The sequence below is a fragment of the Collinsella sp. wc0583 genome, from assembly GCF_046116915.1.
In the GTDB taxonomy this organism is placed as follows: Bacteria; Actinomycetota; Coriobacteriia; order Coriobacteriales; family Coriobacteriaceae; genus Collinsella.
Window position 1 is genome coordinate 85,578 of record NZ_JBJXBN010000008.1, and the last position, 57,671, is coordinate 143,248.

The following is a 57,671-nucleotide window of genomic DNA, read 5'->3' on the forward strand; positions in this document are numbered from 1 at the left end:
AAACCAGCCATGAACACACAGGCAATCTCTTCCTCCCCTCTAGTTTGCATATGTCCCCCCTGAATTAATCGGGAAGAGAAAAGCGGCTCCCGCCCCAGGACCCATGCCCTTGCGGCGCGCGCCGAAAATGATCCGCTTTCCTCCGTCCCTAACGGATCAGCTGGCGGCGCTTGTCGGACAGGAAGACGCCGGCGGCAACCAGGACCGTGCCTCCAATTACGAACGTCTCGCCCAGCAGGTTGGACACGTCGCCCGTGGCGGGCATCGTCGTCTGCTGCGTGGTGGCCTCGGACGCCGAGGTCATGTGCTTGGCCTGGTACGCCACCTGCGTCGCAGGCTGAGTCTGCTCGCCATTCCCGCGCTCGGCGGCCTCTTGGCGAGCGATCTCGGCGTTGAGCTCGACAATAGCCTGGTCGAGCTCGGCCTTGGCGGCGGTATAGTTGGCAAGCGCCTCCAAGTAGGCAGGTGCCACAGCATCCGTCGCAGCAACGGCAGCGTCGAGCTCAATCTTGGCAGCTGCGGCGCGCTCGGCGGCATCGTGGGCTGCAGCGATCTTAGCGTTGAGCGCCTCATCCGCATCGTTGGCACGGCCGCTAGCGATGGCGTCGGCAAGGTTGATCCTGCGCAGGCGGGCAACCGCGGCGGCAGAAGCATCGCGATCAGCGGTCGCATCCGTTACGGCGTCGTCCGCCGCAGTCACGCCAGACTCGGCATCGGTCTTCGCCGAAGCCGCTGCCTCAACAGCAGCATCGGCAGCGGCCTTGTCCTCCGTCGCCTGAGCAAGCGCCGCGGCGGCATCATGTAGCTGAGCCGCACGAGCAGCAGCCGCGACGGATGCGGCCTGACCCGCGGTCACAGCCGTGCCGGCACCGCTCGCAGCAGCCTGGGCGGCAACAAGCTCGGCCTGGGCAGCAGCGACGTCGGCATCTGCCTGGCCTGCCGCACCCTGCGCGGCATTCACTGCAGCCTGCGCGTCAGCCTGAACGGCACGCGCCCCCTCGAGCACCGCCGAGGCCGCATCAAATGCACGCTGAGCAGCGGCAACGTCGGCAGAGTACGCAGCCAGCTCGTCCTGGGCGGCAGCAAGCGCGCTCTCCTTGTCGCCAACGCCGGCGCGAGCGGCATCCAGCGCACGCCGGGCAGCGGCAGCCTTGCCCTTGGCGACATCGAGTTCATCAGACTTGGCAGTCACGACACTCTGCGCCGCGGTAACCGCAGCGCTGGCAGCGTCCACGTCGGCGCGGGCATCAGCCACGGCACGCGCAGCGGCCTCAGCCGCGGCCTGCTTCTCCCCCACGGCAGCCTGGGCATCCGAGGCCCCAGCGGCAGCAGCGTCAACATCGGCGGCAGCAGCATCGACTTGAGCCTGCCTTGCAGCGGCGGCCTGCGACGCGGCGCTCACCTTGCCGCCAGCCTGCGCAGCCGCGCCCTGAGCGGCAGAAAGCTCCTGACGAGCCGCGTCCACGCCCTGCCCAGGATTTGCCAACGAGTCACACCACGCATTAAGCGCAGCCTCGTATTCGGCAACCGTCATCGGATTGGCGGCATTCGTGTACCATCCTCCAGACATAGAGAACGTCTGCGCCTGCGTAAGCCAACGGTTCATCGTCCCGCGCGTGCAAACCCCCATACCCGTTACGGTGTAATCGGGATCGATCACATTCATGTAGTGACCGACTGTATGCACGCTCCCGCCATGCGCAGCCACGTAGCGATCGATTTCGTCGCCATGCTGCTCGTAGAAATCAAAAGCAGCCTTTCCCGTAAGGCCCGTCGCTCCCAGCGTAGCCGCAGCGCGGTCAAAGACGGCCTTCTCCTGATCGACCCACTGGATGAACGGGTCGCTTCCGTAGTTCCACGCCACGTTTTCGCCCACGTTGAACTGCATGGCGTGCGCAGTCTTGGTATCGGAGAAATTCGCATCGGCAATCGCGGTCGCCATCATGGCATACGTCACCTTGAGCTCACCCAGGCCAACGCTCGCACGATACTTGTTGCACGCCTTGAGCCACACAATCGCTTGCTTCATGTTGGTCAGACTCGTCGCGTCAACCTCCTCGCCCACCTTGGTGAGGCTGGCATATTTGCAGTTGAGAATCAGGTCCGCCGCATCGTCGGCACCCACGCTCTTAAAGAACGCAATGGCGCCCTGGCGGTAGTTTTCCGCCGAGGCGTTCGCCGTAGCCTGAGCGGCGTCGAGCTTGGCCTGCGCTTGAGCTACAGCCTGATCGGCCTGCTGCTTTTGAGCCTTTGCCTGGTCGAGCGCCTTGTCGGCAGCGTTCTTCTCGTCCTTAGCGGCCGAGAGCTTGGCCTGAGCGTCGGCCAGCGCCGCAAGCGCATTGGCATGCTCGGCCTTAGCCTGATCGACGGCGGCGTCTGCCGCGGTCGCAGCAGCCGTGGCAGCGTCCAACTTGGACTGCGCGTCAGCCGCAGCCTGCTGCTGGACGGCGAGCGCCTGCTGAGCAGCCTGCACCTCACCCTCGGCAGTGGTCACTTCCTGCGAGGCAGCAGCGAGTTCGCCCTCGCGCTGCGCCTGGACCGACTTGGCGGCGTCCAGCGCGGCAGCGGCGGCGTCCACCTTGGCCTTGGCAGCCTCGTACTCCGGGCCCGCGGCACCCTGCTCGGCACGGTCGAGATCGGCCTTGGCGGCATCATAGCTCGCCTGAGCGGCATTCACATCCTTATCGGCCGCATCCTTTGCCTGCTGAGCTGCCGAAAGCTTGCCTTGCGCGTCCTGCTGTTTGGCCGCGGCGGCATCAACGCCAGCCTGGGCATTCGAAAGCCTGACCTGCGCGTCGGCGGCCTGCTGCTTTGCCTGCTCCAGCTCGCTCGCGGCCTGCTCGGCAGCGGCCTGAGCCGCGGCAACAGCCTCGGGCGTGGCATCGGCAGCAGCGGCCTGCGCGGACTTGAGCGCAGCCTGGGCATCGTCGGCGGTCTTCTGGGCAGCGGTCAGGGCTTCACCCTTGTCCGTCAGATCCCTCTTTGCGGCATCGAGTGCAGCTTGAGCGTCCTCGAGCGCCTTCACGTCCGCATCGGCCTTGTCCTGCGCGGCACCCATCTGCTGCTCCAGCTCGGCCGAAGCTGCAGAAGCGGCAGCGTCGCTTGTGCCACGGGCCGCATCGTAGGCGCTCTGAGCCTGCTGCTGGTTGGCAGCGGCGGCGTCGTAAGGAGCGGCGGCCGCATCCAAATCGGCCTTGGCAGCAGCGGCCTTAGCGCGAGCCGCATCGACCGCAGCCTGCAGGTTGGCGACCTTCTGCACCGCTGACACCGTGCCCGCGCCAGCGCTAGCAGCAGCCGCGCTCGTCAACGGAGACAGCACCGCAGCCGGCTTCGCAGTAGCGTCGGCACCGTTCGCACCCTGCGCCACCGCAGTCAGCGGAGACAGCAGCGACCCGCCCGTCATGGCGATCGTTGCCGCAGCAACTGTCGCCATACGCCCGGCGGCCTTCGCCTTACCCGCAGCGCCGCCATTGATGTTCTTGTTCACGTTCTTGCTCATTGCCGATTCCTTCCCACGATGAGCTGATGTTTGACACATAATCGATCCAATATGCCCCGCTAAAAAGAGGTGATAACGGGGTAATTAAATCGGAGGAGTTGGAGACAAGCCCACATCCATCAGCGGATGCCGAGCTCATACTCCCGCTCGCGCTCAATATCATTCAGGTACTCATAATCTTCGGAGCTAAGCTCTAGATCATCTTGAGCGAACATGTAGTTCTCGGCCTTAGAACCAATACTGCAACCGTAGATGGTATTGAGATCGATATGGTCGGTATTGTCGTTGTAAAGGGGGAAAATTCTGCTGGTCATGCTCAAGTACCTCTCAACATAAACTGAAAACTCGTTTGCTTGGTCTCTTTTTGAGACCCCATCTGATGTGCTATGGCTGCAGTATATGTTCTACCCTTTTACAATGCAAGCGTAATTTCAAAAAGTTCTAGGAGCGATAATTGCGCAACACCATCACTTGTCGCCACCGCCATCCTCTACCGCGCCCTCACGCGCAGCGCACTCGTTGAGATACTTGACCGGAATCGGCCACACGGACGGAGCCTTATAGCGCGAAAGGCCTATGTTGGCCAGCTGAACCAACAACTCAGACAAATCATCGCCGTCGAGTACCTCAATCGAACGCACGTGAATCGCAGTCGCCATATCCTCCTGGGTGCCGTTGTTGACGCCCACAAAATAGCAAGTCTTGCCCGCACGCTCGAACGTTCCAATGCCGTAATAAGGCGAGTTGTAGCTCTCGAAAATCTCTTTCTTACGCCCTGCTTTGCCTGTGAGCTGATGCTCACCCACCAGGGCCATAAAGTTATTGGAAAACGTCGTCAGTCCCGTATCCCGCACGCGCGCAAGCATAGACTGCCCGTCCGCATGCACGTCAAAGACATAGGCGCCCTTATCGAGTTTGCCGTCCGCGGTCAGCAGATCGAGCTCCATCTCGTCCTCGGGACCATCCTCTGCCGAATGTGAGGCATAGCGCATGCCCCCATCCGCGCCAATCGCCAACGTAGCGATACGCGAATCCAGCTCAATCTTGTCCTTTGTTTTATGCGGCACATCGACCAAGCCACACACCGTCACCGACTCAATATCCAAAGCATCAAGATCAAACGCCGTCACCCGCTCGTCGACAACATCCTGCTTTACCAGCAGTTCTTTGAGCATGGCGCCCAGGATCGCCTCTTGCGCATTGCGATCCTTTTGCTTTGGCGCCACCTTAAACAGTGGCTCGCACACATCCGGTGTCACGTGCTGTTCCACCACGCCAGCATGTAAGGCATAGCCGTCGTCCTCAGCAACCTCATTGGGCACAACGACAAGGTTCAGCGCCCGCGAATCCACGGCCCTTCCGCCATACGTTGCGCGAACGCCCCACGAGGAATCGTTAAGTCGATCGGCCAGCTGGCGCGCCACTTCGGCAAGCCCATTGCGCGCAAACGACACCACGATTCGCTGCCCCGCCATGCGCTCCGCAACCACGCGCGCGTACTCATCACCCTTGAGCACCTCGTAGAAACTCTTACGCGGGTATTCCATGAGCGTCACCCGGGCGAAGTCGCTGTAACGGCGTTCGAGAATCTGCAGCTCTCGATACAAAATGCCCTTCTTGGTATAGGCGACCTTGTCCGCCTGGGCCGAGAACGTCAGATCACGGCGCTTGGACGGCTTGTCGCCCTTGGCTCGGCGCAGGATGTACTCGTCTTTTTGTTCGTGGGCAAGCACCATCGTCGCCACGGGCGATAGCCTGTAGCCCACTTGGCTCTTAATCTTTTCGAGCTCTTTCTCGTCACCTTGTGCCCTGCCAATAAGCACACGGCGCTTGGTAAACGTCCGAATCTTAAGATCAAAGGTGCAATCCTCATCGATAACGATTTCAACCGTTTCGATCTTGGCAGGTCCCCTTCCGTCGCTTTCGACAGCATCGCGGCGGGCACCCTTGGCGCTAATGACATACAGGTGCCCGGTGTCATTGGGAACTTCGTCCTCAATCCCCTCAAACTGAGAGCAGGAGTTGAACAGCAAGCGGAGCGCAACGTAATCGTCCAACTCGTTCCAATTAGTTTTAATCGGAACTATCTGCTCCTGATAAAGCGAGGCATTAAGGTCGCCCGTCTGCACGCCCGCTTTGACCATCAGAAAGACGCGGTTGTCTGCAAGCTGCGTGAGCGCGACGACCTTGCCCGTCTGGCACACATCGGCCATAAAGTTCGCCACGGCATGCTTGCCCGCATCGCCGACGTTGCACCAAAAGACCGAGTAGCGCTCCTCGGCAGCAGCGGCATCGAGCTGCAACACGAGCTCTGATACGGCGATGTCTCCCAAACCGCACGGCTGGTTATGCTTCGATTGCACGGCCGATCGCCTCCATCATCTCCAAATTGATTGCACCGTCGGCGGCCATATAAGGAACGGAGAACACAGTCCCCTCAGCATCGAGTGCCTTGGGCACGCACTCAAGCGCTGCCTCATCAGCCAAAACGTTGACGATTAGCAGGCGTTTCGCCCCAACCTTTTGAGCCTTCGCCCTAAAGCGCTCGGCATCCGACGCCTCGCGACCGTCGCGAACATAAGCGATATAGGCACCGATGCGATAGTGCTTAAAATCGATCCATACCCCGGTCGTGTTGCCAGCAGCATCGAGCACCTCAAAGTCGCCACCTGTCTCGGCGTGTGCCGCATCGCCACGCGTAAGCGAATAGCGGCCGTCGTAATATGCCTCAAAGATTGCCCTTCCGGCAGATTCTCCCAGCTCACCCAGGTAGACCGCCTGGAACATATAGGGCGTCATGTGCGCCGTCGCCGCCGGCTGCAGCGTTGTGGGCACCCCGTCGCTCGACCAACGCTCACGCACTTCGCGAATTGACAGCAGCTCGGGTACGCGCGCCGCCGCCTGGCTCACCTGGCGAACCGTCGCGCCCTTTAAGCCCTCCTTGCAGTGGCAACGATCCTCCAGACGAGCAGCAATCTGCTCGACGGGCTCACCATCGTAGCTAGGGAATTCAAAGTGCGGCACCTTGCATGCCCCGCCTTCTGCATAGGCATAGCCATTTGCAGCATGCGACATGCGCAGCGCGGTACTCCGGCGCTCTGGGTATTGCGCGAGATCTTCCCACGGCAGGCAAAAATGATGCAGGTAAAAGTCGCGCTCGCCATCAAAAGCAGTGAGATCTTCGTCCCCGGCGTTTAGCGAGGTAACTTTCCACGCCAGCTTTTCGTGCTTTTGCTTGGCAAGGTTGTTCCTAAAGGCGGCAAGGTTCTGCTGCTTAACGGCAGCGTGTTCCTTGTTGTCCGTCATATGGTTGTTGGCAGCGGCGCAGGCACCAACCACCTGCTCAAGCTCGTAGCCCATCGGCAAATCATGCAAGAACGAAAAGTTGCAATCGTTCGCAATCTCGCGGTCGAGCAGCACCTGCACGCAAGGCATCTTTACACTCGTGCGCATCAGGCGACCCACAGCCTGTGCCACAATGCGAGCGCCTTCGACCTGATAAGAGAGGGTGTCGCGCACCGGCAGGCTCTTATTAACGCCAGATAGAAGCATCCGTACGTTCCGGCGCTTTTGAGTAAACGGAACCTCGCCGCGCGCTACCAGTTCCTCCTGCTCCACCACGCCAAGTAGCGCCTGCTGGACAAACTTATTTGAGTTGATCTCCACTCCCCAGGTCAAACGACTTGTGGGCGACTCGATATATAAGAAATCAAGATCCATCTTGGGGCGACGGTCGGCATTTTCAAAGCCGCAATCGACCTGATGAACCATGTCGCACAGATTCTCCGGCACCTTGTATTTGAGATTCTTGGAAAAGCCACCGGCCGAAAGATTGATAAACATCAGGGTCGGCTGGCCCAGCTCGAGACGTTTTTGAGCGCCACGCCAACCTGCATCCCATTCCGCAGCGTTAAAGCACGGCACCATGTCCTTGGCGGCCTCAAGCGATTTCTCGTACGACATCTCGGGGCACTTGATGTTTCTAATCACCAGCTCCGCGACAATCTCGCGCGCAAGATCCAGCGCCAGACTATTGAATTCGCCATGGTTTCCCATGTGGCGCGTGGTAAAAACGGCTCCCGCCCGTTGCTCGTTACGCGCCACACCACGGGCCCAAGTACTCACGGCAACAAGCGTCTTGCTCAGGCGCTTCAGCTCAAACTCGATGCTCTTGGCGTCGCTCACGCCCACCCTGTCAGCAATCTTTAAGCGCAAGCGCACCGCAAGTCCCTCACTCACGCCAATCCCGTCAAAGAACCGCATCGCGCGCTCGTACACCTCGTCGGGCGACACAATGATGCCGCCAAAGGCGCCGCCTGCCAGCGCGACCATGCCGGCAATTTCCTTGGACTCATCCACCCAGGCAATATCGACGTCGTACTCCTTCGCAGCCTGTTTGTTAAACAGCTTAGTCTGTCGCACGATTTCCTGGTTGAGCTCGCCAATCCAAGCGTCCTTGCGAACCACGCCATGAACCTCGTCAAGGTAATCGAGGTTGAAGTTTTTGACGGTCGGCGCACTCCATGTTGCGCTCATGCACACGCAAGGCGCTTTGGCGGCAATGGAGGCAAGGTAGGCCTCGGGCATGCGCTCAATGCCGTGGCTGGTTAGGTACGTGGTAAACATGTGCTCGATGGTGGTTTCCATCACTAGATAATCGACACCACGCGCATACATCGAGTCGTCGGCGGCATCGATCTCGTCATTCTTGCGATCTTTAAAGAACAGCGCCAGCATCAACGAATCCCAAAAATACTTCTCGCTGGTCTGGTTGTTCCTAATGCCCAGGGCATCGATGATGTTCTTGCGCGAAAGGTCGTCCTTGTACGAAATGCTGCCGTAGTACAGCTTGTCCATAAGCGTGGCGCAACGGGCGAGATGACCCACCACCATCCTGACCAGACCGCGTGCACGACGCACCGCCTTGCTGACGGTTTGCTGCCCACTCCCTCCGCGAGTGATAATCATATTGCGAGTACCGCCCTCATTGAGTTTGAAGCGCAACGGATTCGCCGAGTTGTCGCCCACCGAAATATCGTCGCTGCCAAACAGATGTCGACCGGAGAGCTGCTCTTCTTTCGCCTCGTCAGACAGCGCAAAAGGCGGACGCAGTTTCATGTCCTTAATACAAGAGGCGAGTGCCTTTTGAATTTTCTTGGCATCCTTGGCGATTTCTTCGGCATCTTCCTCTACGCTCGCCCGCGAAACCCTGTTCCTCTCGGCGTTTGACCCTTTGTGATCGCCCGACGTGGAAGCGTGCGTATAGACCGCCATCCATTGATCTCGATTCCCCAGTAGCAAGGGGTCCACCACACCGCCGTTAAAATGACGATCGAGGATACGCAATACTTCGTCCGGTTGAAACGTCACGGGATCGTCTGTCAGCGTCGACAGTATGTCGGCCTTCATGTGGTCGATTTCATCAAAGATAAACAGGCCCTTCTCGGCAGCCATTGCGTTAAAGAGCACAACGCCTGCACCGGTCACTGTATCGATCCTATTGATGAGCTTTTGCGGCGTCAGGGCAATCACATGCGGTATGCTCTCGTCATTGAGCAGGGCAGACGGCCAAATCTGGGGGATCACCTCCATGCCGCGCGTGATGTTTTTGAGCTCGTGGCTCACAGCCCAACGCAAGCTCGCATCCGCCGACGATAGCTTGTCGCGAAGGGCGGGGGTCAAACGGTCTGCAACACCTCCCAGACGATTTCGAGTGTCAAGGATGCCCAAAAGGTCATCGGCGATCTCCATCGCGTTGCCCCACGCTCGCTTAATGATGCGATGAGAGCTCTCGTCGTCCGCCTCGATGGGACACGGAATGTCGCGCACGCCCACGGCGCCCTTACCGCGCGTAGTCTCAATCCAATGCAGGATGTTATCGCCCGCACGCGGAAGATCGAACACCATGCGCTGCGCGGCATCGCCATCCATGCCCTGTTCAACCAGCAATTTGCGCACGCTCGCAACGTAGTTGTCGCGGTTGTCCTTACCCGGCACCACAAACACCAGGTAACGACGGCCCGGGCACTTGTTAAAACAGCCCGAATCGTCCCAGCCACCGGCGATGAGGTCGGCTGTGACCTGCTCGGCCGTATAGTTTTTACCCGAGCCCGTCGTGGCGCCCAAAAAGTACAGGCCATTGTTGCCCTGATCCTTGGGGGCAAACAGCGCACGCTCAAAAAACTCGCGCATCGCCTTTTGACGTGCAAGATAGGGAGCGAGCTCCTTGTCGTCCGCAGACGACGGATTCGATTGGCAGTTGAGATCCCACATAGCCATGGCCAAACCTCCGATTTAGTTGTTACACGTGTTTGATACCATCCCGTGCGGACAAAACTCGCGCTGGGCGGTCAAGGCGGCGGCGTCCATGCCGCTTGAGAGAAGAAAGAAAGGAAAGAGGAGCAGTCAGCGACTACTCGCACGAAGCGAGCAGTTTCTTAAGATCGCACTCCAACGCCTCGCGCTCTTTGGCATCGATCACTGCAAGGGCGACACGCATCAGGGATGCATCGGCGGCAGACTCCTGAACCTGGTCGGGGCGCTTGCTAAAGCTTTTCCCGGCAGCCTTCCGATCGGTCGCGCCGTTCAGTGCGGTGGCTAAAGATTGTCATCGGACTTTGCGCTGGCTTTGGCCGCCTCTTCGCCCGCGATCAGGTCCTTAACCGTTATATACGCACTGTACGTAGCATCCTCGATCTTTTCCAAAACATCATCAGGGTCGCAAGTGCCCCAAGTTTCTTCGAGGACTCGAGCCAATCCCCAAGCAGCGCTGAGCAGGACGTCAACGTCCTTTAGATCTAAATGATCGACCGTAAAGGGATAGTCCGCGCACTCCAGTAGATACGTGTCAACTGCGCCAATTGCCTCAGCCACGTATGGCTCAAGATCGCAATGGGGTTGGAGGGCGCACAGCGCCTTGTGCGGATCGGTCGGCTCGATCCAATACAGCGTTGTCGCATCCTCGCATTTCTCGAGCGGATAACGCTCAACCGCCTTCTCCCAACTTTCATACCAAGGATCGGCATCGCCGTCCGTCATCGACCTGCAAAGATCAATCGCCGCAGAAACAGTCGCACACGAGCATCTATAACTGGCGCCTTTCCTAAAATCATCATTGAGCTCGTCGTCGCCAGACAGCCTCGCCTCCATGATCAGAAACGGGCCGTCATCATCTGTAATGCTCATGGGATAGTTGTCACATTCGTAGTACGGATACATTTTGTCTCCAATCAACCGTTCGGTCACATTAACAAGCAATATCAAAACCGCGCTCACGCGGAGGGTTGTCGTCCTCGATCCATTCGAGCCCGTCGTTCTCATCGATTCCGGCATCGGGGACTGACGACCATCTGAACTCGAAACCAAGCTGGTCAAGCTCATCGACTCGCTCACTGATTACTCCGTACGCATCCAACGCATTCTCGAAATCCTCCGAAGACACATAGCCGCGCTCGCACTGCTTGCGCATCTGGTGCAAACGACCCATGGCGGCAGCGATGATCTCGCGAAGAACGATAACCTCGCGCTCGCATACATCGATGTTTCCTTTGTTGAGCTTGATGCAATCGGACATAACGGCCTCCCTGGTTTTAAGCCTTTTCGCTTGATTCCATTGAACAGCCGCAAACAGCCGCGTAATATGACTTTTATCGGGTTTTAAATTTTGGCTGTTTGGAGCATTAATGCTTGATTCCGAACAAGAGCCGTTTAGCTGGGGTTTCGAGGCTGGCTTTCTTCGCTCTCCCGTCAATCCCCGCATGCTTCTTCTTAACAGAACGCCAGAGATTGATTGCGCCGATGACGGAAACGCAACCGGCAATGCAAGCGCATGGAATCTCGTCTCCGTAGCCAACGACCTATTACGCGTCGACTTAAGCTCGCTTTTCAACGAGATTGGGGGCCACTTTCGTGAGCGAGCAAAATTGCGCTTTTACATCGATTTGCAGAACGCCATTCGTCAGCCCCCTGCTCCCCACGATGCGCAACACGCTTCGATGGACTACGCAGCCGAACCAGACCATGACGACTGGCTCGATCCAGACGATTCCGACCAAGAGTCCGCGCAAGCAGAATTGAACGAAGCCGAAATCGAAGTCAACCTTCAAAAACAAAAGGAACGCGACCTCGATTTCTTTGCTCCGATATTCGATAAAGCCATTACGCGCCATGCACACGGAGAGATATCTGGCATGGCCAGGTATCTCCTTGAAAATGTCTGCAGGCAGTGTGTCATGAACATCACAGCGATTCCCGACTATCGCTATTACAGCTGCTGGATGAACAACAACGCTATTGAGTGCAACGAAATCAACCGCCTGTACCGCGCGGTGATCACGACATCGGCCCAACTCAATAAGCAAGAAATGGCGTCCCTCTTCAGCTCCTATCTCAAGCTCGTCTCGAACGACATGGACATTACAACTACCAACGGCAAGACCGGGCTAACAGAACCGGTGCCGTATAAACGCGACAATCCAAGAGACAACTATCCAAAGGTCAACTCGCAGATAGAAACAGCTTGCGTTTGCACCAATACCGATCTCTTTCGAGCGCTTCTCATTGTTTTTTATCAGGAATGTCTGGAGCTTGCCCCGCTGCTTAAAAACACCGAGGCACCTAGCCTGCTCGCGCAAAACGAAGAGTTTTTCCCAGCCGCCATCAAAACAAGCGACCCGCGACAATTTCGATTATTCGATAATCAGCTGCCGGCAATCATCCGCTTTGGCGACGCTTTTGCATACGCAGCCAAAAAGCACTTGCCCGGAAACGAAACGGCTCAAAAGCTCGAAGAACATTTGAGCGATATAAAACGCATGAATAGCGCCCCCTTTATGCAGGCGTTTCGCAAGAACTATCTCGAGGCTATGCGCGAGAACCAAATCTACGCAAATGGAGACTTCCATACGTATGCAGAGCTTAACGACCAGGAAAACCTCAATAGGCTCGTAAGGCTTCAAGCTGTTATTGCAAAGGCAGGAGAGCTTTACTTCACCGAAGAGGAATGTTCCTTTGCAAGCCTTTATGCCCGCATCCTCCACGAGCTGCTGCTGTGCGGCATTATGCCGATAACATGCCAAACCTGTGGTTCGCTCTTTTTTCCGACCGGCCCTAACAGCAAGTACTGCGATCGATATAACGCGGCGACCAAGCTCTATTGCAACCCGCGGCACAACGCCAAAAAACATCTTGGTCGCAAATCACCCCGCGACGTCGCACTCAATATACGGAGAAAAGCCGGCACGGCATACGAAAAGGGTTTAACGGATTGTGCCCACTATTTTGACAGCCTTGGCAATTTTGTTCTCGATGGTCTTGGCCCAACATACCAAGCGAGCGACCTAATTTCCGACGAGCTCTATGCGGCATGGCTGTCTATCGTCAACCAGCCCAATTGCAGGACAAAAATCAGGCGACCAGATAGGAACGGTTTTCCATACCCCGTACTGTGGTACGGATTCATCCTCAATGGCATACAGTATGTACAAGTCGAGTTTCCCGAAGCCGAGTACCCGGCGCTTTTTGAACGCTTGAGCCAGCTCGCCGAAAGCCCGCAATCAAAGTGCACGCTGAAGCACAAGGGACCCGGCGAGCACCCATACAGCTCATGGCTTATCAAGTTATACGAGTTGTTGGAGATCATTGCGCAAATTAATAGCGCCGACCAGGTGGCAAAGCCCATTCCATTGCTTGGAATAGATAGGGACGATTGTGTCTCGACCGACCCGACCGCCCAAGGCACACGGAGCGCGCCCGACGCATGCGTCTACAGCACCGGCACGATAGATAGCCTTAGCTTTACCGTGTATACGAAGGGATATGACCCGGAAAAGCGGGAACGAGCCTGATGTAGCGGCTTCGAGCGAAGCCGCCGGTCACGGGGTGGCACCGGGGCGCGGACGCCGCGGGCCATTGGGAGCAACCCTCCTCCGCTACCTGCGCGACGTGGCAGCGCCGCTGCGTCGTCCCTGTCGCCGAACATCGTCCTGAAGGCGCGGGCGGGTGTCCATGAACAGCCGCGCCCGCACTAGCCTGGGGGACAGCCGCCCCGCCACCAGCAGTGCGCCGGCACGCCTCGGCACCGCCAGGGTCTCCGCCTCCACGGGCAGGGCAACTTTCTCGATGACCTCGGCAGAGCACACGCCCGACAGGTCAACCCCGTTGTAGACGATTGGCCTCATGCGTTGCCCCTCGCGCGCCCGTAGGTGTTACCGCTACTCTGAAAATGACCAGATGATCACCCAACAATCTTTGGCGAGTGGGGGCTGAACGCATCGTTGCCGTTCTGTTCATCCACCGCCCTGCGCCCCAGGCTTAAGGGTTCTGCCGCGTCATCTTCCACCCGCACGGACAGGACATAGTAGAAGTCGGCACCCTGATTCCCACGATCCCGCACGTAGCCAAGGTCGGCCAGGCGGTCGGCCAGCTCGTCCCTCGAAACCAGCTCATTCGAGGTTATGCGACACGCCACAGGCTCGATCTCGTAGGTGTTCGTCTGGCTTATGGCGTTCCGATAGAAGCGGAACCACGACGTGCGGAAGAGATCCTTATGGTGCGAGTAGACATGCCCGTCCTTAATGGCATAGAAGTAGAAGAGAAAGCGCCCGCCCTTGCGGAGCCTGCCGCTGCTTTCGAGAAAGTGATAGTAGTCATCGGGAGAGTCCCCTCGAATGTAGCCAATCACGAACGATTCGCCACCATGCCCGTAGGAGTCGCTATCCGTCTTGCCCGCGCTTGGAGGCTCAGCCACAACCATTTCGGTGAAGTAGCTCAGCCGGTTCAGCCGCGTATTGCTTGCCGTGTTCTCGCCGATGACCTTCTCTATGAAATCGCGCAACGCATTCTCTGCCGTCCTGCTGATGCTCGGCTTCATGGCGAAAGCGCCGACACCCGGCAAAATCTCCTCGAAGAGCCGGAATTGGCCCTTCTCGCCCGTTTCGCCCGACCCCGGATAAAGCACGTAGCTGCCAACCGTGCGCCGTATCGCGTCGTTGTACGTGTGCATCTTCAGCAGGTCACCGCGCTTGTAGGTGTTCGTGGTGGAGGCCGCCTTCTCCTCGTTAAGTTCCTCGCGCTCTGCCTCCTCGGTGCCCACATCCTTGCCGACAAGCCCCGTCAAGTCGGTGATGCGGTACTTGGCGTCGAAGTGGACGAATGCAACAGCTCCATCTTGCACTGCGGCTCGCTCGTTTGTATAAGCATCCGGGAATATCGCGAGCGTGTAGTCGGGTCTGAACGGTCTCGAGTACGAACCCTCGTAACGAGTGGCATGAAAGTCACGGGGCGAGAAGGTGCGGTTGTAGTAGAGGTTTACCTTCGCGCCGCACTGCGCAATCTGGAATGACTGGCAGGAGCGTACGCCCTGCTTGAGGGATATTGACAGCCCACCGTCGGGATTCGTCCCGATAAATGGGTGGTCATCGGTGCTTATCGGCTCGCACCCCTCGATCCCCCTTACGATGTCGTACAGCTCAAAGAAGATCCAGTACTCGTAGAGGAGGGCCACATTCTTCGATTCGCCCTCGTAGATGTCATCCTTGCCCTTCCAGTCGAGCTGCAGCGCCATATCGAGCATGGAATATGCGAAGAAGATCTGCGAGTATCCCTCGCGCTTCTGCAACACCTGGTTGTTCTGAGGCATCATCTGCAGGGTGCCGACATCGTCGAAGAAGGCGTCGCTGAGTATCGTATCCAGCATGGCGTGCAGCGCGGCGGCTTCGCGATAACACTCCGTCTGCCGAGTATCGCCCTTCTCGGCATCCAGGACAGTCATCAGAGAGGTGCAGATCCGGTCAATCTCATGCAGGGCAAATTTCACAAACCGATTGGCGGGCGTGTCGAGCAGGTCGTACTTGCGCGTGACGCTGACCATCTGGGGGAGGTAGACGCCTCCCGCATCGCCGCCGCAGTTCAAGCGCGTCCACATCCGGCTGTTCGAGAAGGGGTTCGTATAAAACCTCCGGGACGGCATGCCAGCCCCAACCGACCGCAGCTCGTCCTCGTGATCCAGCGTCCTATCAGGGTTCCTCTTTATCGCCTCGAAGAGGGCTTGGAGGTTCGGTTCGTAGCAGAACTGCCGCAGGAAGACGAACTGCTCAAGCAGCGTCTCGCGATTCTCGTCGGCTTGCTTGTAAACGTTCGACGTGGAGCCCGAGTAGTCAAGGAGCAGCGCAGCGCACCTTGCGGCAAGCTCCTCGGTGAGCTCGATGTAATCGTCTTCATAGCCAATCTTGAGCGGGACGACTTCGAACTGTAGCATCGGCGCATCAGCTTCCTCGCCGAATCGAATCCTCGAACGCCCGAGATAGTTCACGAACTGGAAGGTGACACTATTGCCGTTTCTGTCGCACCTGATATTCTTGCCTTCGTTTTGGAACGAGGCGCGAGGATGCAGGCCACCATCAGGGGTCCGCTCGTATTCGAGCACATAACATGTGGTTTCGTTGATTCGAAGCGTGGGACTCCCGTCAAGACCGTCCTTGACGGCGAAGGCTGGTGTTGAACCAGCGCCATTCTGGGATGCTTCCGGCTTGAGACCGAAACACGTCAGCCCGGTTAGCCCGGTCTGCTGTTCCTCGTCCCAATCGACTCGGTCATGCGCACCGCTCTGGTAGAGCCTGGCTATTGTTCTTCCATCCGCTGCAAAGCGGATTGCGCCGATGCTGCCGTCCATAGGCTAGATGAAGCTCGCATACTGCACGTTATCGAGTTTCGCTGCCATCTGGCTTATCTTAACGGAGCTCAGCTCGCCATCGCATATGTCTTTCAGGCTTTTAAGCAGATTGCCGATCTCACGCTTGTTACCATGGAGCTTCGGCAGCACCTTCTGGACAATCTGCTCATCGACAGAACGCTCGAGTTCGTAGTTCTCGCCGTCAAGCTCGTGCGCGGCATTAACGTACATTCGCACTTCGCGCACGGTGCGGAAGGCAAACTCATAGCCGCATTTCTCCAGCTCTTCATACAGCTTGTCGAACTTCTCGAAGATGGCGTTAGCATCATCTTCGCTGATGTAATTGGCTCCCTCCCATATGTCCTTGGCGAGACGCAGAAAAGCCTGGGGGACGCCGGAAGCTGCGACGGCAACGTCCGGCGCATCCTCGATGGCTTTGAACCCTGCGAGGACTTCGGCCTTCGACGGCTTGAACTCTATGACGTTTGCCCTGTCGAGCACCTTGGGGCTAAACATGTAAGTGGTCTCATCGATGTTCACGGTGCCGACAACGAACAGGTTCTGCGGATAGGGCAGCCTGTCAGCACCGCCATCGCCGTACCCATCAAGCACGATGAGGTTATCCTCGCCGATGGTCTCCATGTGGCTGAGGAAGTCTGAGAAATACCGCTCGACATGGCTCAGGTTCATCTCGTCGAGGATGAGGAAATACGGAACCTCGGGGTTAGCGTTGGCCCGTTCGATGAGTCTCAGTATGCCGGTCTCTTCGTACGCGCCTTTGCCGCCGTCTGCAATCGGGTTGAAGAAGCCCAGCACCTTGGTGTTGTCGGTCCAGTCGGCACCGACCGGGACGAGCAACCAGTTTGGCTCCCCGTCTTCATCCAAGACCTCAAGGTACTTTGCAAAACGCTTGGAAATCCGCGTCTTGCCTGTTCCGCTGTTGCCAGCAAGGATGACAAAGGGCTTTGCCAGTAGTGACGTGATGTAGCGCCTGGAGAAGTCGGTTTTAAATTCAGCTGGAAGGTTGTTTAGCTGAAAAGTCCTCTTCTCTCTGCTTGATGCTTTCGATGAATTCTTTGCAGCAAGGTCGATTAGTTGATGCATTGCGGGCAGCACGTCATCGCCTTGTTCGTAGTCGATGCCCTCTTCGGCAATCAATTGGCTCGCTATGAGGTTTCGCATGAACTCAGCCACGCTGTAATCAAACTCAAGTTTCCCTGCGTAAACGTCAGCGAAATACTTGAATGCCGTGGTCAGGCTACCAGCCCTCATCTTGCATCCGCGATTGCAAAGGGCAATAAGATCGTCAATTCTCGACTTGTAGTCGTAATCTATCGCACCCGAAAACTGCCCGTCTTTGTATCTGCTTCCAGTGGCGAAGAAGAGTTTCGTTAGCTCCAAGATATATGCATCTTCGGAGACGCCCACAGGCTTTACTTCGGCTGCATCCATCCAGAATGTCCTTTCCGCAAAACCGTCCTCTTGCAACGGCGATGAATCGTTTACTTTGCCCGTCACTGGCAACAACAGCAGTGCGGCAAACAAGTTGCCGACATTTGGACGCTTTGCCCCGTCTCCTTGTATTTGCACACGTACTTTTCCGCCTTTTTTTGCAACGGGATAACGCGTGCCAAGGGAGACAACTTGCCCAGTAGAGGGTACGACTACTTCCAAGATGATTGCGTGTCCGATAATGTCAACTGCAGTCAGCGTATCCCCGTTTGCAAGAGAGCCTGAACCTTTGAGTTCGTACTGTCCAGCACCACCTTGTCCAACTGTTCTCCCGCGAACGGATAGCGTATTCTCGCTATATATAGAATTCGGAATGGGATAGCTCAAATTCCATTCATCGACAAAGGACATGGCAACCACCACAATTAATCTGCTGCATAGTCAGCTATGCATCTAGCAACGTACTCAGCAAGCTTAACTGGCACGGCATTGCCAATCGCCTGCTCAATGTCTGTCTTGGACCCGACAAACTCAAACTCTTCGGGGAAGGTTTGCAGATAGCTGCGCTCCTTGTATGTTAAGGCTCTCACACCTTCAGAAATATCAGCCTTGTCGGCATGATGCCTCTTATATGCTGGCGGTATCGGACGGTTGGTGCCTCGTACCGTTACCGCTGGCTCGTCAATCGTGAAGACGCCCCTACGCTGGAAGTTGCGTGGATGCATGTAGAAGTATTGCGTGCCGAGCGAATCGCCAAGGTAATCCCTGACGGTCATCTGCTTGTCGCTCAGCCTTGAATCCAAGAGTTCGCCGAGAAAGTCATCTTTATCACCAAGATGACCGACAAGGATAAAGCGCCTGCGAATCTGAGGCACACCACATAGACTGGCGTTGAGGACGCGCCTCGTGAGACCGTATCCAGCATTGCGGAATATTTCCAGCGCCTCGGGCAGGACGTCCATCCGCTCGATATTGTAAACATTCTCCATGACGAACCACTCGGGTCTGACGTCCCGAACTATCTCAGCATATCGGATGGTGAGATTGGCCCTTTTGCCGCGCTGTCTGGCGCCCGCAATGGAGAAGTCCTGGCAAGGGGGGCCACCGATTATCATCGACGGCGAATACTCTTCAATTTTCGGGACCGCTTCCGCATCGTAAAGATCGTATTTGAATGCCGGGTGGTCGAAGTTTGCCGAATAGATGTCGACAGCCGCCTGCCAGTTATCAAACGCCGCCTTTATGTTGAAGCCCGCATTCTGGAATCCGAGCGACATACCGCCGCATCCCGAGAAAAGATCAACGCAGTCCATCGCTCACATCCCTCCTGTACTCTAGTAGCGCTCGTGCAACGTAGGTGGCAAGGTTTACCGGTACGGCGTTGCCCACCATCTGGTTGATATCCGTCTTACTCCCAAAGAACTTGAAAGACTCCGGGAAAGTCTGGATCCTACTGCGTTCCTTTGGAGTCAAGCACCGGGCTTGACTGAGGTCCGCCGCGTCGTTGGGGTGAAGCTTGTAGTTCGGCGGTATCGGCCTGTCCACACCACGAATAGTGACCGAGGGCTCGTCGATGCTGAAGATGGCCCGCCTCGTGTAGCTTCGCGGAATTCTGAAGTAGTAATCAATTCCAAGCTCGTTACCGAGATACTCACGAATTGTCATCTGATGGTCAGAAAGGCCCTTCTCAAGATATGGGTCGAGGAACCCGTCGGGCGCCCCAAGGCATCCGATCAAGAAGTATCTCTTGCGAGCTTGGGGGACCCCGCACAGGCTTGCATCCATCACTCGCCCACTCAAGCCATAACCCTGCGCTTTGAGGGTGACCCGAATCGCTTCCATGGATTTGCTCGTTCGAACGCGTGGGACGTTCTCCATAACGATGAAGCGAGGCTTGCACCTCGCGATGATCTCGGCATATCTAACAGAGAGGATTGCGCGCCCACCATCCTCGGATCTCTTGCCGGCCTGCGAGAAATCCTGACAAGGAGGCCCGCCGATGATGATATCCGGAGCGAAGCCGGCAACTTCCTCGGATACGGAAACGTCGGAGAGATCCCTTTTGAAAACAGGATGCTGGAAGTTAGCGCGATAGACATCAATGGCAGCGTCCCAATTGTCGTAGGCAGCCACAACATTGACGCCAGCCTTTTCGAAGCCGAGGGACATTCCGCCGCAGCCGGCGAAAAGGTCAACTGCCGTTATGTTCCTCTCGTTTTCCACGCGCTCGGTCTCCATTTCGATAGATACAGACAAATAAATAATTATAATTTCGTTTCTTCCAACATGCTTCAAGATCAGTCGGCAACAGAACAAATCCAGTTGTAACGCTTCGCCCGGACAAGAATCGCTCGTGCTCGATTCGAGCTTATTGCCGCCCAGCAGGGCAACCACTGTCGCATGCTCGCCCGTCAGAGGCCGTCCGCGCCGCATCCGCGTCCGCTCCGGATGCCGCGCCGGGTCGGTCGTGCCGCGGACCGTCCCTCGCGGCACGCACCCTCCGCTCCCGCGAAAACCCGTTCAACACAAAGGCTTTTAGGTATAGCCTTATTACTGTACGCCACGAAGTTCCCGCCCACTCACGCCCTCGCTGCCAAACGAATACGCATCCCTCTCTCTTCTATGGATGCAACGCTGCCGAAATATAAATCGACTCATGCGATCGCTCTCCGACCTCAGCTGAAACGTTTCAGAGCGCAACAATCTTGAACCTCGATCCACCCTCCAGACAAACCTCCTCAGTTCATCCATTACTATCGAAAAGATCTTCCATGAATTTTGACGGCCTGTTTCAGCTGTAATGGAAATAAAAACCAGCTTTTCGAAGTCGGCGCCACAACCAGGCAAGCATTTCCGAAATCGCAGCATCACATCGCTCGATATAAGTAATTTGCTACTGGTGCAACGGCCCCGAGCACCGTTCCCGCGCGACTCTATCGCAAATACGTTGCTTAGAACAGGGCACTGCCACATTTCAGCAAGCCAATCCGAATCCTCGTTTGGTCGGGAGATAGTCCAATTACCCTTTAAATATCATATCGTTGTGGTATTCAATAAACTCAGCTCGTGGGGCAAATCGCTTCGGAAGCGTAATCGGCTCTCCGTTGTAGCGCCACAAATTTACCGCTTCCTTGAAAGTAGCGGCAGGCTAAACGAGGGCGGTGAGTTCCTTTTCTACTTCTACGCCATTAAGGACGGGCACGTGTACTCCCATCATAAAGATCTCTTTCGTACGACCCATTTCCGCTTCTACAGGAACGCAATCAGCGAGACAAACACTTACGAACTTGAACCCATGCTTTGCAAGGTGAAGGCTAACGAGCTGGTTTCGAGAGACGAACTAGCCGACCGGCTGGCCGCCATTGGTTACGAGCGGAATCGTGGGAGCCAGGGGGCGGACTTCCACTACGTGCTTAGCGTGGAGGTCGAGAACGCTGCAGTTGTGCCGCTGAGTCTCGCGTGCGGATTGGTCGACGGGCAGAACGGCAACGATGCTTTCAGCCCGCACTCGCCGAAGTTGGTGGGATAACATTTCACGAGCATGTCGATTGGTACAGGAGGAAAGATTATGGACGAGAGAATCAAATCGATAATCCACAAAGCTGTTGATGATGCCGGGCGTTATCCGTTTCTCTTCATCGGCTCTGGCCTCTCCCGTCGTTACTGCGGCACGCCGGGATGGGAGGGGCTGCTTTCGGATATCTGCGCCGAGGTGCTTGACGACCCATATGCCTTCGCGCGCTTCAAGAGCCAGGCGAAGATTGCTGTCCAGAACGGCGAGGTCGAGTCCGAACTGCCGTACGTTGCCACGCTCATGGAAAGCGAAGTAAACCACGAGCTCTTTGCATCGGATGAATTCGCTGCCTTCCGCGAAGATCACAGTGACGAGCTTACCGGGGACGCTTCGCCCATGAAGATCTACGTCGCAGATAAGATCGCGAGAGCTCGTCTCGTCGAGAGCGCCGAAACTGAGAAGCTGGCGAAGGCGGGCAGGGAAAAAGTTGCCGGCATCATCACCACGAATTATGACTGTATGTGTGAGACCCTATTCCCTGGTTTCACGACCTACGTCGGAGAAAGCGACCTCCTGTTCTCTGACCAGGCTTTCTCTCAGGAGATATACAAGATCCATGGCTCAGTCTCGAGGGCGGGAAGCATCGTCCTGACCAGCGCTGACTATGCGGAGTTCGCGCAGAAGAGGAAGTATCTCTCGGCGAAGCTGCTCACCCTCTTCGTCGAGTATCCCGTCATCTTCCTCGGTTATTCGATTCAAGACGAGAACATCAGGTCGATACTGGGTGACATCTGCGAATGCCTACCAGATGACAAGCTCAAACGGCTGGGCAAGCGGCTCATCTTCGTTCAGCACGCAACCGACACCTCTGTTGGCGAGATTGCTATGAGTTTCGGTGGCCGTACGCTTTCGATGACGAAGATCACCACGGATGACTTCGAGTCGATCTACGATGCGATGCGCAGCTTCCGGAAAATGTATAGCACGCGATTTATCCGCGAGTTGAGGGGCAGCGTGTTCAGGCTTGCGGAGCATATCGACCCGAGTTCCGACATCATCGTCTCAGGGATAGACAATGTCCTCAACGACCTTGACCCGGACCAGAAGATCGTCATCGGCCTGTCGGTGTCACCAAGTAGCATCGGAAAGCCGATTTCACCTGAAGATATCTTCGAGGACATCGTGCTCGATAACCTTCGCTATGACCCAAAGTTCATCGTCGAGAACTACCTCAACATGTACGTGCGCCAACGGCCCAACAACATGCCTGTCTTCAAGTACACGCGCGGACTCGGTGGAGAGGTCGGTAAGGACATAGCGACTTATCTCCCAACGCTCACCTCGATTGATAGCTATCGAAGCGAAACGTTCCGCAAATCGATGCCTGCGACTCGTCGCAGATTCGAAGGGTCGCTGAGCATAAAGGGCCTTGCGAATGCATGCGCGCCAAAGAGCCCGTTCGCGTTCATCCCGTGCCTTTCAGAGGAAGAGATGGACGTCGACGACTTGGAAGCGTTGCTGAAGCGGGCACTGGCTGACGTGGGAAACGACCCTGCCAAGAAGAGGGCTCTGTTGAAAGATTCGCATTATCGGAAGTGCGTCCGCATCTACGACTTCTTGCGCTATGGAAAGTAGGAAGTCCCCCAACCTTCACCAATAGTCCGGGCAACGGCATCCGAACCTAGATCCAGTTGGGGGACATGCTCCCGAACTATGCACGGTTTCCCGCGCAAAGCTAGTTTAGCAAAGAAATGTGGAGATTGGCGGTTGGGCGCTTGAGATTCCTGCCAACTGCCGCACCCCTTGAATATCAACTTCATCCGAACACCTCCCAAATTCATCCGTACATGTACGGATGAATTTGGGAATCCGATACCCTGAGGGCCGGGTCGGCCGGCCCCGGGAGATCGGAGGACGCCATGTCCGGAAAGAGCGGGAAGGGCGCCGCGAGGGCGGTCCCGAGGGCCCACGGCAGGCGATCGGCGATTTCATGCAACTACGGCTGAAGTGTCTTTATGTGGTTCAGCGCACCCAACAGTACCGTTTGATTTCGCTCAAAGCATAAACGAAACCATGCATATATTCCCAAGGCAATCAGGCATGGCGTCACGAAAACCCCGGCAGCGATTGAATTGTTGCCCGCCCATGCAGACAGACACCCTCCGACCGTAAGTGAGATGATCATGCTGATCACGCTGGGGGCCCAACTCGTATAATGCACCCCACTCACCGCCTGTTCGACTATTTCGCATTTCTTTTTCAGGCTAATGTCCTCATCCACTTCACCAAGAGAAAAGTCCACTCCCGAAATTAAATCGAGCAATTCAGCCTCACTGTAGCCGCCTTCCTTGAATCTTTTAATGAAGAAACCTCCTGGTCCAGGCCCACAGATAGGACGGTTTACACGAAACAGTTCCTTATAGGCGATTCCCATTGTTAACTCCTTAAAGTGCAGATGCTATTTACGCTATCGTTCTATCATTTCGTCCGGACAGATTTTTATCGGACCGTCGGCAACCGTTCACAAGGACATCCCGTTCAGTAACTCCCCGCGCTCCTCATACCCGCGCTCGAGCTTCTTCCCAAGCTCCGCAGCGCAGCGCTTCGTTTCCTCGGCAAACAGGTCATCGATAGCCCTGTCAATCCGCGTGCAAGTCTGCCGATGCTCGTCCTTCCAGGGCAGGTTGAGTCCCAAACTCGCGTCCCAATAGCCGCCGAGTTTGGCGTTAATTACTTCCTCGGGATACAGCACGTCGCGGCGAATGTCCTCAACTACATCGTCCTCGTCCATATCGCAGGCCGCATCGCCCTGCTCGAGGAACTTGCGCAGCTCCTTTTGCGCCCGGATGTTGTTCAGCATGCGAACACACACCACGGCCAAAAAGCGATAACGTTCGCATAGATCCCACTCGCCTTCGAGCCATACGCGAAAGCCCAGCATTTCGCTCGCGGACTCATCATCCATCAGGATCAATTCCCACGGAAGCACATTGGCGAGTGCGTCCTCCCCCAGCCTTTGCACGCCGTCGCGCATAAAGATGCACGGCTCCACGTCGTAATAGCCAAAACCGTGGCCCGCATCGCGACGATTGATGACATGCTTGGGCAACAGGATGATCTTGTCGCTGGGCTCGGGATCTATCTTCCGCAGCTTTTTGACCTTGCGGCGGGCGCGCTTTAGGCTGCGTTCGCTATCGCCACGGCCGCGGCCGTCCGGCTTGCCGCCGTATCGAAGGGCAACCTCACGCGCCAGGATCTTTGTGTCCGCAGCGCACAGCAGGTCGCTCACGGTGGGCAGGTCTTCCCACTCAATGCCATCGACGTCCCAAATCCTGTTCATGTTCAACCTCTTTCTGGCTGTGAATTTACGCACTTGTTCGCCCTGCACAACGTACTTGTAAGGCATGCGCCCCGCTAGAGCGCCTTCTTGCTGGGCGCAATCACCTCGTCCACCAGGCCCAGCTCCAGAGCGCGCCTGGCGTTGCACCAGCAGTCGCGCTCGGTGAGCTCGTGGAACTCCTGGGCGCTCAGGTTGCCATGCTCGGCCAGCAGCTCGTCCAGCTCGGCGCGCATGGCCGCTGTATGCTGGGCCACGATCTCGATATCGGTCTGCTGCGCCATGCCCATGCCGCCCATCAGTTGGTGGATGAGCACCTGCGTGTGGCGGTACACCTGACGGTGGTCGCCGCAGGCCAAGATCACCGCGGCCATCGAGGCCACGACGCCCTCGCCCACCGTGATCACGGGGCAATCGAGCGACTGCATGGTGTCGATGAGCGCCAGCCCCGCCGTGACGCTGCCGCCCGGGCTGTTGATGATGAGGGTGATGGGCTCGGTCGCACTTTGATGCTCCAGCACCAGCATGGACTTAATAAGGCCGTTGCAGGTCGCATCGTTGACCTCGCCCTCCAGCAGCAGCACACGGCTGTTGAGCAGTTCGCTTGCCATATCGACAGCGGCAACACGGCCGTCCTTGGACTTCTTTATGATGCTGGGCTCACGATACATAACGGGCATGGCAATTCCCTTCTAAACGGAATCGGTAAGGAGGCAAAAACTGGACCGCACGGCTTACGACTAACGGAAGCCGTGCGACAAAACATGCAAGATGGGGTACACAAAGCTGCAAGGGCTAATCCCTCAGCCACTTGGCAGCATTGGGATGATCGGCGCAAAAGTACTTCTTGGCGCGGAAGGGACGCATGCCGGTCACCTTGACCAGGCAATCGGTGCGGGGCATAAGCCCAACCTCGCCTGGGGTCATCACGCAACCGCGCACATCTACGGCAGTGCGCTCGGCGCCCACGTACTTGGTGCCCAAAACCGACTCGCCACACAGTTCGCTTATGTAGTTCTGCGTCGCGATGTTGCTGCCGCCGCCCATATAGACCAAACTATCGCAGTTATCGAGGATGGTAAGCGCCGTGGATTTGCCGTACACGACATCGAGCTGGCTCAGCGATTGCGCACACATCAAAAAGCTAATGCCGCGACTGCGCACAGTCGCAATGCTGCGCTCAAAATCGGGGATGCGGCCCACATTGGGAAACTCATCGAGCACAAACTGCACGCGACGCTGCAAATGGCCGCTGGGGCTGGCATCGGCACGGCGCTGGGCAAGGTTAAACAGCTGCTTAAGGGCAACGTTCGCAAGCCATGCATTAGCCGAATCGTTGTCGCTCACCTTAAGATCGATCATGCGCTTGCCCTCGTCAATACGATCAAGACGCATCTCGTCATTCTCAAAAACGCGCATGAGCTGAGGCGTCTTAAGCCGCGAGATAGTTGCATTGAGCGTGATCAGAATACTCTTAAGCGTCCTATCTGCCGCACCTCGAAAATCGCGATACTGCTCAACGCCATACAGATCAGCGTTCTCCGCACCAAACTTATCGAGAAACTCCCTGGACTCCACCTCTTCTACAAGGTAGTCCAACGGGAATCGCCCCTCACCATCTCCCGTAACCTTGATGAGCGCAGCCAGTTTAAAGACGTTGTTCATCTTAAGGTAGCGGCGCGGGGCATTGGGGTCCTCACCCGGCGTAAGGGTGCCGGCAAGGGTCTCCAGGAGGAACAGGATTCCAACAATCGCTCGAAGCAGCAGGTCGCTCGCGTTATTCCAGAACGGATCATACCTAAGGCTACGGCCGTCAGGATCGACCCCCTCCATGATTGCCGCCACTGTGGTGGGGATATCCTCGACATCCATCACGTAACGCAGAGGGTCGTATCCGGCCGACTGCTCGGGATTAACAGTATCGAGAACCGTTACCTCGTAGCCGTCCTCTTCAAAGCCTTTCCCCGTACGGCGCAGCAGCTCACCCTTGGTGTCTGTGACCACATAACAGCATTCGTGGTGATTGAGCAGGTTGGGCAAAATGAAACTCGCCGTTTTGCCGCTGCCGGTACCTCCAAAGGCAAAAACATTGTTGGACACACTCGTCTCCCAATGCTTGTCGTCCTCGTAGAACGCCACCGTGGCACCCTGCGCCAGGATCACGTCGCGCTGCTCATCGCCGGACGACAGCGCCCGCATCTCCTCCTTAGTCGCCCACTTCTTGGTCTGATACTCCGTTTGCTGCGCGGCCTCGTAGCCGTACATCTTGATGACTGGCATGGCGTGACCCCTTTCTTGTCCGTGGCGTTAGTGGTTGTTAAGCAATGCGATCGTCGCCGTCGTCCTCATTGAGCTGTGCCGAGTGCGGCGACTTGGTCGCGTGACCGATCAGGCGCTCGGCCTGCGCCAGATAACTCTCGCGAGCAGCAGTTGAGACCGTTGTGTCGCCCAGGTACGCAAGCAGTGCATGGATCATCAGCTTGTCAAGCAGGTCGTAATCTTTATGATGCTTGATATTGAGGAGATAGCGATTTTCGAGTCCGTGTACTTTGTTGGTCAAATCGATTTCCATCTTTTCCTCCATGTAATAAAAAGTGTGTCGTTCGTCCAAAAGTGCCTCAAACGGGCGTTTGACGCATAACTCAAAGTTGAAACGCGGACTCGTATCGAACACGCGTCGCTGCACCTTGAGGTAGCGCTTATAAAACATGACGGCATCATCTTCATCCGCCGTAAAGCCACGCGATCCATCGCGGTGCAGCCGGTCGCATGGCTTTCTGCCATCGGTATGGCGCACGAAGGAGGACGGGATATAGGCACCCTGCTTGGTGCTGTACTTCATCCCTGTCGCAACTTCCTCGAACAAGAGAACACCAGCCGATTTAAAGCCCGCAGTACGCCCGTGCCTAAACATACTCACCACAGTCGCTACACTGCCTATGCGGCTATCGCGCGGGGGAAAATACAGTGGCAGCAAAGCGAGTGTCGCGGCAGTCAAAAGTTCGCGGGCCTCGTGTACATCGGCTCGATACTGCTCGGGCACCAGCCCGGGAATATCGGGCGAGCGCTCTTCCAGCACGCCAACGAGCGATTTGGCCAGGCGCTCGACGTTCTTCTCGCCGCAGTACGGACACGGAAGAGACCGTTCTACCTTTCCGTTCATTTCGCACATGTCGCGGAGATCCTCGTCGATCGCACTGAGGAATGCCTCGTAGATGTTGTCCCGTTTCTTCATGAATGTTTCTTTCTATCCGGTTTCGGGTGTTTGGTGTAAGTCTGTTCTAAGTTTTAGAATGCTCTGAGGTATGGATGATGACAATCGACCTAACCTGCAGCTTCGTTAGTGAAATCACCCTGCTTGATAGCGCGGTTTGCCTAAAGGCTGTGTAGCGATTGCATCAAGCAGTTGGTATTGAGTTGGTTTTGGATTGCTTCGAGGATAGCACAGTAGGCTGTTCTCGTCATTAGAAATTTTTAAATTTTTCTGCTATTATATAGCCCACCAAGAAGAAAGGGCTCTATACATGCGTGAAACAACATCATTGCCACGTCTCACCGCCGCCGCCCTCTCGCGCGCGCTTAACCTAGAACAAGGCAGCCGCCTACTCACCGTTCGCCTACCTGGCGCCATCGGCTGCGAGGCGCTTCGTGAATGCTTCAGGCTGAACGGCAACGGCGTACCTAATATTTGCGAACTTGAGCCCGGCAAGCAGAACACGGGCAATGACAACGCGGCGCCGGTGTTTATCGATGCCACAGCTTGCGTTCGCAAACGTTTTCGCGAAATCAACAGCGCATGTGAGGCGCTCATTAATGATCTGGAGCCTGGCTACCTGGGCTTCTGCGATTGGGAGGCCTATCTCTGGTGCCTGTATGCACTAGCCCTCTCCGGTCGTACTCGAGCCGCCGTACTGCTGCCGTTCGAGTCTTTGGACAACGCCGAGCAGGCACGCGCGATTCTGTTGCGCGAGGGGCTCGTCGAAAGCGTCCTATATCACCCGCTCGCCGAATCTCCGATGCACGGCATGTACGCACTTATTGTATTGTCGACGGGAAATCGCAGCGTTTCATTCCGCAATGCCGCCACGCCCATGCCACGCCTTCGGTTTGCCGACGGGGCTCGCTACCCCAATCTTCCCTTGGCTTTCTCCCCTGACTGGAGCGGCATCGAGTGCGACTCACGCAAAACGGTTTCCATTGAAACCGTCGAGCTCGAAACGCGCAAGCTACTCCAACACCACGCCGCGCTCTCCAAAGGCAGGGTTGGCCTGATCTCCGTAGCTCAAAACTACAGCGCAACGCTCGGCGACAGCTTTATGCGCGTGGTGCCGTTTATGCCCCGAGACAGCACCACCTCGGATGACATCGACGCTGTCGAGGTGCGCCGCATTTCATCTCAGGATTTCCGCAACGGCTATTTGCTGCCCAAGGATGTTGCGGAAGGCGCGTCGGAGCTGGATTCCGAACCTGTAAAGGTAAGTCCAGACGTGTTGGCTCGTTACGAGCTTCGTTGCGGCGATATCGTCATGCCGCGCATACTCGGTCGTTACGGCGCGTCGAACCTACTTGTGGTCGGCATCGATGATGCAAAGCAGCATCTAGTTGCCTCGCACAACACCACCGCCATTCGCCCGGCGATTCCAACGATGACCGACGAGGAGCGCATGGTGTATGCAGAGATGGTCGCGGCGTACCTCACCGACGGCCATGGGTCCATAGTTTTGCAGGTATTGTCCGACAATCAGTACAGCCACGCCATCCGCCCTACCGATCTGTTCGAGATCGAAGTCCCACCAGCACTCGACCCGCGTACGCGCGAGTATAGCGAATCCATCAATCGCTTTGCCGAGGTCGTAAGGGCCAAGAAACAAGCCGAGGCCGCTGTCGCCCAAGCCCAGCGCAACCTCGAAGCCGCAAAGAAGGCCGTTACTCAGGTGGTCGACCAGGCCTGTGAGTAGCGCATACATAGGCAGTAGAAACGTCTTAAGCCGGCGGCAGGAACTAATCCTGCCGCCGGCTTAACTATCTAGCCTATTCCCATCCCGTGGTCTGAGGATTCCATTTGCGCACATTCGCCGAATGATTAAAGCACGGTGTATACAACCGATTGACGACCCCTTCTGCCCCAGCAATGTTCCCCGCGAGATCAAGTACCCCCGCCTGCCTTGCCATCTTTATGTACTGCGCAGAACCATTTTGTTTCCACCAGAGAGGCGCCACGAACTCTTCCGGCATTGCCACCTTGCGGGCAGATGCTTCTTTCTCGACCCTCTCGACAAGCGTAGTCCCATCGACGAAGCAAGTTTTCGCGTACACCAAGATGTCGACTATATCCTTGATTCGCGAAGAGGCACGGCCCTCATGCATCTCTACCATTGCGAGCAATTAATCTGCAAGGGCACTCTCCACTCGGCATACTCGATAGTCGCAGACTGGGAGCCCCTCAATATTCAAACGATCGATCGGCGCAAGAACCTCAGGCTCAAGTCCCCGCACTTCATCAATTACCAAGTCAATTGAAATTGGCTGCAGCTTCTTGGTTCCCATAAAGGGGGTGAACCACACCTTCGCACCACACCGATACTCATCTTCTTTTTTGATCTGCTCTGCACGATCAAAGACAAACGAAACGAAATCCTCCAGATCAATCGAAGCCGCCCGCGCCAGATCGGCAACAGCCTCTTCGAGGCTCTCCTCTTGAGCAACCAAGTCAATATCTCTTGTGACACGCGCATCGAGTGTTCGCGCCAGGACGCTTTGGCCACCCTTGAGTACAAAGCGGCCGTCATCTTCTGAAAAAACGCGACATAGGAAGCGATGAAAGTAGAAACCGACGATCGCCCGATTAGTATCCATCGGCGATTCTCTTGCGGCATCCCTAACAGCCATCTCCAGTGCGGCAGGTGTTTTGTACTTCACCATGTCCTCCGTTTTTCATTACTCGTTCAGCGCCGTCAACAAGGACATCATCAACTCGCGTCGTTTGGCGGTTTTAGAGTTCTCCTCTACAAGATCTTTCAGCCGCTGTATCTCGAGCCCTCGCCCAAGCGCGTCGTTATAGGCATCGATAATTAATGAGGGGTCCTCGCAATCGAGGCAAAGATCAACAAGCGTGCGCTCGGGTTTAGTTACCGGCAGGCCGTCGAGCCAGACGATGTCCTGCTCAGCGATCTCGCGCTTTGCAAAAGAAAGGGATTCGTTTCTCGTATTGATGCGCATGGGCGCGGTCATCCTGTAGGGGGACAGATAGAAATCGCCCATTTGCTGTAGGTTCGCCGCTGTCGTACCGCTCACGGCGATGCCATCCCACTGGCGTTTTCTCTCCCACGCGCAAAGGGAGGGATTGGTGAGTTTCCAAAAAGCGTTGAGCTCGTCGGTGTCTCGGCGCTGCGTGCCCGACATCCGGTAGGCGCCGTGGCATATCCGTTCAAGACGCCCCACGCGGCATGAGTGTGCCAGCGCATCTCGAGAGATGTCCATACGAGCCGCCTGGGCTGTGGTGAACACGCCCTCACTCTCGGAAAGCTCGCTTATCGCCGTTATGTTGCTAAAGTACTTCATGTTGCAATTGTAGGATATTCTCATGCTTTTGCAACGTGATTTTGATTCCCTATGACCGGCGTGCTTTGCGTACCCCTTTTCTGCCACCACTTTGTCATCGGCCCACCATCCCCTGCTATCGAGGTCTAATACTTTTCCGCGAAGTGAACGTCTGTTTTTGGACCCCTGGAGCATCCGCATTTTTCAACGGCATAAACGCAGGATTCTGGCATCAAAGCCGCAGGAAACGGCACCCGAAAAGTGTCGATGCTTCGGGGGTCCGTTTTCACTCATTCACTTCTCGGAAAAGTATTAGACCTCGCTGTCAGCCGTCCCAAAGATCAGACTGCACCTCCTTCACGCCACGCAAAACCTGCCTTTTCTGCCCCCGCCCGCCTCCGCGCCACCCAAAAACTCATCCACTATTAATCTTGGCTCAAGAATCGCTTAATCTATAACCTGCACTATAGAGTTCGACCAAGGGCGGGGCGGCACCGCGCAACGCAGGCCGCCGAACGCAACGCTCGCGCCCGGGCAGATAGCCCGGCGTCGCGCCCATCGAACGAAAGGACAGGTCATGGACGACCTCGAAAAAGTTGAAACCATCCGCACCAAGTGCAACGTGAGCTATACCGATGCCAAGGCCGCGCTCGACGCCGCCGACGGCAACGTTCTGGACGCCATCATTTGGCTCGAGTCGCAGGGCAAGACCCAGACCACGTCGGCGCACGCCGCCACCGAGTCCGCGCCAGTCGATGAGCCCTCGGCCGAGATGGTCGCCGCACAGGCCGCCTACGAAAAGTCGAGCGAAAAGACCGACTTCTCCAAGAAGATGGACAGCGTGTGGGAGTACCTCAAAAAGCTCTTCCGCCTGAGCCTGGACACCAAGTTTATCGCCACGCGCCGCGATGCGATCATCCTCAACATCCCCATCCTGATCCCCATCGTCGCGCTGTTTGCCTGGGGCGCCACGATATGGCTGATGCTGATCGGTCTGTTCTTTGGCATGCGCTACCGCATCGACAGCGACGGCGACGTGCCCGGCAGCATCAACAACCTTATGAATCACGCCGCCGACGCCGCGGACGACATCAAGCAAAATCTGAACGACGACAAGTAATCGCAGACGGGGGCACGCATGGCACGGATCCTGATCGTAGAGGACGAGGAGAAAATCGCCCGCTTTGTGACGCTCGAGCTGGAGCACGAGGGCTACCAGGTGGAGCACGCCGCCGATGGCCGCACCGCCGTGGACCTGGCACTGGAGCGCGACTACGATTTGATTCTGCTCGATGTACTGTTGCCGCAGCTCAACGGCATGGAGGTCTTGCGGCGTGTCCGCAAGCACAAGGATGTGCCAGTGATTATGGTCACCGCGCGCGATGCCGTGATGGATAAGGTGGCCGGGCTCGATGCCGGCGCCGACGATTACCTGACCAAGCCGTTTGCAATTGAGGAGCTGTTCGCACGGATCCGCGTGGCGCTGAAGCGCTCGGAGACCGTGCGGGCGGCTTCGGGTGTTGGCGGCGCCGGCGCCGGGGCTGGCGTAGCGAGCAGCACGGCCGCCGGTATCGCCACAATGTCCCCGGCAACCGACACGGCCCAGGCTGCTGCCACGCCCTCCCCCGCCACACTCACCGTGGGCTCGGTCGCGCTCGACCCCGACCGCCGCGAAGTCACGGTCGGCGGCTCGCCCATCGCGCTCACGGCTCGCGAGTTCGACGTCCTCGCCCTGCTTATGGCGCACGCCGAGACCGTACTCACGCGCGAGCGCATCGCGCACGAGGCGCTGGGCTACGAATACGTGGGCGACACCAACAACGTCGACGTGCACATTGCGCACCTGCGCGCCAAGATCGAGGACGCCGGGGGTGCCAGCATCATCCAGACCGTGCGCGGGGTGGGCTATGTCTGCCGCGCGTAACGCCGAGGCCAAGCGCGTCACCTCCATCGCCCGCGCCATCAACTGGAGTTATATGTGGCGCCGCCTGATGAGCTACGTCTGGCTCGATCTGCTGCTGATGGTGATTGCAGCGGCGATCCTCGTCTATGGATACAACCAGACGCTGCCCGACGGCGCGTTTACCGCAGGATGGATCCCCAGCGCCACCGTTCACGGCATGTCGCTGACGCCCGCGCGCGGTTGGGACCTGACAACGCTCACCTATACCGTCGAGCTTACGCGCACCACCAAGACCTTCCCCCTCGCGCAGGACCTCGTCGCACTATGGCCTCTCTACCTTGTCGTTGTGGGTTGGCAGGTCATCAGCGTGCTCAACATGCTCGGTGGTGCCCGCCGTGTGCGCCGTACCATGGCACCGCTCAACGACTTGGCCTTGCGCGTGGACGAACTCGGCCGCATGCAGCTCGCCGGCGGCAAGATGGAAACGCTGGAGCAGGCCATCGAGCGCGCAAGCGTCGACTCGCCGAGCGTCACCACCGGCGACGCCGACCTGGCAAGCATCGAGGTCGCGCTCAACCGCCTGCTGCGCCAGATGCAAGAGGCCAAGCTGCAGCAGATGCGCTTTGTCAACGATGCAAGCCACGAGCTGCGCACGCCCATCGCGGTAATTCAGGGCTACGTAAACATGCTCGACCGCTGGGGCAAAGACGACCCGGACGTGCTGGCAGAATCCATCGCATCCCTCAAGGCCGAAAGCGAGCACATGCAGGAGCTCGTGGAGCAGCTGCTGTTTTTGGCACGCGGCGATGCCGGCCGCACCGTGCTGCGGCGCGCGAATACTAACCTGGCTGCACTGGTCGGCGAGGTATGCGAGGAATCGCAGATGATCGATGCCGAGCACACGTATCGGCTGGCCTTTGATGCTGCGCTTGTCAGCGACCCGCGCTGCGACGCGTCCGTCGACGTCGCGCTCGTGAAGCAGGCCCTGCGCGTAATCGTGCAAAACGCCGCCAAGTACTCGGATGCGGGAACGACCGTCACATTTGGCGTAGCGCCCGATGCGGGCATGGGTACGATCGACATAAGTGTTGAGGACGAGGGCATCGGCATGAACCAGGAATCCGCAGCTCACGCGTTCGAACGGTTCTACCGTGCCGACAACGCGCGCGATGCCGGCGCGCAGGGCTCGGGTCTGGGGCTTGCCATTGCCAAGTGGATCGTCGATAGCCATGGCAGCGTCATTGGCGTGACCTCAGTCGAGGGCGTTGGCAGCCGCTTTACGATTCGCCTGCCGCGGTAGGAAGCCCCTCGGCATCAAAACCACCCCTAAAAGGGGTGGTTTGCTCTTAGGGTATAACCCTTGGATTTCCGGCACGCGTCTAAAGGCGCCGGCCCTCACGGGGTTCGGGCCGCACTGCAGATTGACCCGTGACGGGCCGGTCAAACCGGCGCTATTTACGCCCCGGCCCCCTATCGAAGGGGTCCTCGTACTCCTTGACGCTCAGCCGGTCGATCGCGATGTCGGCCTTCTCCTGCTCCCGGATGTACTTCGCAATGGTGGCCTCGTTCAGGCCGACGGTGGACACGTAGTAGCCCTCGGCCCAGAACTTCCTGTTGCCGAACTTGTACTTCATGTTCGCGTGCTTGTCGAATATCATCAGCGAGCTCTTCCCCTTCAGGTAGCCCATCACGCTCGATACGCTGTACTTCGGCGGTATCGCCAGCAGCATGTGGACGTGGTCGGGCATCAGGTGCCCCTCGATGATCTCTATCCCCTTGTACTGGCAGAGTTTCCTGAAGATCTCCCCAAGGTCGGACCTTATTTGGTTGTAGATGACTTTGCGCCTATACTTCGGCGTGAACACGACGTGGTACTTGCACATCCACTTCGTGTGCGACAGGCTGTAGGCCTTCTGGGCCATACGCCACCACCGCCCTCTCGACTCGGATTCCTTGCGGCCTGAACAATCGCAAGTGTCCGGCGAGGGGGCGGCTTTGTAAAGCCGTTTGGCCCCACCCGCATAGCGGGTGGTTTCTGATGCGGCGCGCTGCGCGCCCCGCACAGGCTAAAGCCCGTAATAAATAAAGGGATAAGGCCATGCGGCCCTATCCCTTTTCGTTGGCTATAGCAGCTTGTGCGCTAGTCGCGGCACAGGTGCACGGCGAAGCCGGCGAACTCGCGCTTAAAGTACACGAGTTTGGTGCCGCCGTCGGGCAGCAGCACGCGCGACTCCTCGTTAACCTCGAGCCCGCGCTCGGCAAACCACTTCTCGGCCGCATCGATGTCGTTGACGGCAAAGCCAATGTGGCCCTTGGCGCCACGACCGTTCTGCTTCATGATCTCGACCAGCGAATCGTTAAAGTACGAAACGGGGGTCTCGATGACGGGCAGGCCCATCATCGTCGAGAACAGCTCCGCGATCTCCAAGGCGTCTGCCGGGTCGGTGGCGTTAATGCCCACATGGGCAACGCGCATACCAAAGAGCTCGACCGGATTGGCGTTCTGCTCACTCATACAGGCAGCGCCTACTGAGCCATGACGTCGAGAACGGCCTTCTCAGCAGCGACGCGGTTCATGCCGGTCATGAAGGGCACGCCGCTCACGTACGGGCAGGTGAGGCCCTCGGGGGCAACGGTGGTGGCGATCAGCAGGTCGGCGCCCTCGTCGCAGTAGTCCTTGGCCTCGGAGATGGCGCACTGCACGATCTCATACTTGCCGGCATAACCGTTGGCGTCGAGCAGGGTGGCGACCTTCTGGGCAACGAGCGTGGAAGTAGCAGCGCCAGCACCGCAAGCCAAAACGATCTTCTTCATAGGTAATGTCTCCCTTCATGGTTTACTTTAGGTAAGTGTACCGCAGCGAGCGATGTCACTCGGCCTCGATGAGCTTTTATGCCAGTTTGCTTGCGCGCTGCGTATAATACATCTAGTACGTGTTGTCATACCGCTCGCTTCATGAGCGACTAAGGACCCCAATATGCCCGATTCCCGCACCCTCTGGACCGCCGTCGTCATTATTTGCATCGCCGTGTCGGTATTCTTTAGCGTCAAAAAACGCACCACGTTTAAGCGCCTGCAGCAGCTTATGGCTGCGAAGCAGTGGGACGAGTTCGATCGTTTGCTCGATGGCAAACTCACCAGCATGCTGTACCCGCGCTATAACCGCGACTACCTGCGCCTGAACTCCTATCTGCTGCGCGAGGACCACAAGCGTGCCGACGAGATGTTCGATTTGCTGCTGGGGCTCAACCTGCCCAAAATGCAGCGCGTCGACCTGGTGATTAAGGCCTTTAACTACTACGTTGGCCAGGAGGACCGCAAAAAGTCCAAGGTGCTGCTGCACGAGATCAAAGGCTTTGAGGGCGGCCAGGCCGAGGCAGTCGCACACGAATGCCAACTGATGTACGACACGATGATCCTCAAGCGCCACAACGACATTCCCGAGCTGGAGCGCATGCTCAAGGAGGCCGGTGACGACAAGGTCAAGAGCTGCCGCCTGGAATACCTGCTGGCCCTGCAGTACAAGAACAAGGGCGACGAAGCCAAGTTTGCCGAGTACTTGGAAAAGTCAGGCCGGCACTCAATGGCCGTCAACGCGTAACGGACGGCTTGTGCTAGACTTCTAGTCTCACGGGGGCGTGGCGGAATTGGCATACGCAGGAGACTTAAAATCTCTCGCCGCAAGGATTGTGGGTTCGAGTCCCACCGCCCCTACCATGTGATTGCTTACGAGCCCGTGTCCCGTTGGGATGCGGGCTCGTTTCTTTTGGACGCCGGCGGGACTCGAACCCGCGAGGGGGCGAGCACCAGGCGGACGCGCAGCGTCCGCAGCGAGCCGACGAGGGCGCCGGCAGGCGGCCGAAGCCGGTGCGGATTTGCGCAGCAAATACGCGGACGTCCCACCGCCCCTACCATATGGAGCTTTCGAGCCCGTGTCCCCAAGGGATGCGGGCTTGTTTCTTTTAGATGCCGGTGGGACTCTAAGCTGCGGTGGAATAGATCCTGTTTATACCGTTTATCAGCTTATTTAGGAACTATTTCACCGCAACTCAGAGGAAGACGGTTAAAGAGCGCTCAGGCTGGGGACCCAGGCGATGGTGGGGGTCGCGCCGTCGAGAACCTCGTTGATGGTGGCGGCCATGCCGGCAAGCAGGCTGTTCTCGCTTACGGTGAGCGTGTCGTAGCCGCCGGCTCGCATGAGCTCGCGGATTACCACGGCGCCAGCCAAGATCACGCCCGCGCGTTTGGGCTGCACACCCGGTAGCGCGGCGATGCTGTCCGCGTCCAGCGTGGACATGCGCTCGATAGCGGCCGAGACCTGCTCCAGCGAAAGCTCGCGCAGGTGCACGAAGCTCGAATCATACGGCTCCAACTCGTGGACCAGAGCCACCAGCGTAGTCACCGTGCCGCCCACTGCGACCAAGCGTTCGGCGCGCTCAAAGTCGACAGGCAGACTCTCAAAGTAGCCCGCAAACTGCTCGTTTGCCCATGCGGCAGCGGCAGCAAGCTCGCCGTCCGCAGGCGGCAGCGCCGAGAAAAACCGCTCCGTCACACGGCGGCAGCCAATGTCCAGCGAGCGCGTCCCTTCTAGCGCAAAGACGCCACGCTCCGGCGCATAGACGCCCGTCGCGAGCTCCGTGGATCCGCCACCCGAATCGGCAACAATAATGCGCTCGCCGGCAAAGTCGTGCGCCACGCCAAAAAACGTCAGGCGTGCCTCGACCTCGCCCGGAATCACCTGCGGTTCGAGCCCCAGCTCGCGCAGGCCGTCCAGCAGCAGGGCGGCATTGGACGCATCGCGCGCGGCACTCGTGCACGTGGTGCAGATGCACACGGCCCCAAAGGCATGCGCCTCGTCCACAAACATGCGACACGCGGCGAGCACACGCTCGACGGCCGCCTCGCAAAAGCGGCCCGTCGCGTCCACGCCCTCGCCCAAGTCGGTGATCTCGGTATGCTTGGACGATTCCACGATCGCCCCGGCCTCGACCTGCGCTAACACCAGTCGCGACGACACTGTTCCCAGGTCGATCGCGGCTACCTTATAGCGTTTGCAATCTGCCATTGCAGGCTCCCCTCCGGGCGCTATTTGCCGTTGGACACGACCGTCTGGCCCTCGACACCGTTAAACCCAAACAGCATGTCGAGCGCCTGGATGTACCACGGCGCGTCCTTACCGACGTCTTCGATTTCCTTGGCAACTTCGCTGGCCTTCTTGGCGTTCGACGACTTCTTGCTCGAAGACGAATCCGAATCGTCGTCCAGGCCCTGCACTTCAATTCTCTTCTCGCCGGGCATCACCAGGCCCAAGTCCTCGGATGCCGCGTCCTTGATACCCTCCTCCGAGAGCAGCTTGTCGACGCTTTTCTGCAGCTCGTCGTTGTACTGCTGGCGAATCTCGACCTGCTTGGCCAAGATATCGTTCGAGCGTTTGGCAACGTAGAGGTCGCGCACGGGAAAGTACAGGCTCACGAGCACCAGGACGACGACAATGCCAATAAACAGCCCGCGCTGGGGTCCATGGGTAAAGTCGTAAATTGCCTTGACCGCTGCGTTGTCGTTGGCGTAGTGCATAAAGTCCGAGCCGGAAAGACGGCTTGAGGGACGGCGCGGCTTGTCGGACGCCTGGGTCGAAGGGCGCGACGCATGCTTGGAACGCGATGGGCGCACCGGACTATCCGAGGAACTATTTGGCTGAGCATTGGGATGCGAAGTCGCCGGCGAGCTATACCTGGAGCGATCAGCACCAGCATAACCAGACCCGCCAAGCTGTGCGGTACGCGCACGACGAGGCGACGGCTCGCGCGAACCGGCGGAATAATACCTGTTGTCGTAAATCTGATCCATGTGCGCCTTGTGCGGTTGAGGTTTGTTTGCGCTAAGTCCTTTAGTTATAGCACGAGCGCCCGCACCGCCTTCGCCAGCCTTTGCTCGACATAAAAAAGGCGCTGAGCCGTATGGCCCAGCGCCCATAGTTCTTTGCGGCATCCAGCCAAGGCGGGGAGGAACCGAGTCAGCCTCCCCCTCGCCAAATTCGCCCGTTTAGCGAATGTTGTAGAACGCGGCCTTACCGGCGTAGCGCGCGCTGCCCTCGAGCTCGTCCTCGATGCGGATGAGCTGGTTGTACTTGGCAATACGGTCGCTGCGGCACGGGGCGCCCGACTTGATCTGGCCGGCGTTAACACCCACGACCAGGTCAGCGATGGTGGAGTCCTCGGTCTCGCCGGAACGGTGACTCACGATGCAAGCGTAGCCGGCCTCCTTGGCAGTCTCGATAGCCTCGAGCGACTCGGTGAGCGTGCCAATCTGGTTGACCTTGACCAGGATCGCATTGGCGGCGCCCAGCTCGATGCCCTTCTTGAGGCGCTCGGTGTTGGTGACGAACAGGTCGTCGCCTACGAGCTGCACCTTATTGCCAATGCGGCGGGTGAGCTCGACCCAGCCGTCCCAGTCCTCCTCGGCCATGCCGTCCTCGATGGAGATGATGGGATAGGTGTCGACGAGCTTCTCCCAGTAATCGACCATCTGGGCGCTCGTAAACTCAACGCCCTCGCCCTTGAGCTCGTACATGCCGGTCTCGGCGTTGTAGAACTCGGTGGACGCCGGGTCCATGGCGTACATGAAGTCGACGCCGGGCTTAAAGCCAGCCTTCTCGACGGCCTTGGTAATGTACTCGAACGGCTCGGCATTGGTCTTGAGGTTGGGGGCAAAGCCGCCCTCGTCGCCCACGCCGCCGCCAAGGCCGGCCTCGTGCAACACGCCCTTGAGGGTGTGGTAGACCTCGGCGCACCAGCGCAGGCCCTCGGCAAAGCTCGGAGCACCCACGGGCATAATCATGAACTCCTGGAAGTCAACGTTGTTATCGGCATGCACGCCGCCGTTGAGGATGTTCATCATGGGCGTGGGCAGCAGATGAGCGTTGACGCCGCCCAGGTACTGGTACAGCGACAGGCCCGCCGACTCTGCCGCAGCGCGGGCAACGGCCAGCGACACGCCCAGAATGGCGTTGGCGCCGAGCTTGGTTTTGTTGGGCATACCGTCGGCGGCAATCAGTGCGGCATCGACGGCGCGCTGGTCGAAGGCATCGAGGCCCACGACGGCGTTGGCGCACTCGTTGTTGACGTGTTCGACGGCCTGCGAGACGCCCTTGCCCAGGTAGCGGCCCTTGTCGCCGTCGCGCAGCTCGCAAGCTTCGAAAGCGCCGGTCGAAGCGCCCGAAGGCACCATCGCGCGACCGAAGCTGCCGTCCTCGAGCACGACCTCGACCTCGACGGTGGGGTTACCGCGGCTGTCGAGCACCTCGCGACCGTAGACGTCCAAAATGTCACTCATGTTGTCTCCCTCTCACTTGGAAACGTAGTTGATGCAAGCGACTGGCCGACTGTGCACCATCGGTGCGCCTCCGTAAGTTAGCCTTGTCGCACTTTTTGCATTATGCCCTAAGTTAGCCGAGGGATACATATGAATTGGAGAAATCATTCTTTGAGGCGCTTATTTTTGCACCGAGCATTCATCTCTAGAGGTCACCCCCCCCCATTAAATTCTTCTATCGGCATACCGTCTTTACCTGGCTTGCGAATGAAAGAGCCAGTAATGTGCTTTTACATCGTGCAAAGTTCTGGATATCGTGCAATTTTAAGGGTCTGAAGTTCTGGATATCGTGCATAATCAGGTTATAAAAGTTCTGGATATCGTGCACGAGGTAGCCATGCTTAAACGAAAAGCCTATGACAAACTACTAAAATGGAAGCATGAAAGCGCTGGTAAAACAGCACTTCTTATTGAAGGAGCCCGCCGCGTCGGCAAGAGCACGCTTGTCCGCACGTTTGGAGAAACCGAATACAAGTCCTGCCTTGTCATTGATTTCTTTCAAGCACCTGCCGAAGTTAAGCAATATTTTGAGGACTATCGCACTGACTTCGACTCGCTCTTCCTCTATCTCTCGGTTTTCTATAACGTCAAACTTTATGAACATGAGACGCTTATCGTCTTTGACGAGGTCCAGATGTACCCGCAAGCACGCGGACTCATCAAGTATCTCGTTGCAGACGGACGTTACGACTACATCGAAACTGGATCCCTGCTCAGCATCAAGCAGAACATTAAAGATATCGTCATCCCGTCCGAAGAAGAGTCTCTGGAACTTGAGCCCCTCGACTTTGAGGAGTTTCTTTGGGGCATGGACGAAAAGGGGCTGGCCGATCTCATTCGCATGAGTTTTAACAAGATGAAGCCGCTCCCCGATGCCCTACATCGCAGAGCGCTCTCCCTTATGCGCGAATACATGCTTGTAGGCGGCATGCCTGAGCCGGTATCCATCTATGTTGAACAGCGCGCTTTTGCGCCCGTCGACGCTTCGAAGCGCCGAATCGTCCAGCTCTATCGCAACGATATCTCTCGTTTTGCAACCGGTTACGAATTCAAAGTCGTCTCCGTACTCGATGGCATCCCAGGTCAGCTCTCTAAGCACGAAAAACGATTCAAGCTTTCCTCACTTGATAAAAACGCACGCATGCGCACCTACGAAGAAGCCTTCTTTTGGCTGGCAGACGCGCGAATTGCCAATATCTGCTATGCCGCAAGCGAACCGAGTGTGGGCCTTTCACTCAGCATGGAGCAAACGGCCCTCAAGTGCTATATGGCAGACACCGGCCTGCTTGTAACGCTTGCCTTCTCTGACAACAACGATACCGATGAAGACGTTTACAGAGCCGTGCTTCGCGGCGACATCGGATTGAACGAAGGAATGCTTACCGAAAACTACGTTGCCCAATCTCTAAAGGCCAATGGACACAGGCTCTTCTTTTATTTCCAAAGCGGAAAGAAGGAGGGGGAGGAGCGCATGGAAATCGACTTCCTCGTTACCCGACCCTATGTCAATGCCGCCGGAAAGCCGCGCATCAGCCCCATCGAAGTTAAGTCGCCACGCAGATACGGAACCATCTCCCTCGACCGATTCCGCGCGCGCTTTAACAAGAAGATTGGGATGGCTTACGTGTTGCACCCTAAACAACTCGAGTGGGATGCCGAAGCGCAGCTGGCACATCTTCCGTTGTATATGGCTTTTTGCTTGTAGAGACCTCTCTACGAATGGATGTCGTGAGAGACGCAGGCCTCACTCGCTTGCTTTTGCTTGGTCCCACAGGTCGTTGAGTTGAGCGGTTGAGCAGGCGGCGAGGTCATCGCCCGCCTCGTGCACGGCGGCCTCCATCGCGGCCCAGCGACGGCGAAACTTGGCCGTGCTCGCGCGCAGGGCGCTCTCGGCGTCGATGCCCTCTTTGCGCGCAACGTTGACCAGGGCAAAGAGCAGGTCGCCAAACTCCATCTCGCGCTCGGGCGTTCCGGGGGCCTCGGCCTCAAACTCGGCACGCTCCTCGGCGACCTCGTCCCACACATCCTGGACCGTCTCCCACTCAAAGCCCACGGCAGCCGCCTTGCGCGACACCTTCTGCGCCTGCATCAGCGCCGGCAGATGCGTGGGCACGCCGTCGAGCAGACCCTCGGGCGCAGCTTCGCCCGCTGCCACGGCCTTGTCCTTGGCAACCTTCTCGGCAAGCTTGACCTCATCCCAAATCTTGAGCACCTCGTCGGAGCTCTCGGCGTCCGCATCGCCAAACACGTGTGGGTGGCGGCGGATGAGCTTGGCGTCGATATCGCGCGCCACGTCGGCCAGCGTAAACTCGCCGGCGTCCGCCGCAATCTGCGCATGCAGTACTACCTGCATGAGCACGTCGCCGAGCTCCTCGCGCAGATGCGTGGCATCATCGGCCTCGATGCAATCGAGCGCCTCGTAGGCTTCCTCGATCATGTTCTTGCCGATGCTCTGATGCGTCTGCTCGCGATCCCACGGGCAGCCATCGGGCTGACGCAGACGCCAGATAGTCTGCACCAGATGCTGCAGCTCGGCCGACGCGTCGACCAGCGTGGACAGGTCGCGCGAACCCTCGGCATTTTGCTGAGCCATGTGCTGCGCCATAGTTATTCCTCCTCCAGGACCACGTGACGGAACGCGCCGCCCTCGTAGATGCCGTAGCTATGCGTACCGTCCTTGGGAATGCTCACGCTGCCGGGATTGAAGAGCCACAGGCCCGGGTGCGCGGCGCTCTCCTCGTTAACCTTGATGTGCGTATGGCCGTAGACGAGCGCGGAGCCCTCGGGCAGCGCGGGCGCGTGGTCGACGCTGTTGTGCATGCCGGCGCCAAAGACGTGGCCGTGCGTCAGGAACAGCTCACGGCCGGTCTCGTCAAACAGCGTGGCGTAGTCGGCCATGACCGGGAAATCGAGCACCATCTGGTCGACCTCGGCGTCACAGTTGCCGCGCACCGCGATGATGCGGTCGGCCAAGGCATTGAGCAGCGGAATCACGCGCTTGGGAGCGTAGTCGCGCGGCAGGTCGTTACGCGGACCGTGATAGAGCAGGTCGCCCAGCAGGACGATGCGGTCGGGCTGCTCGGACTCGATGGCGGAGCAGAGGCGCTCGGTCCAATATGCCGAGCCGTGAATGTCAGAGGCGATGAGGTATTTCATGAGGGATCCTTTCGGGATGGAGTTGACGGAGCCGGTCGCGGCGCGCCGCACGATCTTGTTATTCAAATCGCAGCGCCGCGCTCTGGGCCGCCTGCATCACGCGCTGGAGCGGTACGTCGTGCTCACGGGCAAGACGGGCGCAGTCTTCGTACTCGGGCGCCGCGCGCTCGCTGCCGTCGGGCAGGGTGGCCACCTTGACGGACACCTCGCCCCATGGCGTCGCTACGCGCTCAAAGCGGCGTGGCAGGCAAACGCGCTCCATAACCTGGCGGCGGATGGCATTGGTCGTGGTTTCCAAAAAGATGATCGTCTGCAGGCGATCGATATCCTCGTGAGCGCAGATTACCTGCAGCTGCCAGCCGGGGCGGCCTTTCTTGCAATAGATGGGCAGCCAGTGCACCTCGCGGGCGCCGGCCTCGCGCAGGCGGTCGGCGGCGTAGGCGAGCACCTCGGGCGACGCGTCGTCGATGTCGCATTCCAGCTTGACGATGGTCTCGGGCGCATCAGTCTCGCGGGACAGCGGGGATTTGCTATCGCGTGGCATACGGTCCGGCTCCTTTCCGCGCGGGCTCGTTTTGTTCACCCAAACGCTAGCACATCGCGGGCGGCGTGGATGTGGCGGAGCGCGATGAGCGCGATTTTCCCTGTCCGCAAGAAACCGGCACCCCGGCGCGCTCGTCGCATCGAGGGCCGCGCCGTTACAATGGAGCGGATTCGCTTGACGCAAAGGAGCCGCCATGCCTGCTTGCCCGCTGGTCGATTGCCATACCCACACCTCGTTCTCGGACGGACACGCCTCGTTTGAGGACAACGTTCGCGCCGCTGCTGCAGCCGGTTGCCGTGCCATGGTCTCGACCGATCACCTTACCCTGCCTGCCAGCATGGATTCCAATTGCGAAGTGCAGGTTGTCGAGGGCAACCTGCCGGCACATCGTCTGGCTTTTGAGGATGCCCGCAAGCTTACCGCGCAGATCGCGCCGGAGCTCGAGCTTATCTATGGCTTTGAGTGCGATTGGTACGAAGGCTGCGAGCCTTTGGTTGAGCGCTGGTCCGAAGGCGCCGTCGTGCGCCTGGGCAGCGTACATTGGATTGGCAACCCCGGCGATATCATGGCCGGTGCCGCGGGTACGGCGGGGACAGAGGACGTCGTTCGTCCCGATGCGCCCGATTCGCGCTGTGGTTGGATCGACGATGACACCAACCTGCACGTTTGGGAAAACCTGGGCGTGCGCGGCGTGTGGGAGCGCTACGTCGACGACTGGTGTCGCGCCTGCGAAAGCCCGCTCAACTTTGACGTGATGGCCCACCCCGACCTGGTCATGCGCTTTTCGAAGGAGGGCTTTGCGCCCGATTTTGACCCCGCGCCGTTCTGGGGGCAGATGGCAGAATGCGCACACGACACGAATCGGCGCGTTGAGGTCTCGACTGCCGCGCCGCGCAAGGGGCTCGACGACTACTACCCCGCGACCGGCCTCTTGCGCTGCTTTGCCCATGCCGAGGTGCCCATTACCTTTGGCTCGGACGCACACCGCGCCTGCGACATCTGCTGGAACATCCGCGAGGCCCAGGCCCACGCCTACGACTGCGGTTATCGAACCTTCGACATCCCCCACCTCACCGGCGAATGGGAATCCACGCCCCTCGCCTAAGACTAGTCATTGGGGACACTCTTCACAAATGACCCCTTGGGGACGGAGGAAAACAGGTCGTTTTGCTCACCACCGACGCCCGAGCAACACCGCCCGCCAAAAAGAACGCCCGTTTACTACGATGAACCGCAAACCTCCGACCATCGGCTTAATGCGGAAAATAAAACCGCAGGTAGAAGTGTTGACGATTTGCTCAAAACCGACGCGTGGTAAGCAGATCCAGTTTCATCGTAGTAATTGGGCATGTTATTTGGCAGCGCCGGCAAAGACTGTCCCAAACGACTAGTCGTTTAAGAACGTCCCCAATGACTACCCAATGACTAGTGGCGGCGGGCGTTGAGTTCGCCGGCCAGCTCGTCGAGGGTAATGCCGTAGCGCTCGAGCGTCACGAGCAGGTGGTAGACCAGGTCGCCGGCCTCGTAGCGAATGTGATCGTGGTCGTTATCCTTACAGGCCATGATGACCTCGCTCGCCTCCTCGGCAAGCTTCTTGAGCAGTTCATCCTCGACGTCGGTCAGCAGACGAGCGGTGTAGCTCTCCTGTGGCGACGCATCGCGACGCCCGTGAATCACCTCGGCCAGTCCCGTCAGCGTCTCGCCGATATTTCCCGGCTGCACGTTAGCTGTTCTGACTCCCATGGTTATTTCCTCTCGTTACTGCAGCGTAAAGTAGGTACCGGTCTCATCGAACCGAGGCTTTGCGCCCTTTTTCTCAAAGAACTCGACGATGACGGCATGGACCTCATCAAGCCTTTCCTTCTCGGCCTCGAGCCAAAGCGACTGCGCCCCGCAGGCATCAGTCAGGTGCACGCGGCATGGCACGCCCGCGCGGAGGAGCTCGGTGTTGCAGTCGGCGACCTCGAACGGCGTCACGACTTTCATCGCACTCCCCCTTCCACGCGCTTAAAGAAGCAGGTACGGTTGCCGGTATGGCAGGCCGGACCCGGCGAGTCGACCTTGACCAGTAGCGTATCGCTATCGCAGTCGGCCCAGAGTTCCTTGACCTCCTGCATATTGCCGCTCGTCGCGCCCTTGTTCCACAGCTCCTGACGGCTGCGGCTCCAAAACCACGTGGTCCCGGTCTTGAGCGTCAGCCCCACCGACTCCTCGTTCATCCAGGCAACCATAAGCACCTCGCCGGTGTCATACTGCTGAACCACACAGGGAATCAGCCCGCGGGCGTCGTATTTAAGATCCGCTGGAGTAGTAATTTCTCTCATTTCAATTCCCTAATTTAAACATCGCCGGTCGGCGAGGGTTGTCCAGGTGCCCGAGATTCCGAGCGACAAGCCCGACGACGCGTACTTAAGTACGCGAGGAGGGTTGGAGCCGGAAGGTCGGGTGCCTGGACAAGCCGCAGCGAAGCCCACAGCATTAGAAGTCCAACCTCACAGGAATGCCCTGCGACGCCATATACTCCTTCACCTGGCGAATGCTGAAGGTTCCAAAGTGAAAGACGCTCGCCGCCAGCACGGCGTCGGCCTCGCCCTCGATCACGCCCTCGGCAAAATGTTCGAGCGTGCCCACGCCGCCGCTCGCGATGACGGGAATCGGCACCGCGCGCGCCACGGCGCGGGTGAGCGCCAAATCAAAGCCGGCCTTGGTGCCGTCGCGATCCATGCTGGTGAGCAGGATCTCGCCGGCGCCACGACGAGCCGCCTCCTCGGCCCACGCCACCGCGTCGATGCCCGTAGCGTTGCGACCGCCCGCCGTAAAGACCTCCCACTTATCGGCGCCCGACTCCCCGGGCAGCCCCACACGCTTGGCATCGATCGCCACGGCCACGGCCTGGCTACCAAACGCCGCGGCAGCCTGGCTGATCAACGACGGATCGCGCACGGCGGCAGAGTTGAGCGACACCTTGTCGGCACCGGCGGCAACCATGGTGCGCATGCCCGCCAGGTCGCGAAAGCCGCCGCCCACGGTATAGGGAATGGCCAGCTCCTCGGCCGCATGCGCCGCCATCTCGATAGTCGTCGCACGGTTGTCGCTCGTGGCGGTAATGTCCAGGAAGACGACCTCGTCCGCACCTTCGCGATCGTAGGCGCGCGCCAGCTCCACCGGATCGCCCGCATCGCGCAAGCTCACAAAGTTGACGCCTTTGACCACACGGCCATCCTTGACGTCCAAGCAGGGAATCACGCGTTTGGTAAGCATGGGCTATTCCTCCCCTCGAGCGGCGGCCAGCGCCTGGGCCAACGTAAAGTTGCCCTCGTAGAGCGCACGACCGGTAATGGCACCTTCAATCGCGGCCTCGCCCACCGCGGCCAGTGCGCGGATGTCGTCGAGCGTCGAGATGCCGCCCGAAGCCACGACGGGAAATCCCGCGACCTCGGCCACATGGCGATACGCCGCCACATCGATGCCCGTCTGCATGCCATCGCGTGCGATGTCGGTATACACCAGATACTTAAAGCCCAGCTCGGAAAGCTGCGCCACGGTATCGTCGAGCGCCACGCCTGCGCCGTCGCGCCAGCCATTCACCTTGACCTGGCCGTCGCGCACGGCGATGTCTGCCACCAGCAACTCGCCAAAGCCTTGGGCCGCTACCTCGGCAAAACCCGGCTCGGTCACCAGCACGGTGCCCAACGCGATGCGGCGAGCACCATAGCCGGCCAGCTCGTCGATGCGTGCGAGCGAGCGGACACCGCCGCCCACGTCCACGGACAGACCGTCGACGCCGCAGATGGCCTTGATCGCCGCCGAGTTGGCAGCGCATGCGCCCTCGTCCTCGCCAAAGGCAGAGGACAGGTCTACGACGTGCACCCAGCTCGCGCCCTGCTCGGCAAACGAGCGGGCGACGGCCACGGGATCGTCGGAATATACCTTGCAGCGGCTGCGGTCACCACGCTCCAGGCGCACGACCTTGCCGCCGATCAGATCGATTGCGGGAAACAGGATCATCGGCCGCCCTCCTCGACGATGTTGACGAAGTTCTTAAGGATGCGCTGACCCAGCGCGGAGGATTTCTCGGGATGGAACTGGCAGCCCCACACGTTGCCGTGACGCACGATGCACGGGAAACTCCGCGTATAGTGCGTGCGCGCCAGCACATCGGCGGCATCGGCATCGTCGGCCACCGCATAGCTGTGGGTGAAATACATGTTGGCACCCTCGGCAAAACCGGCGAGCAGCGGGTCGGCCGCACCGGCGGGCGTCATGTGCACCTGGTCCCAGCCCACGTGCGGTACCTTCAGGCGGCTCGACTCCAAGCGCGTGCACGAACCGCGCATAATGCCCAGGCCATCGACCCAGGGGCCGCCGACCTGCTCGGAGACATCGTCGTCCGCGTCCGCACCCTCGTCCGCCGGCACACCCTCGTCGCCGCGCTCAAAAAACAGCTGAAGACCCAAGCAGATGCCGAGCAGCGGAGTTCCGGCGGCAACGGCGTCGAGCACCGCGTCCGCCTCGCCGCTCTGGCGCATAAAGGCGATCGCGTCACAGAACGCGCCCACACCCGGGATGACCAGGCCGTCGGCGTTGCGGATCTGCTCCGGATCGCCCGACGTGCAGGCGGCGGCACCGGCGCGCGCAAGCCCGCGCACGACGCTCGACAAGTTGCCCTTGTGGTAGTCGACCACCACGATCTTCGGTTCGCCCACGCGACCCTCCCTTATCTCATTCAAAACCTGCCAAAAAGGGACAGGTTTATTTTGGTCGGTTAAACGTTCACCCACCGTATGAGACAGCATTTCCGCAGATAAAACCTGCCAAAATAAACCCGTCCCTTTTTGGCAGGTTACAGCGAGCCCTTGGTGCTGGGGATGCCCTGCACGCGGGGATCCAGCTCGCAGGCGTGACGCATCGTGCGGCCCACGGCCTTAAAGGCGGCCTCGATAATGTGATGCGAGTTGCCGCCCGCCAGCTCGCGCACGTGCAGCGTGAGCTTGGCGTCGCGCGCAAAGGCGTAGAAGAACTCGACGGCCAGCTCGGTATCGAAGCTGCCCACGCGCTCGGTCGGCACGGGCAGCTCGCAGTAGGCCTGCCCGCGGCCCGAAATATCAACAGCAGCCATCACGAGCGTCTCGTCCATGGCGATCGCCGCGTCGGCAAAGCGCGTAATGCCCGCCTTGTCGCCCAGCGCCTGGCAAAACGCCTCGCCCAGCACGATACCCGTATCCTCGACGGTGTGGTGCGCATCGACCTCCACGTCGCCCACCGCGTGCACCGTCAGATCGAACAGGCCATGGCGGCCAAAGGCGTTGAGCATGTGGTCGAAAAACGGCACGCCGGTCGAGATATCGCACGCGCCGCTTCCGTCTAGGTCGAGCTTTACGACAATGTCGGTCTCGCCCGTCTTGCGGGTCACCTCGGCATAACGGCCCATCTACATCTCCTCCTTCACCAGCGTGGCAAACGCGGCCAGCACCTCGTCGTTTTCCTGCGGGGTACCCACGGTAATGCGCAGGCAGTCCGCGAGCCCCGGCGCGTAGCTAAAGTCGCGCACCAAAATCGAGTACTCGTCGCGCAGGCGCTCGCGCACGCGCGTGGAATGCGGCGTACGCACGAGCACAAAATTCGCCGCGCTCGGCCACGCCTCCACGGGCAGACCCTCGGCAGCCATCGCGCGTAGGGCGCACAGTTCGCGTTCGCGCTCGGATGCAACCTGTGCCACCACGGGCGCGTACGCATCGCGGGCACGCACGCAGGCAAGCGCGGCGGCCTGGCTCAGCACGTTAACCGAGTAGATCTGGCGAATCGCCGCAAACACATCGATGACCTCGGGCGCCGCGATCACGTAGCCCAGACGCGTGCCGGCGGCGCCAAACGCCTTGGACAGCGTATGCAGAATCACCAGGTTGGGATGCTCGGCGATAAGCCCCTGCGCCGTGGTAGCCGCGCCAAACGAATCGTCCGCAAACTCAACGTAGGCCTCGTCGACCATGACCATGCCGGGGCACGCATCGCACAGGGCCGCGACAAAGTCGAGCGGCGCCACGTCACCCGTGGGATTGTTGGGCGAGGTCACGATCGCCAGATCGCACTCGGGAGCCGCCGCAAGCACCGCTGCCTGGTCGAGCTCAAGGGTCGCCGGGTCGCGCCACACGTCGCGCACCTCGGTCTGACAGAGCGATGCAAAGAACGCATACTCGCTAAAGCACGGCGGGCAGTTGAGCAGGGTCCGTCCCGCGCCGCCAAACGCCAGCAGGTAGTTATAGAGCAGCTCGTCGCCGCCGTTGCCCACGCAGATGTTCTCGCGCGTCACGCCATGCCAAGCGGCCAGCTCGTCGCGCAGGTCGTTAGACATGGGATCGGGATAGCGGTTGAGCGGCGTAGCGGCGAGCGCCGCATCGATCGCCTCGCGCACACCGGCCGGCACGGGATAGGTGTTCTCGTTGGCCGAAAGGTTGATGCGCGTGGGCGTAAAGTTGGGATCATAGGGCTCGATGCCGGCCAGGTAGGGCTGGACGAGTTCCTTCATGCGCGGCGTGAGTTCGGCCATGTTAGGCCTCCTCGCCGGTCGCGCCAGCGCCATCCGAGCCTGCAGCCGCCAGGTCCACGCCCTCGGCGACCGTCGCGGTCGTATCACCCGGCCAGGCGACCTTGGTCAGGTCGGCCGCAGCCAGCGACGCAGCGCTCACGGCATCCTCGCCCTGCTCCAACACGCGGCGACGCAAAGCGGCGGAAAGCGCGTGCGCCCACAGGCCCTCGGCCTCGGCCAGGCGCTGCGTCGCGGGAGCGTCCGAGAGCAGGCCCTCGGGTGTATAACAAATGACACTCGAGCGCTTAACGAACTCTTCGACCGAAAGCGGGTTGGAGAACATGGCCGTACCGCCGGTCGGCAGCGTGTGGTTCGGGCCGGCAACGTAATCGCCGAGCGGCTCGGAGCTCCACGCGCCCACAAAGATGGCGCCGGCGTTGCGAATGCCGCCGAGCAGGCCCATCGCATCCTTACAGTGCAGCTCAAGGTGCTCGGGCGCCACGGTGTTCACCGCCTCGACAGCGGCAGCCATATCGGCGGCCACCACGATGGTGCCCTCGTTATCGAGCGAGGCACGCGTGATCTCGGCACGCGGGGACTGCGCCACCAGAATATCGATACCCGCCTCGACCTCGCGCGCAAACTGCTCGTCGCAGGTCACCAAATAGCAGGCTGCCAGCGGATCGTGCTCGGCCTGAGCCATCAGGTCTGCCGCGACCACCATGGGCTTGGCCGTAGCATCGGCCAGCACGCAGACCTCGGACGGGCCGGCGACCATGTCGATTCCCACATCGCCCGAGACAATCTGCTTGGCCGCCGCAACAAAGGCGTTACCCGGGCCGGTGATTTTGTCGACGCGCGGAATGGTCTCGGTACCGTATGCCAGCGCGGCCACGGCCTGGGCGCCGCCCACCATATATATTTCGTCCACGCCGCCGAGCTTTGCCGCGGCGAGCGTGTAGGGGCTGATCAGGCCGTCTTTTTGCGGCGGGGTCACCATGACCACGCGCTTAACGCCGGCGACCTTGGCGGGAATGGCATTCATAAGCACCGTGGAGGGATACTGTGCGCGACCGCCCGGCACGTAGATGCCGGCCGCCGCGAGCGGGGTCACTTTAACGCCGAGCATCGTGCCGTCCGGGCGCGTGGTAAACCAGCTCTGCTCGACCTCGCGCTGGTGGAACTCACGAATCTGGCGCGCGGCCTTCTCGAGCGCGGCGACAAAGGCCGGATCGAGGCCTTCGAGCGCGGCATCGACCTGCTCTTGCGGCAGACGGAAGCTCTGCAGCTCGACACCGTCAAAACGCTGACAGTAATCGCGCACCGCGGCATCGCCGTTGGCGCGCACGTTAGCCACGATATCGCGGGCGGCGTCGACGATGCTTTGCGGCAGCACACCCTTGCGGTTGAGCTGGTTGGTAACGAGGCGCTCACCGGGAGCAAGCTTGATGGTCTTCATATCGGAATCCCCTATCGGTCGAGGTTGAGTTCGAAAAACGAGAGGCCGGGCGGCGGCGCCAATCGGCCCGCAGCCCAGACGTTGGGACGCCCGTGCGTGCTCGCGCTATTGTGCCGAGCCCGCAACGGGCTCAAAATGCTTGTCCTTAACGGCCGCGGCCAAGCGATCTGCCAGATTGCGTACGCGCGGATCAAGGCGCGCAGCACCCGGATTGACAAAGAAGCGGGCCGTGCAGTCCATGATGCGGCCGGTGATGACCAGGTCGTTGTCGCGCAGCGTGGCGCCCGTGGCGGTGATGTCCACGATGCGATCGGTCATGCCGACAATGGGGCCCAGCTCGATGTTACCGTGCAGCGAGACGATATCGGCGTTCACGCCGCGCTCGGCATACCAGGCACTCGCAATGCGCGGGTACTTGGTGGCCACGCGAAGCGAACCGCGGCGGGCATAGTTGCGCTCGGCCTGGCCGGCGCGCCACGCGGGCTCCGCCTCGATAAAGGTGCACAGACCATAGCCCAGGTCGACCAGCTGCAGCAGGTTGAGGTCTGCCTCAATGAGCGAGTCCCAACCGCAGATGCCGCAATCGGCACCACCGCAGCCCACAAAGGCAGGCGCATCGCTGGGACGCACGATAACAAACTCGATATCGCCGACCGCGCCCTTGCCGGCACGCGTGTCGCGGCCGCGCACGATCAGGTGACGGCCGGGGTCACGCAGCTCAGAGACGTCCAAGCCCGCGGCCTCGAGCACGTCGAGCGTGTCGGCCTTAAGCGAGCCCTTGGGCACAGCGATGCGCAGCGGGCCCTCGGCGCCACGGCCCGCGGCGTGATCGCCGTCGGAAGCGGCATCCTCGGCCGAGGTGCGCGCGGCCTCCAGGCGCTCGAGCGAAAAGGCGAAGCCCGCCGCCGGCACCTCGATACCGTCGCCAAATGCGCCGGTAAAGATGGAGTCATAGCGTCCGCCCGAACCGACCGGATCGGGCAGTCCGCCGGCATAAGCCTTAAAGACCAGGCCCGTGTAGTAATCGAAAGAGTTCATGATGGAGAAGTCGAACGACAGCACCTGGGCGTCCTCGGGTGCCAGGCCCTCAACCAGGGCACGCAGCTCGCGCGTCAGCGGCGCGACGATACCGGCGGCCTCCAGCAGCGCGTCCACGCGGTCGAGTACCTCGGCACCGCCGTGCAGACGTGGCAGCTCGCTAATGGCGGCCTTGACGGCATCGGACTCGGTGCTTGCCGCCACGCGGGCATCGAGGCCCACAAAGTCGTTGGCGTGCACGCAGCGCAGGGCCTCGGCGGCCAGCTCGCGATCCTCGCACGCCGCGAGCAGTTCCTTAAACGGACGCACGCTACCTGCGATAATGCGTGCATCGGGCAGCGCCAGCTTGCGCACCGCCTCGGCCACGAGCGAGACAATCTCGACATCGCCCGCGGTATCGCCCGCACCGATAAGCTCAAAGCCCAGCTGTGTAAACTGGCGCGAGCCGCCGGCATTGCGCTGGCACTCGCGAACCACCGGCGCCTCGTAGCGAAGGCGCAGGGGCAGGTCGGCCGCGCGCATGCGAGTCGAAACCAGGCGAACGATCGGCAGCGTGTTGTCGGGACGGACCACCAGCAGGCGACCGTCGTCATCAAAGAGCTTAAACGGCGTATCCGCGATGCGGCCGCCTTCCTCGAGCGAACCCTTGTCCTCGAGTAGCGGCGTCTCGACCGGCAGGTAATGATGCTCCCTAAAGCAGCCCTTCACCGTCAGCGCGATCTCCTCGCGCGCCTGAGCCTCCTCGGGCAATATGTCCCGGAATCCCCACGGTGTGGCCGTCATCTGGTGAGCCTCCTCATGCTGTGTTTCATATAGAACGAAAGACCGGCATAGCTCCGCCGGTCTTCTGGGTACTTTAGCATACTAGAGTGTTTGCGGGGAGAATCGTCCTCCTCGGCTCACACCGTATTCATTTGGAAACATAGGGCAAGCGGTTAGCAGCAGTCTCTTGTCACAACGCAAAAAGGGCGCCCGCGCAATTGCGGACGCCCTTGTGCAGGGTCGAGATATCAACCAGCCAAGATATCGGACCCGTGACCAGCTCTTAGTAGTCGAACTGGTGGTAGTAGCGGCGGTACTTGAGGTTGTGCTTGGTGACCAGCTCGTAGTTGCGCGCGAGGCGGTCGGTGGTCAGCACGGACAGGATCCAGGGGGACACGATGACGCGGAAGTCGTCGTCCAGGCCCGGGATCGCGTACTCGGCGGTGTCGATGATGACGTAGTCCTCGTCGCCGGTCACGCCGCTGGTGAGGAAGGCGCGGACGCGCTCGTCGAGGGCGCGGCACTCGTCCTCTCCCATGAACAGGAACACCGGGACGCCGGGCTCGAGCAGCTCGAGCGTGCCGTGGAAGAAGTCGTGCGAGGTGATGTGGCGGATGCGCTTCCACTGCATCTCCTCGAGCAGGCACATGGAGTACAGGATGGTCTCGCCCCACAGCGCGCCCGAGCCGATGAACATGGTGTAGTCGGCCAGCGCGTACTTCCTGGCGAGCTCCTCGGCGCGCGGCTCGAAGCGCTTGCGGATGTCGAGCATGTCCTTCCAGACGTCCTTCGTCTGCTCGATGAACAGGTCGAACTTGGGGAAGCAGCCGCGGCGGTTGAGCAGGCGCAGGCCGAAGCAGTCGGCGAGGTAGTAGCCCTTCTCGCAGCCGCCGGCGCCGTGGTCGGAGGCCATCATGACGCAGTTCTCGGCGCCCACGGCCCGCCCGATCTTGCCCTCGGGGTTGGTCATGGCGAAGACGCGCACGCCCATCTCCCTCATCTTGCCGACGGCCTCGAGCACCTCGGGGGTGGTGCCGGACTCGGAGGCGGTCAGCACGACGGACCTGTCGGTCATGCGCTTGTGGCCCATGACGTTCCACTCGGCGGCGTGGATCAGGTAGACCTCGAGGTCGCGGTCGCCGAACTTGTTCATGAGGTACTCGAGCTGCATGAACTCGTCCCAGGTGCCGCCGACGCCCATCAGGAAGACGGCGTCGTAGCCCTCCTCGTGCACGCGGTCGGCCAGGGCGGTCATCTTCTTGCCGGCCTCGTAGACGTTCCTGCCGTCCTCGAGGTAGCCCTCCTGGTCGAAGTGCATGATTTCGATCTTCTCGGTCTCCTTCATTCCCGCTCCTTTCACGAGCAGTTTGAATTGTCGCACGGAATGAACGGGCTTGCCGCCCCGTCGCACCGCTTAACCTTGTGGACATCTTGGCCCCAAGCTCAACAATTCAAAGGTTCTTAATACCAGTGAACGATTACAGGTTAGCCGTTTTTAATACCGATTTTATGATTTCATCCTCCCCTCTCGGTAGACGGTCAGTTTTTGCCGCTCATCGGTCAAGCGACATATATCCGTAAAAACGAGCGCCCCCGCCATGCGCAGGGACGCTCTAGACGCTAATAGTTGTAGGTATATCCGCCGGCGTCGCCGCGGGTAAAAGACTTGGCATGCTCGATTGCCTGCCCACTCGAGTCATAGGTCAGGCCTTCCAGCACGAGCGCCAGATCGCCCGGCTCAAGATTGAGCAAACTCGCATCGCGTGCGCCCAGCGCTTCAATATCGAGTTTCTCAATCGACTTGTCCGGCTTGCGCCCCAACATGTCATAGGTCTCAAACAGGCTGAAGACCGAAATGTCCACGTCTTCGATGCCCGGAAACAGCGGACACGGAATCAGCGTCATCTCGATCGATACGGGCTCACCATCAATGCAGTTGAGACGGCGCACCGAGTAAAGCAGATCGTCCTCGGCGATGCCAAACAGGTCGGCGTAATACGGGCCGGCGTAGCGTTTGGAGCGCGCCAGGATGCGCACCGACGGCGTCGCGCCCGACGCCAGAACCGACTGACGGAAGCCGCCCTTGCGTTCGTGCTCGTCAAACCACTTGTGTCCCACAAAGGAGCCTTTGCCCTGCACGCGACGAATCTGGCCACTTTTGACCAGCTCGTCCATGGCGCTTCGGATTGTCAGGCGCGTCGTGCCAAACTCCTCGGCCAGCTCGTTTTCGGACGGAATCATCGAGCCCGTCGGGTAGTCGCCGCGCTCGATTCGCTCCGCAATGCAGCGGCGAATTTGCTTGTAAACCGGCAAGTCTTCTACTGCATCAGCCATTCGACACCCACCTTCGTCGCAACGCCGTCTGCCTCGCCGTTATCGGCAAAACGATACTTGGTCGGCAGAATCACGGACTTGCAATACTCGACAAAGCCATCGGTCTCGTCGCGCTCGTGCGAAGCCTTGTAAAACACCGGCGTGCCCTCCTGAGCGCCCAGTAACTTGGCCTCGTCGGCGTTCAGACGGCTGATGGAAATATGCTCCTTGCCGTGCGCCACATGGACATTCCCCTCTTTGAGCAAAACGTCGTAGAGGCTCTCCTGCTCAAAATCATGATCGGGAAGCGAGGGGCACAAAGACAGATTGACGTAAGCCGTCTCGATCGATGCCGGAGAACCGTTGACCACACGCACGCGCCGAATGCAGAAGAGCGGCATGCCCAGGTCAATCTGGGCTTTTTGGGCAAGATCGATATCGGCATACACGACCTTGGACCAAACCAGGCGTGCGGTCGACTTTGAGCCAACCCTCTCCACCGCCTGCGTATAGTTCCATGTTTCCTGAAAGATGTTCAGCGGTTTGGGAGGACACACATAGGTGCCCGAACCGCGGCGGCTTTCCAAAGTTCCGCACGAAATAAGGCGCGTGATCGCAGCACGCAACGCCGTGCGCGACACGCCCAGCTCTTCACAGAGCACACGCTCGGCGGGCAGCCGGTCGCCACCCTGCAGGTCATAATGTTTGATATACCAAAGAATGCCCTCAAAGGCGCGATCTTTGGGCGGAATCGCATATGGTTCACTCGACATGGGCAAGACTCCTCAACCGCTTGATGCTGCAGGAATCATTGCTCCGGACGCCCCATGGCGTCGAAGGCTTCTTTGATCTGCTCCGCAACGTTCCGATACGACCGATATAGGCCGGAGTCTCGCTTGACTTCGCCCGCGGTCACCGGAATCTCAAGCTTCGAAATCTCATCCTTGCCGGTTTGCACGACAACGATGACACCCATACCAAGGCACATATTACGCTTGGCAGCGTTGTTTTTGGTAGCCTGAGCTGGATTAATCAAAATCTGCTGAGCCAGTTCGCGTTTGCTGAGCTCCGGCACATCCTCGGGATTTCCGGTCTCGGCAATCTCGCACTGCAGCACATCCGCATAGTCAAAAATCTTCGGCTCGCCGCCGCGCTGATGCACGGCCCACTTGCGGCGCGTGGCATCCTGGTAGATAGCCGGCAAAAACGTAAACCGCGGTGGGTCCAAAACCGTATCCGTGATGGTAAACACATCGGGATCAAAGGCATCCTGCGGGTTTTTCTTCTTGAACAGCCCCATATCAGCCTCCCGTACTAGCATTAAACAACTCAAGCTGAATATAGCACCAATTTCAAGCCGCTGCCTTACCCTATCGGTGCGCGGCGTCTATGGCTCGCCCAGCGGAAGAGTTAACGGACGAGGGCCGGGGTGCCTGCCGGCAAATAGCGGACACTCCGCATGCAATCTATGCAAACAAACAAGTACGCTTAGCTACATTCGGTAAGTTCGAGCACGCTGCCCTTAACGATAAGCGCCGGCTCCAGGACGACCTCTTCGGCACGCCTGCCGCCCCTACCGGCAAGACG

Annotated in this window: 52 protein-coding genes and 1 tRNA gene (1 of these 53 only partly in view); 11 read left to right on the forward strand and 42 right to left on the reverse strand. The window is 59.1% G+C overall.

What is annotated here, in order from left to right; all coding sequences use genetic code 11:
• Positions 1–148: 148 nt before the first annotated feature.
• The 6 genes from ACKUUJ_RS08335 to ACKUUJ_RS08360 form a co-directional block, all read right to left on the reverse strand.
• The gene (locus ACKUUJ_RS08335) at positions 149–3,499 is read right to left on the reverse strand and encodes a hypothetical protein (protein WP_409065274.1); all 3,351 of its coding nucleotides are present in this window, start codon (positions 3,497–3,499) and stop codon (positions 149–151) included.
• A gap of 119 nt (positions 3,500–3,618) precedes the next feature.
• Positions 3,619–3,813, reverse strand: a complete 195-nt coding sequence (locus ACKUUJ_RS08340; protein WP_118081508.1) for a hypothetical protein — start codon at positions 3,811–3,813, stop codon at positions 3,619–3,621.
• A 153-nt stretch (positions 3,814–3,966) separates the two neighbouring features.
• On the reverse strand, positions 3,967–5,862 hold the full coding sequence (locus ACKUUJ_RS08345; protein WP_409065275.1) for a hypothetical protein: 1,896 nt from the start codon (positions 5,860–5,862) through the stop codon (positions 3,967–3,969).
• Positions 5,846–9,778, reverse strand: a complete 3,933-nt coding sequence (locus ACKUUJ_RS08350) for a hypothetical protein (protein ID WP_409065276.1) — start codon at positions 9,776–9,778, stop codon at positions 5,846–5,848. Before ACKUUJ_RS08350 ends, ACKUUJ_RS08345 begins: the two co-directional genes overlap by 17 nt.
• 318 nt (positions 9,779–10,096) lie before the next feature.
• A complete protein-coding gene (locus ACKUUJ_RS08355; protein WP_147350673.1) occupies positions 10,097–10,774 on the reverse strand; it encodes a hypothetical protein in 678 nt (225 codons plus the stop codon).
• The gene (locus ACKUUJ_RS08360) at positions 10,746–11,072 is read right to left on the reverse strand and encodes a hypothetical protein (protein ID WP_118081498.1); all 327 of its coding nucleotides are present in this window, start codon (positions 11,070–11,072) and stop codon (positions 10,746–10,748) included. The genes ACKUUJ_RS08355 and ACKUUJ_RS08360 overlap by 29 nt, the downstream gene beginning before the upstream one ends.
• A gap of 109 nt (positions 11,073–11,181) precedes the next feature.
• Here ACKUUJ_RS08360 and ACKUUJ_RS08365 point away from each other — a divergent pair, with 109 nt between their 5' ends.
• Entirely contained in the window at positions 11,182–13,344 is a 2,163-nt protein-coding gene (locus tag ACKUUJ_RS08365; protein ID WP_409065277.1) for a hypothetical protein, read from the forward strand.
• An 84-nt stretch (positions 13,345–13,428) separates the two neighbouring features.
• On the opposite strand, the gene ACKUUJ_RS08370 is transcribed toward ACKUUJ_RS08365, so the two are convergent.
• Genes ACKUUJ_RS08370 through ACKUUJ_RS08390 form a run of 5 tightly spaced genes read right to left on the reverse strand, consistent with a single transcriptional unit; the run spans position 13,429 to position 19,844 of the window.
• Positions 13,429–13,677, reverse strand: a complete 249-nt coding sequence (locus ACKUUJ_RS08370) for a hypothetical protein (protein ID WP_117862600.1) — start codon at positions 13,675–13,677, stop codon at positions 13,429–13,431.
• 56 nt (positions 13,678–13,733) lie between these two features.
• Positions 13,734–16,169, reverse strand: coding sequence for a DUF2357 domain-containing protein (locus ACKUUJ_RS08375; RefSeq protein ID WP_118081494.1), 2,436 nt, complete (start codon positions 16,167–16,169; stop codon positions 13,734–13,736).
• A 3-nt stretch (positions 16,170–16,172) separates the two neighbouring features.
• Complete coding sequence (locus ACKUUJ_RS08380) at positions 16,173–18,032, reverse strand: McrB family protein (RefSeq protein ID WP_409065278.1); 1,860 nt, start codon at positions 18,030–18,032, stop codon at positions 16,173–16,175.
• Between the two features lie 14 nt (positions 18,033–18,046).
• Positions 18,047–18,934, reverse strand: a complete 888-nt coding sequence (locus ACKUUJ_RS08385) for a DNA cytosine methyltransferase (RefSeq protein WP_117862603.1) — start codon at positions 18,932–18,934, stop codon at positions 18,047–18,049.
• On the reverse strand, positions 18,921–19,844 hold the full coding sequence (locus ACKUUJ_RS08390; RefSeq protein WP_409065279.1) for a DNA cytosine methyltransferase: 924 nt from the start codon (positions 19,842–19,844) through the stop codon (positions 18,921–18,923). The genes ACKUUJ_RS08385 and ACKUUJ_RS08390 overlap by 14 nt, the downstream gene beginning before the upstream one ends.
• Before the next feature lie 979 nt (positions 19,845–20,823).
• On the opposite strand from ACKUUJ_RS08390, the gene ACKUUJ_RS08395 reads away from it, so the two are divergent.
• Both ACKUUJ_RS08395 and ACKUUJ_RS08400 read left to right on the forward strand, forming a co-directional pair.
• Positions 20,824–21,150 (forward strand): hypothetical protein, encoded by a 327-nt coding sequence (locus ACKUUJ_RS08395; protein ID WP_147350671.1) that lies wholly within the window; start codon positions 20,824–20,826, stop codon positions 21,148–21,150.
• A gap of 39 nt (positions 21,151–21,189) precedes the next feature.
• Entirely contained in the window at positions 21,190–22,770 is a 1,581-nt protein-coding gene (locus tag ACKUUJ_RS08400) for an SIR2 family protein (RefSeq protein WP_197036746.1), read from the forward strand.
• A gap of 361 nt (positions 22,771–23,131) precedes the next feature.
• Here the strand turns inward: ACKUUJ_RS08400 and ACKUUJ_RS08405 are convergent, their stop codons facing one another.
• From ACKUUJ_RS08405 to ACKUUJ_RS08425, 5 genes are all read right to left on the reverse strand, one after another.
• Positions 23,132–23,569 (reverse strand): hypothetical protein, encoded by a 438-nt coding sequence (locus ACKUUJ_RS08405; protein ID WP_117862606.1) that lies wholly within the window; start codon positions 23,567–23,569, stop codon positions 23,132–23,134.
• A gap of 87 nt (positions 23,570–23,656) precedes the next feature.
• Positions 23,657–24,475 (reverse strand): hypothetical protein, encoded by an 819-nt coding sequence (locus ACKUUJ_RS08410; RefSeq protein ID WP_156063310.1) that lies wholly within the window; start codon positions 24,473–24,475, stop codon positions 23,657–23,659.
• A 74-nt stretch (positions 24,476–24,549) separates the two neighbouring features.
• Positions 24,550–25,152 carry a ClpP family protease gene (locus ACKUUJ_RS08415; protein WP_118081484.1) on the reverse strand — a complete coding sequence of 201 codons (603 nt, stop codon included), beginning with the start codon at positions 25,150–25,152 and terminating at the stop codon, positions 24,550–24,552.
• A 115-nt stretch (positions 25,153–25,267) separates the two neighbouring features.
• Positions 25,268–26,752, reverse strand: a complete 1,485-nt coding sequence (locus tag ACKUUJ_RS08420; protein WP_118081482.1) for a VirD4-like conjugal transfer protein, CD1115 family — start codon at positions 26,750–26,752, stop codon at positions 25,268–25,270.
• A gap of 37 nt (positions 26,753–26,789) precedes the next feature.
• A complete protein-coding gene (locus tag ACKUUJ_RS08425) occupies positions 26,790–27,707 on the reverse strand; it encodes a hypothetical protein (protein WP_349125326.1) in 918 nt (305 codons plus the stop codon).
• A gap of 289 nt (positions 27,708–27,996) precedes the next feature.
• Here ACKUUJ_RS08425 and ACKUUJ_RS08430 point away from each other — a divergent pair, with 289 nt between their 5' ends.
• The gene (locus ACKUUJ_RS08430; RefSeq protein ID WP_118081478.1) at positions 27,997–29,430 is read left to right on the forward strand and encodes a hypothetical protein; all 1,434 of its coding nucleotides are present in this window, start codon (positions 27,997–27,999) and stop codon (positions 29,428–29,430) included.
• A gap of 427 nt (positions 29,431–29,857) precedes the next feature.
• On the opposite strand, the gene ACKUUJ_RS08435 is transcribed toward ACKUUJ_RS08430, so the two are convergent.
• Positions 29,858–30,391 (reverse strand): nucleotidyl transferase AbiEii/AbiGii toxin family protein, encoded by a 534-nt coding sequence (locus ACKUUJ_RS08435; RefSeq protein ID WP_409065280.1) that lies wholly within the window; start codon positions 30,389–30,391, stop codon positions 29,858–29,860.
• Positions 30,392–30,409: 18 nt separating this feature from the next.
• A complete protein-coding gene (locus ACKUUJ_RS08440) occupies positions 30,410–31,033 on the reverse strand; it encodes a type IV toxin-antitoxin system AbiEi family antitoxin domain-containing protein (RefSeq protein WP_409065281.1) in 624 nt (207 codons plus the stop codon).
• A 556-nt stretch (positions 31,034–31,589) separates the two neighbouring features.
• Here ACKUUJ_RS08440 and ACKUUJ_RS08445 point away from each other — a divergent pair.
• The 3 genes from ACKUUJ_RS08445 to ACKUUJ_RS08455 are packed head-to-tail and all read left to right on the forward strand — an operon-like array spanning position 31,590 to position 34,215.
• Positions 31,590–32,132, forward strand: coding sequence for a uBA/TS-N domain protein (locus ACKUUJ_RS08445; protein WP_022093856.1), 543 nt, complete (start codon positions 31,590–31,592; stop codon positions 32,130–32,132).
• An 18-nt stretch (positions 32,133–32,150) separates the two neighbouring features.
• A complete protein-coding gene (locus ACKUUJ_RS08450) occupies positions 32,151–32,936 on the forward strand; it encodes a response regulator transcription factor (protein ID WP_409065282.1) in 786 nt (261 codons plus the stop codon).
• Positions 32,920–34,215, forward strand: coding sequence for a sensor histidine kinase (locus ACKUUJ_RS08455; RefSeq protein WP_409065283.1), 1,296 nt, complete (start codon positions 32,920–32,922; stop codon positions 34,213–34,215). The genes ACKUUJ_RS08450 and ACKUUJ_RS08455 overlap by 17 nt, the downstream gene beginning before the upstream one ends.
• A 151-nt stretch (positions 34,216–34,366) precedes the next feature.
• On the opposite strand, the gene tnpA is transcribed toward ACKUUJ_RS08455, so the two are convergent.
• The 3 genes from tnpA to ACKUUJ_RS08470 form a co-directional block, all read right to left on the reverse strand.
• Positions 34,367–34,837, reverse strand: coding sequence for an IS200/IS605 family transposase (gene tnpA / locus ACKUUJ_RS08460; protein ID WP_346964807.1), 471 nt, complete (start codon positions 34,835–34,837; stop codon positions 34,367–34,369).
• Positions 34,838–35,055: 218 nt separating this feature from the next.
• Complete coding sequence (locus tag ACKUUJ_RS08465; protein ID WP_161156691.1) at positions 35,056–35,430, reverse strand: VOC family protein; 375 nt, start codon at positions 35,428–35,430, stop codon at positions 35,056–35,058.
• Between the two features lie 11 nt (positions 35,431–35,441).
• Positions 35,442–35,729, reverse strand: coding sequence for a PTS sugar transporter subunit IIB (locus ACKUUJ_RS08470; RefSeq protein ID WP_117564906.1), 288 nt, complete (start codon positions 35,727–35,729; stop codon positions 35,442–35,444).
• Positions 35,730–35,892: 163 nt separating this feature from the next.
• Between ACKUUJ_RS08470 and ACKUUJ_RS08475 the strand changes: the two genes are divergently transcribed.
• Positions 35,893–36,516: a hypothetical protein gene (locus ACKUUJ_RS08475; RefSeq protein ID WP_409065284.1), complete on the forward strand. Its 624-nt coding sequence runs from the start codon at positions 35,893–35,895 to the stop codon at positions 36,514–36,516.
• 31 nt (positions 36,517–36,547) lie between these two features.
• Positions 36,548–36,632: transfer RNA gene (locus ACKUUJ_RS08480), tRNA-Leu, on the forward strand.
• Positions 36,633–36,978: 346 nt separating this feature from the next.
• Here ACKUUJ_RS08480 and ACKUUJ_RS08485 read toward each other — a convergent pair.
• The 3 genes from ACKUUJ_RS08485 to eno all read right to left on the reverse strand — a co-directional run bounded on the left by ACKUUJ_RS08485 (position 36,979) and on the right by eno (position 40,247).
• Positions 36,979–37,980 (reverse strand): hypothetical protein, encoded by a 1,002-nt coding sequence (locus ACKUUJ_RS08485; protein WP_349125319.1) that lies wholly within the window; start codon positions 37,978–37,980, stop codon positions 36,979–36,981.
• 20 nt (positions 37,981–38,000) lie between these two features.
• Positions 38,001–38,762: a hypothetical protein gene (locus tag ACKUUJ_RS08490; protein ID WP_409065285.1), complete on the reverse strand. Its 762-nt coding sequence runs from the start codon at positions 38,760–38,762 to the stop codon at positions 38,001–38,003.
• A 195-nt stretch (positions 38,763–38,957) separates the two neighbouring features.
• Positions 38,958–40,247, reverse strand: coding sequence for a phosphopyruvate hydratase (gene eno / locus ACKUUJ_RS08495; protein WP_409065286.1), 1,290 nt, complete (start codon positions 40,245–40,247; stop codon positions 38,958–38,960).
• Between the two features lie 328 nt (positions 40,248–40,575).
• Between eno and ACKUUJ_RS08500 the strand changes: the two genes are divergently transcribed.
• On the forward strand, positions 40,576–41,991 hold the full coding sequence (locus ACKUUJ_RS08500) for an ATP-binding protein (protein WP_409065287.1): 1,416 nt from the start codon (positions 40,576–40,578) through the stop codon (positions 41,989–41,991).
• Between the two features lie 39 nt (positions 41,992–42,030).
• Here ACKUUJ_RS08500 and mazG read toward each other — a convergent pair whose 3' ends face one another.
• The 3 genes from mazG to larC are packed head-to-tail and all read right to left on the reverse strand — an operon-like array spanning position 42,031 to position 43,986.
• Positions 42,031–42,891, reverse strand: coding sequence for a nucleoside triphosphate pyrophosphohydrolase (gene mazG, locus ACKUUJ_RS08505; RefSeq protein ID WP_409065288.1), 861 nt, complete (start codon positions 42,889–42,891; stop codon positions 42,031–42,033).
• A 2-nt stretch (positions 42,892–42,893) separates the two neighbouring features.
• On the reverse strand, positions 42,894–43,442 hold the full coding sequence (gene yfcE / locus ACKUUJ_RS08510; RefSeq protein ID WP_409065289.1) for a phosphodiesterase: 549 nt from the start codon (positions 43,440–43,442) through the stop codon (positions 42,894–42,896).
• Positions 43,443–43,500: 58 nt separating this feature from the next.
• Positions 43,501–43,986: a nickel insertion protein gene (larC, locus tag ACKUUJ_RS08515; RefSeq protein WP_409065290.1), complete on the reverse strand. Its 486-nt coding sequence runs from the start codon at positions 43,984–43,986 to the stop codon at positions 43,501–43,503.
• Positions 43,987–44,179: 193 nt separating this feature from the next.
• Here larC and ACKUUJ_RS08520 point away from each other — a divergent pair, with 193 nt between their 5' ends.
• Positions 44,180–45,091, forward strand: coding sequence for a PHP domain-containing protein (locus ACKUUJ_RS08520; RefSeq protein WP_390447938.1), 912 nt, complete (start codon positions 44,180–44,182; stop codon positions 45,089–45,091).
• Between the two features lie 320 nt (positions 45,092–45,411).
• Here the strand turns inward: ACKUUJ_RS08520 and hisE are convergent, their stop codons facing one another.
• The 15 genes from hisE to ACKUUJ_RS08595 all read right to left on the reverse strand — a co-directional run.
• Complete coding sequence (gene hisE / locus ACKUUJ_RS08525) at positions 45,412–45,729, reverse strand: phosphoribosyl-ATP diphosphatase (RefSeq protein ID WP_117797555.1); 318 nt, start codon at positions 45,727–45,729, stop codon at positions 45,412–45,414.
• 15 nt (positions 45,730–45,744) lie between these two features.
• Positions 45,745–45,972: a hypothetical protein gene (locus ACKUUJ_RS08530; RefSeq protein ID WP_409065291.1), complete on the reverse strand. Its 228-nt coding sequence runs from the start codon at positions 45,970–45,972 to the stop codon at positions 45,745–45,747.
• Positions 45,969–46,310, reverse strand: a complete 342-nt coding sequence (gene hisI / locus ACKUUJ_RS08535) for a phosphoribosyl-AMP cyclohydrolase (RefSeq protein WP_117564896.1) — start codon at positions 46,308–46,310, stop codon at positions 45,969–45,971. The genes ACKUUJ_RS08530 and hisI overlap by 4 nt, the downstream gene beginning before the upstream one ends.
• 154 nt (positions 46,311–46,464) lie before the next feature.
• Positions 46,465–47,247, reverse strand: coding sequence for an imidazole glycerol phosphate synthase subunit HisF (gene hisF, locus ACKUUJ_RS08540; protein ID WP_409065292.1), 783 nt, complete (start codon positions 47,245–47,247; stop codon positions 46,465–46,467).
• Positions 47,248–47,250: 3 nt separating this feature from the next.
• On the reverse strand, positions 47,251–47,994 hold the full coding sequence (locus ACKUUJ_RS08545) for a HisA/HisF-related TIM barrel protein (RefSeq protein ID WP_409065293.1): 744 nt from the start codon (positions 47,992–47,994) through the stop codon (positions 47,251–47,253).
• Positions 47,991–48,692: an imidazole glycerol phosphate synthase subunit HisH gene (hisH, locus tag ACKUUJ_RS08550; protein WP_409065294.1), complete on the reverse strand. Its 702-nt coding sequence runs from the start codon at positions 48,690–48,692 to the stop codon at positions 47,991–47,993. The genes ACKUUJ_RS08545 and hisH overlap by 4 nt, the downstream gene beginning before the upstream one ends.
• 137 nt (positions 48,693–48,829) lie before the next feature.
• A complete protein-coding gene (gene hisB / locus ACKUUJ_RS08555; protein WP_409065295.1) occupies positions 48,830–49,417 on the reverse strand; it encodes an imidazoleglycerol-phosphate dehydratase HisB in 588 nt (195 codons plus the stop codon).
• Entirely contained in the window at positions 49,418–50,533 is a 1,116-nt protein-coding gene (gene hisC / locus ACKUUJ_RS08560) for a histidinol-phosphate transaminase (protein WP_409065296.1), read from the reverse strand.
• Position 50,534: 1 nt separating this feature from the next.
• Complete coding sequence (gene hisD, locus ACKUUJ_RS08565) at positions 50,535–51,971, reverse strand: histidinol dehydrogenase (protein WP_373093783.1); 1,437 nt, start codon at positions 51,969–51,971, stop codon at positions 50,535–50,537.
• Positions 51,972–52,076: 105 nt separating this feature from the next.
• Positions 52,077–53,792: an ATP phosphoribosyltransferase gene (gene hisG, locus ACKUUJ_RS08570; RefSeq protein WP_409065297.1), complete on the reverse strand. Its 1,716-nt coding sequence runs from the start codon at positions 53,790–53,792 to the stop codon at positions 52,077–52,079.
• 262 nt (positions 53,793–54,054) lie between these two features.
• Complete coding sequence (locus ACKUUJ_RS08575; protein ID WP_409065298.1) at positions 54,055–55,116, reverse strand: SIS domain-containing protein; 1,062 nt, start codon at positions 55,114–55,116, stop codon at positions 54,055–54,057.
• A 275-nt stretch (positions 55,117–55,391) separates the two neighbouring features.
• Positions 55,392–56,105 carry a GntR family transcriptional regulator gene (locus ACKUUJ_RS08580; protein ID WP_409065299.1) on the reverse strand — a complete coding sequence of 238 codons (714 nt, stop codon included), beginning with the start codon at positions 56,103–56,105 and terminating at the stop codon, positions 55,392–55,394.
• A complete protein-coding gene (locus tag ACKUUJ_RS08585; RefSeq protein WP_409065300.1) occupies positions 56,090–56,857 on the reverse strand; it encodes a GntR family transcriptional regulator in 768 nt (255 codons plus the stop codon). The genes ACKUUJ_RS08580 and ACKUUJ_RS08585 overlap by 16 nt, the downstream gene beginning before the upstream one ends.
• Positions 56,858–56,892: 35 nt before the next feature.
• Positions 56,893–57,384 carry a hypothetical protein gene (locus tag ACKUUJ_RS08590; RefSeq protein WP_409065301.1) on the reverse strand — a complete coding sequence of 164 codons (492 nt, stop codon included), beginning with the start codon at positions 57,382–57,384 and terminating at the stop codon, positions 56,893–56,895.
• Between the two features lie 188 nt (positions 57,385–57,572).
• A protein-coding gene (locus ACKUUJ_RS08595) for a LacI family DNA-binding transcriptional regulator (protein WP_006235873.1) crosses the window boundary here: on the reverse strand, positions 57,573–57,671 show its end. The gene runs 930 nt beyond the window's last position; 99 of the gene's 1,029 nt are visible here — the last part of the coding sequence; the start codon falls outside the window, past its right edge — the gene reads right to left on this strand; it ends in the stop codon at positions 57,573–57,575.

Bases quoted from the DNA above. Each gene is read 5' to 3' on its own strand.
- ACKUUJ_RS08465 (WP_161156691.1), bottom strand. From the start codon at position 35,430: ATGAGTGAGCAGAACGCCAATCCGGTCGAGCTCTTTGGTATGCGCGTT.
- ACKUUJ_RS08470 (WP_117564906.1), bottom strand. From the start codon at position 35,729: ATGAAGAAGATCGTTTTGGCTTGCGGTGCTGGCGCTGCTACTTCCACG.
- ACKUUJ_RS08365 (WP_409065277.1), top strand. From the start codon at position 11,182: ATGCTTGATTCCGAACAAGAGCCGTTTAGCTGGGGTTTCGAGGCTGGC.
- ACKUUJ_RS08445 (WP_022093856.1), top strand. From the start codon at position 31,590: ATGGACGACCTCGAAAAAGTTGAAACCATCCGCACCAAGTGCAACGTG.
- hisE (WP_117797555.1), bottom strand. From the start codon at position 45,729: ATGGGAGTCAGAACAGCTAACGTGCAGCCGGGAAATATCGGCGAGACG.
- larC (WP_409065290.1), bottom strand. From the start codon at position 43,986: ATGCCACGCGATAGCAAATCCCCGCTGTCCCGCGAGACTGATGCGCCC.
- ACKUUJ_RS08440 (WP_409065281.1), bottom strand. From the start codon at position 31,033: ATGAAGTACTTTAGCAACATAACGGCGATAAGCGAGCTTTCCGAGAGT.
- ACKUUJ_RS08545 (WP_409065293.1), bottom strand. From the start codon at position 47,994: ATGATCCTGTTTCCCGCAATCGATCTGATCGGCGGCAAGGTCGTGCGC.
- hisD (WP_373093783.1), bottom strand. From the start codon at position 51,971: ATGAAGACCATCAAGCTTGCTCCCGGTGAGCGCCTCGTTACCAACCAG.
- eno (WP_409065286.1), bottom strand. From the start codon at position 40,247: ATGAGTGACATTTTGGACGTCTACGGTCGCGAGGTGCTCGACAGCCGC.
- ACKUUJ_RS08415 (WP_118081484.1), bottom strand. From the start codon at position 25,152: ATGCCCGTTATGTATCGTGAGCCCAGCATCATAAAGAAGTCCAAGGAC.
- ACKUUJ_RS08475 (WP_409065284.1), top strand. From the start codon at position 35,893: ATGCCCGATTCCCGCACCCTCTGGACCGCCGTCGTCATTATTTGCATC.
- hisG (WP_409065297.1), bottom strand. From the start codon at position 53,792: ATGACGGCCACACCGTGGGGATTCCGGGACATATTGCCCGAGGAGGCT.
- tnpA (WP_346964807.1), bottom strand. From the start codon at position 34,837: ATGGCCCAGAAGGCCTACAGCCTGTCGCACACGAAGTGGATGTGCAAG.
- ACKUUJ_RS08490 (WP_409065285.1), bottom strand. From the start codon at position 38,762: ATGGATCAGATTTACGACAACAGGTATTATTCCGCCGGTTCGCGCGAG.
- ACKUUJ_RS08485 (WP_349125319.1), bottom strand. From the start codon at position 37,980: ATGGCAGATTGCAAACGCTATAAGGTAGCCGCGATCGACCTGGGAACA.
- ACKUUJ_RS08370 (WP_117862600.1), bottom strand. From the start codon at position 13,677: ATGAGGCCAATCGTCTACAACGGGGTTGACCTGTCGGGCGTGTGCTCT.
- ACKUUJ_RS08530 (WP_409065291.1), bottom strand. From the start codon at position 45,972: ATGAAAGTCGTGACGCCGTTCGAGGTCGCCGACTGCAACACCGAGCTC.
- ACKUUJ_RS08425 (WP_349125326.1), bottom strand. From the start codon at position 27,707: ATGAAGAAACGGGACAACATCTACGAGGCATTCCTCAGTGCGATCGAC.
- hisC (WP_409065296.1), bottom strand. From the start codon at position 50,533: ATGGCCGAACTCACGCCGCGCATGAAGGAACTCGTCCAGCCCTACCTG.
- ACKUUJ_RS08350 (WP_409065276.1), bottom strand. From the start codon at position 9,778: ATGGCTATGTGGGATCTCAACTGCCAATCGAATCCGTCGTCTGCGGAC.
- mazG (WP_409065288.1), bottom strand. From the start codon at position 42,891: ATGGCGCAGCACATGGCTCAGCAAAATGCCGAGGGTTCGCGCGACCTG.
- ACKUUJ_RS08410 (WP_156063310.1), bottom strand. From the start codon at position 24,475: ATGAACAGGATTTGGGACGTCGATGGCATTGAGTGGGAAGACCTGCCC.
- ACKUUJ_RS08380 (WP_409065278.1), bottom strand. From the start codon at position 18,032: ATGTCCTTTGTCGATGAATGGAATTTGAGCTATCCCATTCCGAATTCT.
- ACKUUJ_RS08335 (WP_409065274.1), bottom strand. From the start codon at position 3,499: ATGAGCAAGAACGTGAACAAGAACATCAATGGCGGCGCTGCGGGTAAG.
- ACKUUJ_RS08405 (WP_117862606.1), bottom strand. From the start codon at position 23,569: ATGGGAATCGCCTATAAGGAACTGTTTCGTGTAAACCGTCCTATCTGT.
- yfcE (WP_409065289.1), bottom strand. From the start codon at position 43,442: ATGAAATACCTCATCGCCTCTGACATTCACGGCTCGGCATATTGGACC.
- ACKUUJ_RS08430 (WP_118081478.1), top strand. From the start codon at position 27,997: ATGCGTGAAACAACATCATTGCCACGTCTCACCGCCGCCGCCCTCTCG.
- ACKUUJ_RS08375 (WP_118081494.1), bottom strand. From the start codon at position 16,169: ATGGACGGCAGCATCGGCGCAATCCGCTTTGCAGCGGATGGAAGAACA.
- ACKUUJ_RS08420 (WP_118081482.1), bottom strand. From the start codon at position 26,752: ATGCCAGTCATCAAGATGTACGGCTACGAGGCCGCGCAGCAAACGGAG.
- ACKUUJ_RS08450 (WP_409065282.1), top strand. From the start codon at position 32,151: ATGGCACGGATCCTGATCGTAGAGGACGAGGAGAAAATCGCCCGCTTT.
- ACKUUJ_RS08385 (WP_117862603.1), bottom strand. From the start codon at position 18,934: ATGGACTGCGTTGATCTTTTCTCGGGATGCGGCGGTATGTCGCTCGGA.
- ACKUUJ_RS08400 (WP_197036746.1), top strand. From the start codon at position 21,190: ATGGACGAGAGAATCAAATCGATAATCCACAAAGCTGTTGATGATGCC.
- ACKUUJ_RS08575 (WP_409065298.1), bottom strand. From the start codon at position 55,116: ATGAAGGAGACCGAGAAGATCGAAATCATGCACTTCGACCAGGAGGGC.
- ACKUUJ_RS08340 (WP_118081508.1), bottom strand. From the start codon at position 3,813: ATGACCAGCAGAATTTTCCCCCTTTACAACGACAATACCGACCATATC.
- hisF (WP_409065292.1), bottom strand. From the start codon at position 47,247: ATGCTTACCAAACGCGTGATTCCCTGCTTGGACGTCAAGGATGGCCGT.
- ACKUUJ_RS08520 (WP_390447938.1), top strand. From the start codon at position 44,180: ATGCCTGCTTGCCCGCTGGTCGATTGCCATACCCACACCTCGTTCTCG.
- hisB (WP_409065295.1), bottom strand. From the start codon at position 49,417: ATGGGCCGTTATGCCGAGGTGACCCGCAAGACGGGCGAGACCGACATT.
- ACKUUJ_RS08585 (WP_409065300.1), bottom strand. From the start codon at position 56,857: ATGTCGAGTGAACCATATGCGATTCCGCCCAAAGATCGCGCCTTTGAG.
- ACKUUJ_RS08580 (WP_409065299.1), bottom strand. From the start codon at position 56,105: ATGGCTGATGCAGTAGAAGACTTGCCGGTTTACAAGCAAATTCGCCGC.
- ACKUUJ_RS08455 (WP_409065283.1), top strand. From the start codon at position 32,920: ATGTCTGCCGCGCGTAACGCCGAGGCCAAGCGCGTCACCTCCATCGCC.
- hisI (WP_117564896.1), bottom strand. From the start codon at position 46,310: ATGAGAGAAATTACTACTCCAGCGGATCTTAAATACGACGCCCGCGGG.
- ACKUUJ_RS08360 (WP_118081498.1), bottom strand. From the start codon at position 11,072: ATGTCCGATTGCATCAAGCTCAACAAAGGAAACATCGATGTATGCGAG.
- ACKUUJ_RS08590 (WP_409065301.1), bottom strand. From the start codon at position 57,384: ATGGGGCTGTTCAAGAAGAAAAACCCGCAGGATGCCTTTGATCCCGAT.